Source organism: Desulfomicrobium aestuarii (assembly GCF_055385525.1).
Map to the genome: position 1 here is coordinate 2721674 of NZ_AP042427.1, position 56535 is coordinate 2778208.

General features: G+C 59.9%; 55 protein-coding genes (2 of these 55 only partly in view). 35 read left to right on the forward strand and 20 right to left on the reverse strand.

Features of this window, described 5'->3' with window-relative positions:
- From ACZ5AC_RS12325 to ACZ5AC_RS12380, 12 genes are all read left to right on the forward strand, one after another.
- A protein-coding gene (locus tag ACZ5AC_RS12325; protein ID WP_464247897.1) for a KdsC family phosphatase crosses the window boundary here: on the forward strand, positions 1-395 show its 3' portion. It extends 130 nt beyond the left edge of the window; 395 of the gene's 525 nt are visible here — the last part of the coding sequence; its start codon lies beyond the left edge, outside the window; its stop codon occupies positions 393-395.
- The gene (gene lptC / locus ACZ5AC_RS12330) at positions 392-928 is read left to right on the forward strand and encodes an LPS export ABC transporter periplasmic protein LptC (protein ID WP_464247898.1); all 537 of its coding nucleotides are present in this window, start codon (positions 392-394) and stop codon (positions 926-928) included. The genes ACZ5AC_RS12325 and lptC overlap by 4 nt, the downstream gene beginning before the upstream one ends.
- A gap of 15 nt (positions 929-943) precedes the next feature.
- Complete coding sequence (locus ACZ5AC_RS12335) at positions 944-1459, forward strand: LptA/OstA family protein (RefSeq protein WP_464247899.1); 516 nt, start codon at positions 944-946, stop codon at positions 1457-1459.
- Positions 1456-2178, forward strand: a complete 723-nt coding sequence (gene lptB, locus ACZ5AC_RS12340; protein ID WP_464247900.1) for an LPS export ABC transporter ATP-binding protein — start codon at positions 1456-1458, stop codon at positions 2176-2178. Before ACZ5AC_RS12335 ends, lptB begins: the two co-directional genes overlap by 4 nt.
- 112 nt (positions 2179-2290) lie before the next feature.
- The gene (gene rpoN / locus ACZ5AC_RS12345) at positions 2291-3721 is read left to right on the forward strand and encodes an RNA polymerase factor sigma-54 (RefSeq protein WP_464247901.1); all 1431 of its coding nucleotides are present in this window, start codon (positions 2291-2293) and stop codon (positions 3719-3721) included.
- Positions 3722-3787: 66 nt separating this feature from the next.
- A complete protein-coding gene (hpf, locus tag ACZ5AC_RS12350) occupies positions 3788-4330 on the forward strand; it encodes a ribosome hibernation-promoting factor, HPF/YfiA family (RefSeq protein WP_464247902.1) in 543 nt (180 codons plus the stop codon).
- A gap of 4 nt (positions 4331-4334) precedes the next feature.
- Positions 4335-4784, forward strand: coding sequence for a PTS sugar transporter subunit IIA (locus ACZ5AC_RS12355; protein ID WP_464247903.1), 450 nt, complete (start codon positions 4335-4337; stop codon positions 4782-4784).
- A gap of 23 nt (positions 4785-4807) precedes the next feature.
- On the forward strand, positions 4808-5695 hold the full coding sequence (rapZ, locus tag ACZ5AC_RS12360) for an RNase adapter RapZ (protein ID WP_464247904.1): 888 nt from the start codon (positions 4808-4810) through the stop codon (positions 5693-5695).
- Positions 5696-5712: 17 nt separating this feature from the next.
- Positions 5713-6123, forward strand: a complete 411-nt coding sequence (locus ACZ5AC_RS12365) for a PTS sugar transporter subunit IIA (protein WP_464247905.1) — start codon at positions 5713-5715, stop codon at positions 6121-6123.
- A gap of 2 nt (positions 6124-6125) precedes the next feature.
- Positions 6126-6590 (forward strand): PTS sugar transporter subunit IIB, encoded by a 465-nt coding sequence (locus tag ACZ5AC_RS12370; RefSeq protein WP_464247906.1) that lies wholly within the window; start codon positions 6126-6128, stop codon positions 6588-6590.
- 132 nt (positions 6591-6722) lie between these two features.
- Positions 6723-7286, forward strand: a complete 564-nt coding sequence (locus tag ACZ5AC_RS12375) for a hypothetical protein (RefSeq protein ID WP_464247907.1) — start codon at positions 6723-6725, stop codon at positions 7284-7286.
- Between the two features lie 104 nt (positions 7287-7390).
- Positions 7391-8311 carry a manganese-dependent inorganic pyrophosphatase gene (locus ACZ5AC_RS12380; RefSeq protein WP_464247908.1) on the forward strand — a complete coding sequence of 307 codons (921 nt, stop codon included), beginning with the start codon at positions 7391-7393 and terminating at the stop codon, positions 8309-8311.
- A 142-nt stretch (positions 8312-8453) separates the two neighbouring features.
- On the opposite strand, the gene ACZ5AC_RS12385 is transcribed toward ACZ5AC_RS12380, so the two are convergent.
- The 5 genes from ACZ5AC_RS12385 to ACZ5AC_RS12405 form a co-directional block, all read right to left on the reverse strand.
- On the reverse strand, positions 8454-8921 hold the full coding sequence (locus tag ACZ5AC_RS12385) for a hypothetical protein (protein ID WP_464247909.1): 468 nt from the start codon (positions 8919-8921) through the stop codon (positions 8454-8456).
- 8 nt (positions 8922-8929) lie between these two features.
- Positions 8930-9457: a 3'-5' exonuclease gene (locus tag ACZ5AC_RS12390; protein ID WP_464247910.1), complete on the reverse strand. Its 528-nt coding sequence runs from the start codon at positions 9455-9457 to the stop codon at positions 8930-8932.
- Between the two features lies 1 nt (position 9458).
- Positions 9459-10460: a hydrogenase expression/formation protein HypE gene (gene hypE, locus ACZ5AC_RS12395; RefSeq protein ID WP_464247911.1), complete on the reverse strand. Its 1002-nt coding sequence runs from the start codon at positions 10458-10460 to the stop codon at positions 9459-9461.
- 94 nt (positions 10461-10554) lie between these two features.
- Positions 10555-11637, reverse strand: a complete 1083-nt coding sequence (gene hypD, locus ACZ5AC_RS12400) for a hydrogenase formation protein HypD (protein WP_464247912.1) — start codon at positions 11635-11637, stop codon at positions 10555-10557.
- The gene (locus tag ACZ5AC_RS12405) at positions 11624-11851 is read right to left on the reverse strand and encodes a HypC/HybG/HupF family hydrogenase formation chaperone (RefSeq protein WP_464247913.1); all 228 of its coding nucleotides are present in this window, start codon (positions 11849-11851) and stop codon (positions 11624-11626) included. The genes hypD and ACZ5AC_RS12405 overlap by 14 nt, the downstream gene beginning before the upstream one ends.
- Before the next feature lie 107 nt (positions 11852-11958).
- Here ACZ5AC_RS12405 and ACZ5AC_RS12410 point away from each other — a divergent pair, with 107 nt between their 5' ends.
- The 17 genes from ACZ5AC_RS12410 to ACZ5AC_RS12490 all read left to right on the forward strand — a co-directional run bounded on the left by ACZ5AC_RS12410 (position 11959) and on the right by ACZ5AC_RS12490 (position 31284).
- Positions 11959-12582 (forward strand): HD domain-containing protein, encoded by a 624-nt coding sequence (locus tag ACZ5AC_RS12410; RefSeq protein ID WP_464247914.1) that lies wholly within the window; start codon positions 11959-11961, stop codon positions 12580-12582.
- Positions 12545-13453: a D-alanine--D-alanine ligase family protein gene (locus ACZ5AC_RS12415; RefSeq protein WP_464247915.1), complete on the forward strand. Its 909-nt coding sequence runs from the start codon at positions 12545-12547 to the stop codon at positions 13451-13453. The genes ACZ5AC_RS12410 and ACZ5AC_RS12415 overlap by 38 nt, the downstream gene beginning before the upstream one ends.
- Positions 13453-14712, forward strand: a complete 1260-nt coding sequence (locus ACZ5AC_RS12420) for a 3-deoxy-D-manno-octulosonic acid transferase (protein WP_464247916.1) — start codon at positions 13453-13455, stop codon at positions 14710-14712. The genes ACZ5AC_RS12415 and ACZ5AC_RS12420 overlap by 1 nt, the downstream gene beginning before the upstream one ends.
- Positions 14705-15442, forward strand: coding sequence for a 3-deoxy-manno-octulosonate cytidylyltransferase (gene kdsB / locus ACZ5AC_RS12425; RefSeq protein ID WP_464247917.1), 738 nt, complete (start codon positions 14705-14707; stop codon positions 15440-15442). The genes ACZ5AC_RS12420 and kdsB overlap by 8 nt, the downstream gene beginning before the upstream one ends.
- Positions 15439-16575, forward strand: a complete 1137-nt coding sequence (gene carA / locus ACZ5AC_RS12430; protein ID WP_464247918.1) for a glutamine-hydrolyzing carbamoyl-phosphate synthase small subunit — start codon at positions 15439-15441, stop codon at positions 16573-16575. Before kdsB ends, carA begins: the two co-directional genes overlap by 4 nt.
- A 33-nt stretch (positions 16576-16608) precedes the next feature.
- Complete coding sequence (locus tag ACZ5AC_RS12435) at positions 16609-17412, forward strand: tetratricopeptide repeat protein (protein WP_464247919.1); 804 nt, start codon at positions 16609-16611, stop codon at positions 17410-17412.
- 147 nt (positions 17413-17559) lie between these two features.
- A complete protein-coding gene (locus ACZ5AC_RS12440; protein ID WP_464247920.1) occupies positions 17560-18525 on the forward strand; it encodes a UDP-glucuronic acid decarboxylase family protein in 966 nt (321 codons plus the stop codon).
- A gap of 3 nt (positions 18526-18528) precedes the next feature.
- A complete protein-coding gene (gene galE, locus ACZ5AC_RS12445; protein WP_464247921.1) occupies positions 18529-19560 on the forward strand; it encodes a UDP-glucose 4-epimerase GalE in 1032 nt (343 codons plus the stop codon).
- A 511-nt stretch (positions 19561-20071) separates the two neighbouring features.
- Positions 20072-20746: a helix-turn-helix domain-containing protein gene (locus ACZ5AC_RS12450; RefSeq protein ID WP_464247922.1), complete on the forward strand. Its 675-nt coding sequence runs from the start codon at positions 20072-20074 to the stop codon at positions 20744-20746.
- A gap of 342 nt (positions 20747-21088) precedes the next feature.
- Positions 21089-24817 (forward strand): FkbM family methyltransferase, encoded by a 3729-nt coding sequence (locus tag ACZ5AC_RS12455; protein ID WP_464247923.1) that lies wholly within the window; start codon positions 21089-21091, stop codon positions 24815-24817.
- 89 nt (positions 24818-24906) lie between these two features.
- Entirely contained in the window at positions 24907-25482 is a 576-nt protein-coding gene (locus ACZ5AC_RS12460) for a methyltransferase domain-containing protein (protein ID WP_464247924.1), read from the forward strand.
- A 120-nt stretch (positions 25483-25602) separates the two neighbouring features.
- Positions 25603-26115, forward strand: a complete 513-nt coding sequence (locus ACZ5AC_RS12465) for a helix-turn-helix domain-containing protein (RefSeq protein ID WP_464247925.1) — start codon at positions 25603-25605, stop codon at positions 26113-26115.
- 19 nt (positions 26116-26134) lie between these two features.
- Entirely contained in the window at positions 26135-26644 is a 510-nt protein-coding gene (locus ACZ5AC_RS12470; RefSeq protein ID WP_464250615.1) for an IS630 family transposase, read from the forward strand.
- A gap of 124 nt (positions 26645-26768) precedes the next feature.
- Complete coding sequence (locus tag ACZ5AC_RS12475) at positions 26769-28025, forward strand: glycosyltransferase family 2 protein (RefSeq protein WP_464247926.1); 1257 nt, start codon at positions 26769-26771, stop codon at positions 28023-28025.
- A gap of 30 nt (positions 28026-28055) precedes the next feature.
- The gene (locus ACZ5AC_RS12480; RefSeq protein WP_464247927.1) at positions 28056-29141 is read left to right on the forward strand and encodes a glycosyltransferase; all 1086 of its coding nucleotides are present in this window, start codon (positions 28056-28058) and stop codon (positions 29139-29141) included.
- A 479-nt stretch (positions 29142-29620) separates the two neighbouring features.
- Complete coding sequence (locus tag ACZ5AC_RS12485) at positions 29621-29776, forward strand: (2Fe-2S)-binding protein (protein WP_464247928.1); 156 nt, start codon at positions 29621-29623, stop codon at positions 29774-29776.
- A gap of 152 nt (positions 29777-29928) precedes the next feature.
- Positions 29929-31284 carry a transposase gene (locus ACZ5AC_RS12490; RefSeq protein ID WP_464247929.1) on the forward strand — a complete coding sequence of 452 codons (1356 nt, stop codon included), beginning with the start codon at positions 29929-29931 and terminating at the stop codon, positions 31282-31284.
- A gap of 11 nt (positions 31285-31295) precedes the next feature.
- On the opposite strand, the gene ACZ5AC_RS12495 is transcribed toward ACZ5AC_RS12490, so the two are convergent.
- The 10 genes from ACZ5AC_RS12495 to ACZ5AC_RS12540 form a co-directional block, all read right to left on the reverse strand.
- Entirely contained in the window at positions 31296-32204 is a 909-nt protein-coding gene (locus ACZ5AC_RS12495; RefSeq protein ID WP_464247930.1) for a glycosyltransferase family 2 protein, read from the reverse strand.
- Between the two features lie 11 nt (positions 32205-32215).
- Entirely contained in the window at positions 32216-32941 is a 726-nt protein-coding gene (locus tag ACZ5AC_RS12500; protein ID WP_464247931.1) for a glycosyltransferase family protein, read from the reverse strand.
- The gene (locus ACZ5AC_RS12505) at positions 32938-34122 is read right to left on the reverse strand and encodes a glycosyltransferase family protein (protein WP_464247932.1); all 1185 of its coding nucleotides are present in this window, start codon (positions 34120-34122) and stop codon (positions 32938-32940) included. Before ACZ5AC_RS12505 ends, ACZ5AC_RS12500 begins: the two co-directional genes overlap by 4 nt.
- Positions 34119-35120: a glycosyltransferase family protein gene (locus tag ACZ5AC_RS12510; RefSeq protein ID WP_464247933.1), complete on the reverse strand. Its 1002-nt coding sequence runs from the start codon at positions 35118-35120 to the stop codon at positions 34119-34121. The genes ACZ5AC_RS12505 and ACZ5AC_RS12510 overlap by 4 nt, the downstream gene beginning before the upstream one ends.
- 185 nt (positions 35121-35305) lie before the next feature.
- Positions 35306-36952, reverse strand: a complete 1647-nt coding sequence (locus ACZ5AC_RS12515; protein WP_464247934.1) for an AMP-binding protein — start codon at positions 36950-36952, stop codon at positions 35306-35308.
- A 72-nt stretch (positions 36953-37024) separates the two neighbouring features.
- Complete coding sequence (locus ACZ5AC_RS12520) at positions 37025-37585, reverse strand: helix-turn-helix domain-containing protein (RefSeq protein ID WP_464247935.1); 561 nt, start codon at positions 37583-37585, stop codon at positions 37025-37027.
- A gap of 104 nt (positions 37586-37689) precedes the next feature.
- Positions 37690-37998, reverse strand: coding sequence for an isoamylase early set domain-containing protein (locus ACZ5AC_RS12525; protein ID WP_464247936.1), 309 nt, complete (start codon positions 37996-37998; stop codon positions 37690-37692).
- Positions 37998-39476: a glycogen synthase GlgA gene (glgA, locus tag ACZ5AC_RS12530; protein WP_464247937.1), complete on the reverse strand. Its 1479-nt coding sequence runs from the start codon at positions 39474-39476 to the stop codon at positions 37998-38000. The genes ACZ5AC_RS12525 and glgA overlap by 1 nt, the downstream gene beginning before the upstream one ends.
- Complete coding sequence (locus ACZ5AC_RS12535) at positions 39473-39967, reverse strand: NUDIX domain-containing protein (RefSeq protein ID WP_464247938.1); 495 nt, start codon at positions 39965-39967, stop codon at positions 39473-39475. The genes glgA and ACZ5AC_RS12535 overlap by 4 nt, the downstream gene beginning before the upstream one ends.
- A gap of 412 nt (positions 39968-40379) precedes the next feature.
- The gene (locus tag ACZ5AC_RS12540) at positions 40380-40997 is read right to left on the reverse strand and encodes an L-threonylcarbamoyladenylate synthase (RefSeq protein ID WP_464247939.1); all 618 of its coding nucleotides are present in this window, start codon (positions 40995-40997) and stop codon (positions 40380-40382) included.
- A 193-nt stretch (positions 40998-41190) separates the two neighbouring features.
- Between ACZ5AC_RS12540 and ACZ5AC_RS12545 the strand changes: the two genes are divergently transcribed.
- Positions 41191-41652: a hypothetical protein gene (locus ACZ5AC_RS12545; RefSeq protein WP_464247940.1), complete on the forward strand. Its 462-nt coding sequence runs from the start codon at positions 41191-41193 to the stop codon at positions 41650-41652.
- Positions 41653-41713: 61 nt separating this feature from the next.
- On the opposite strand, the gene ACZ5AC_RS12550 is transcribed toward ACZ5AC_RS12545, so the two are convergent.
- Positions 41714-42190, reverse strand: coding sequence for a CinA family protein (locus ACZ5AC_RS12550; RefSeq protein ID WP_464247941.1), 477 nt, complete (start codon positions 42188-42190; stop codon positions 41714-41716).
- 238 nt (positions 42191-42428) lie between these two features.
- Here ACZ5AC_RS12550 and ACZ5AC_RS12555 point away from each other — a divergent pair, with 238 nt between their 5' ends.
- Complete coding sequence (locus tag ACZ5AC_RS12555) at positions 42429-47927, forward strand: GH36-type glycosyl hydrolase domain-containing protein (RefSeq protein ID WP_464247942.1); 5499 nt, start codon at positions 42429-42431, stop codon at positions 47925-47927.
- Positions 47920-48159: a DUF1653 domain-containing protein gene (locus tag ACZ5AC_RS12560; RefSeq protein ID WP_464247943.1), complete on the forward strand. Its 240-nt coding sequence runs from the start codon at positions 47920-47922 to the stop codon at positions 48157-48159. The genes ACZ5AC_RS12555 and ACZ5AC_RS12560 overlap by 8 nt, the downstream gene beginning before the upstream one ends.
- Before the next feature lie 109 nt (positions 48160-48268).
- Here the strand turns inward: ACZ5AC_RS12560 and ACZ5AC_RS12565 are convergent, their stop codons facing one another.
- The 4 genes from ACZ5AC_RS12565 to ACZ5AC_RS12580 form a co-directional block, all read right to left on the reverse strand.
- The gene (locus tag ACZ5AC_RS12565; protein WP_464247944.1) at positions 48269-50470 is read right to left on the reverse strand and encodes a DNA translocase FtsK; all 2202 of its coding nucleotides are present in this window, start codon (positions 50468-50470) and stop codon (positions 48269-48271) included.
- Between the two features lie 87 nt (positions 50471-50557).
- Positions 50558-51115, reverse strand: coding sequence for an elongation factor P (gene efp, locus ACZ5AC_RS12570; protein WP_464247945.1), 558 nt, complete (start codon positions 51113-51115; stop codon positions 50558-50560).
- A gap of 38 nt (positions 51116-51153) precedes the next feature.
- Positions 51154-51609 carry a type II 3-dehydroquinate dehydratase gene (locus ACZ5AC_RS12575; protein ID WP_464247946.1) on the reverse strand — a complete coding sequence of 152 codons (456 nt, stop codon included), beginning with the start codon at positions 51607-51609 and terminating at the stop codon, positions 51154-51156.
- Between the two features lie 2 nt (positions 51610-51611).
- Positions 51612-52424 carry a hypothetical protein gene (locus tag ACZ5AC_RS12580; RefSeq protein WP_464247947.1) on the reverse strand — a complete coding sequence of 271 codons (813 nt, stop codon included), beginning with the start codon at positions 52422-52424 and terminating at the stop codon, positions 51612-51614.
- A gap of 104 nt (positions 52425-52528) precedes the next feature.
- Between ACZ5AC_RS12580 and yihA the strand changes: the two genes are divergently transcribed.
- The 3 genes from yihA to ACZ5AC_RS12595 all read left to right on the forward strand — a co-directional run.
- A complete protein-coding gene (gene yihA / locus ACZ5AC_RS12585) occupies positions 52529-53119 on the forward strand; it encodes a ribosome biogenesis GTP-binding protein YihA/YsxC (RefSeq protein ID WP_464247948.1) in 591 nt (196 codons plus the stop codon).
- Between the two features lie 376 nt (positions 53120-53495).
- Positions 53496-56291, forward strand: a complete 2796-nt coding sequence (locus ACZ5AC_RS12590; protein WP_464247949.1) for a monovalent cation/H+ antiporter subunit A — start codon at positions 53496-53498, stop codon at positions 56289-56291.
- On the forward strand, positions 56291-56535 hold the 5' portion of the coding sequence (locus ACZ5AC_RS12595) for a Na+/H+ antiporter subunit C (protein WP_464247950.1). It continues 85 nt past the right edge of the window; 245 of the gene's 330 nt are visible here — the first part of the coding sequence; its start codon is at positions 56291-56293; its stop codon lies off the right edge, out of view. The genes ACZ5AC_RS12590 and ACZ5AC_RS12595 overlap by 1 nt, the downstream gene beginning before the upstream one ends.

The following is a 56535-nucleotide window of genomic DNA, read 5'->3' on the forward strand; positions in this document are numbered from 1 at the left end:
TGGGCATCAAGCTCGGACCCAAGGCCGGCATCGAGTTCGCGGTCATCACGGGCCTTGAGTCCCCGGCCGTGAAGCGGCGCGTGACGGAACTGGGCATCGGCCACTACTATTACGGGCACCACCGGAAGGTGCCGGCCATGCGCGAGATTTCCGAAAAGACCGGCATCCCCTTCGACCACATGGCCTACGTCGGCGACGACTGGGTCGATGCCGCACCCATGTCCATGGTCGGCTTCCCCATCGCCGTGCCCAACGCCCGCCCCGAGATCCTGAAGCTCGCGGCCTGGACCACCCGGGCCATGGGCGGCCACGGCGCCGTACGCGAGGCCCTGGACTTCATCCTGCGCGCCCAGGGCAAGCTCGACGCCATGTGGCGGGAGTGGCTGACGGCATGAAACGGGCACTGGCGGTCGTCATCGCCCTGCTGATCCTGGCCGGCATCGCCGTCCTGGGCTGGCGCATGCTGTGGCCCGAGCGTCTGACCCCGGACATCGCCCGCAACGTGGACGTTGACCTGAGCCTCAAGGGCGTGAACCTGAGCCAGGGCAAGGACGGCAAAAAGCTCTGGAACTTGAGCGCTGCCGGGGCGAACTACGCCGAGGCCGGAGACGAACTGACCCTGACGGACCCCGTCATCACCTACTGGGGCGAGGAAGGCGGCGAGCACGTCGAAGTCACGGCGCCCAAGGGCCAGGTCTGGCAGAAGGAGGACCGCGCCAGGATGTGGGACGGCGTCAACGCCACCCGGGGGGAATACCGCATGCGCGCCGACACCCTCGACTACACGGGCGGGAACCGCACCCTAGTTCTGTCCGGCAACATCGACATTTCAAGCGATTCCATGCAGGGCCGCTCCGACGCCCTGACATATTTCCTGGACACGGGCGACATCCTGGCCCGCGGCAACGTCCAGGTCACCCTGAACTGACGAGCGGGGACATCTATGCGTTCACTCATTCTGATTCTCCTCCTGGCATGGGCCGCCCCCCTGTGGGCAGCGGAAAAGACCGTGCCGGTCAAGATCACGTCCGACACCATGACCTATACCCAGAAAGGCGACCAGGTGGTCTTTTCCGGGTCGGTGCACGTCATCCGCCAAGACGTCGAGATGTGGTCCGACACCCTGACCGTGCTCCTCGACAAGAAGCAGGGCGGAGGCAACTCCACCCAGACCGCCATGGACCAGCAGAGCTCCATCAAGAAAATCATCTCCCAGGGCAATGTCCGCCTCAAGGCCGACAAGGGCCGCTCCGGCACCTGCGACAAGGCCACCTACGACACGGCCACGGAAATCCTGACCCTCGAAGGCGATCCGGTGCTGATGGAAGGCGCCAACAAGATCCAGGGCGAGGTCATCAAGCTCTACATGCGCGAGAACCGCAGCGAGGTTCTGGGCGGCAAGCAGCGGGTCGAGGCCATCTTCAACACCCCGGCCGACACCAAGGAGCTCAAGCCGTGACGACCCTGTCCGGCCGCCAGCTGGCCAAACGCTACGGGGCCCGCGACGTGGTCCGCGACATCGACCTCGACGTGCGCCAGGGCGAGGTCGTCGGCGTGCTCGGCCCCAACGGCGCCGGCAAGACCACGACCTTCTACATGCTCGCCGGCATCGTCACGCCCACCCGCGGGGAAGTCACCCTGGACGGCGTGGACATCACCCGCTGGCCCCTGCACAAGCGCGCCCGCCTGGGCATGAGCTACCTGCCCCAGGAAAGCTCCATCTTCCGCAAGCTGACCGTGCGCCAGAATCTGCAGCTCATCCTGGAATACTCCGGCCTCTCGGCCGAGGAGCAGAAGCGCACGGCCGACAGGCTCCTGGACGAGCTCGGCATCACCCGCCTGCAGGACCAGCTGGCGGCCTACCTGTCCGGCGGCGAGCGCCGCAGGCTCGAGATCGCCCGCGCCCTGATCCGCGACCCGAAGTTCATCCTGCTGGACGAACCCTTCGCCGGCATCGACCCCCTGGCCGTGGACGACATCCAGACCATCATCGAGGGCCTCAAGGCCAAGGGCATCGGCGTGCTCATCTCCGACCACAACGTGCGCGAGACCCTGCAGATCTGCGACCGCGCCTACCTAGTGTACGACGGCCGCATCATCCTGAGCGGCAGCCCCGACGAGATCGTCGCCGACCCCGGGGCGCGCAAGGTCTATCTCGGCGAGGGTTTCAGCCTTTAGCGGGGTGCCGATTTCCCAAGGATTGCCACGACCTGCCTTCTGTGGCAAAGTCTTTGCTGGATGAATCCGCCGACGACAACACTGCATCTTACGCTGGGACGACAGAGACACTATGGGCCTTGAACTCCGACAGAACCTCAAGCTGACGCAGCAGCTGGTCATGACCCCGCAGCTGCAGCAGGCCATCAAGCTGCTTCAGCTCTCCCGATTCGAGCTCCTCGAAGCCGTCCAGCAGGAACTGCTGGAAAATCCGATGCTTGAGGAAGCGCCGCGGGAGATCTCCGAGGAGGTCGAATCCCAGGCCCCGCCCGTGGAGCAACGGGCCGACGTGTCCTTCGACGACGCCGAGCTCATGCGCAACGCCGACTGGGAGAACTACCTCGGCGACTTTTCGAGCACGACCAAGCAGGTGCAGTTCAAGGAGACCGAGGCCCTCGAGGAGATGATGTCTTACGAGGCCAGGCTCTCGGGCAAGCCCTCCCTGGAAGGCCACCTCCTGTGGCAGCTCTGCCTCTCCAACATCACCGAAGAGGAGGAGGCCATCGGCGAGGCCATCATCGGCAACCTGGACTCCCTGGGCTACCTGACGACCAGCGCCGAGGAGATCGCCTCCGAGACCCTTTCGCCCCTGGCCCTGGTCCAGTCCGTCCTGCACCGCCTGCAGCGCTTCGACCCCGTGGGCGTGGCCGCCCGTTCCCCCAAGGAGTGCCTGCTCATCCAGTTGGAGGTCCTGGGCCAGGACGACCCCATCCTCGTTTCACTGGTGGACGAGCATCTGGAGGATATCGAGAAGCGCCGCTACAAGCCGCTCCTGCGCAAGTTCAAGATCCAGATGGAGGACCTGAAGGCCTACCTTGACATCATCCAGACCCTGGACCCCATGCCCGGCGCGAGCTACGGCAGCGACAACACCGTCTTCGTCAGCCCCGACGTCTTCGTGTACGAGTACGAAAGCGATTTCGTCATCGTCATGAACGACGACGGCCTGCCCAAGCTGCAGCTGAGCCCCTACTACATGGACGACACGAGCCTGGCCGTGAAGGGCCCGGACCGGGAGTACCTCCACGACAAGATGCGTTCGGCCATGTGGCTCATGAAGAGCTTGCACCAAAGGCAGAGAACCCTGTATAAGGTGGTCGAGAGCATCGTGCGGTTTCAGCGGGGCTTCTTCGAGCACGGCGTGACCAAGCTCAAGCCCCTCATACTCAAGGACGTGGCCGACGACATCGAGATGCACGAGTCCACGGTCAGCCGCATCACCACGAGCAAGTACGTGGCCACCCCGCACGGCATCTTCGAACTGAAATTTTTCTTCAATTCCGCGCTGGAGATGGACGACGGCACCCAGGTGGGCTCCGAGTCCGTCAAGGCCATCATCAAGAAGATGGTCAGCGAGGAAGACCCCAAGCACCCCTACAGCGACGAGAAGATCGCCGCGGTGCTGAAGGAAACGCTGGATGTCAACATCGCCCGCCGCACGGTGGCCAAATACCGCGCCGTCCTGGGCATCGAGTCGTCATCCAAGCGCAAGCAGGTGTTTTGATATTCCACCCCTCGCCGCCCTTCCGGGAAGACGCGGGGTTGACCCTCAACTGACGAGGAGGATTCCATGAGGATAGTCTTCAACTTCAAGAACTTCGACCCTTCCGACCACCTGCGCAAGTACGCCAAGGACCGTTTCGGCAAGCTCGGCAAGTTCATGGCCGGCACCCCTGACGCCGAACTGCAGGTCAACCTCGAAGTCGAGAAATTCCGCCATATCGCCGACGTCGTCCTGACCGGCAAGAACGTGCACATCTCCGCCCGCGAGGACAGCGAGGACATGTACTCCACCGTCGACATGGTGTGGGACAAGCTCGAGGCCCAGATGCGCAAGGTCCGCGACAAGGACAAGAGCAAGCGCAAGGCCGGCGGCGACACCGTGCGCATGGACGTCATCAGCTTCGACGAGGACACCACGGGCAAGCGCAGGCAGAGCATCCAGCAGACCGACCACTTCGAGCCCAAGCCCATGGTCGTCGAAGAGGCCGCCATGCAGCTCGGCAAGACGGAGAACGAGTTCCTCGTCTTCCTGAACGCCGAGAACGAACGCGTCAACGTCATCTACCGCCGCAAGACCGGCGACTTCGGCCTCATCGACCCTGGGGTATAAGGGCATGAAGCTTGCCGAATACCTGGATAAAGACCTGATCATCTCCGACCTTTCGGCCAGGACCAAGAAGGAGGTCCTGGCCGAACTCGTTTCCCCGCTCCCGGGCAAATTCCCGGGCGTTGACCCCGTGCGGGTGGCCCAGGTGCTCCTGGACAGGGAAATGCTGGGCACCACGGGCATCGGAGACGGCATCGCCATCCCTCACGGAAAGCTGGACAGCCTCGACCAGGTCATGGTCATCGTGGGACGCAGCCGCGAAGGCGTCGATTTCGCCAGCCTGGACCACAAGCCGGCCACCATCTTCTTCACGGTCCTGGCCCCCTCCAGCGTGGTGGGCCTGCATCTGAAGATCCTGGCCACCATCTCGCGCCTGCTCAAGGACAACGCCTTCCGCCAGGCCTTCGCCGACGCGGAAGGCGGCGACGGGCTGTGGCGGCTGCTGCAGTCCGTCTGAAGCCTGTGCAAGGAACCCCCGCCATGGAAATGCGCAACGCACCGAAAAACGTCGTCATCGTCTCGGGCATGTCGGGCTCGGGCAAGAGCACGGCCCTGCGCGTCTTCGAGGACATGGGCTTCTTCTGCGTGGATGGCCTGCCGGCCCGCATGGCCCCGGCCCTGATCGAGCTGTTCTTCTCGTCCTCGTCCACGGACTACCCGGGCCTGGCCATGGGCATGGACCTGCGCCAGCCCGACTTCGCCGGGCAGTGGCGGGAAGTGTTGCAGGACATGGAGAAGCTGTCGGTGCGCCCGACCATCATCTTCACGGACTCCTCGGACCAGGTCCTGCTGCGCAGGTACGCCACCACGCGCCGACCCCACCCCCTGGCCACGGGCAACCTGGGCCTGGAAGCGGCCCTGGACCGGGAACGGGAGATCCTGGAGCCCATCCGTAACCAGGCCGACCTGGTCGTCGACACGTCCCACTACTCGGTCCACGACCTGCGCCGCGTCATCCAGGACAAGTGGGCGAGCATCGCCAGCCTGAGCCAGGGCATGCGCGTGCACCTCATCTCCTTCGGCTTCAAGTACGGGGCCCCGGCCGAGGCCGACACGGTCATGGACCTGCGTTTCCTGCCAAACCCCTATTTCGTCGAGGACCTGCGCCCCCTGTCCGGACAGGATGAAGCCATCGCCCGCTACGTCCTGGACGGCGAACCCGGCCGGGAGTACCTGAAGAGGCTCCTGGAGTTTCTCGACTTCACCGTGCCCCTCTACGCCAGGGAAGGGCGCTACCGCCTGACCATGGCCTTCGGCTGCACCGGCGGCAGACACCGCTCCGTGGCCGTGACAGAGGCCGTGCTTGCCCACCTGAGGGCGCGCGGGTACACCGTCTCTGTGGAGCATCGGCATTTCAGTCTCGGATAACGCGTTCTGGAGGAAGAATGGTTGGAGTGATTCTGGTGACCCATGGCCAGTTCGGCCAGCATCTGCTGGAGGCTGCCCAGACCATCTTGGGGCCGCAGGAACAGTGCGCCCACATAGCGGTGGAAGGCGCGGTGGACATGGCCACCCTGCTGACGGACCTGAAAAGCGCCGTCAAACGGATGGAGACGGGCGAAGGCGTGATCATCCTGACCGACATGTTCGGCGGCACGCCGTCCAACATCGGCCTGTCCCTGCTCCAGCCGGGCAAGGTCGACGTCCTGACCGGGGTCAACCTGCCCATGCTGCTACGCATCCTCGGCATGCGCGACCAGGAGCTGACCCAGCTGGCCCAGAATGCCAAAAACGCCGGCATCCAGGGCATCGTGCTCGCGGGCGAGGTTCTGACCCGAAAGATCGGCGAGGCCTAGGCGTGATCTGGTTCCGCATCGACAACCGGCTGGTCCACGGCCAGGTCATCGAGGCCTGGCTGCCGCACATAAGGGCCAAGACCCTGGTGGTGGCCAACGACGACCTGGCCTCCGACGCCCTCAGGCAGGAGATCATGAGCCTGGCCGTCCCGAGCGACGTGTCCTTCGTCTGCTGCACCGTGGCCGAAACGCCCGACGTCCTGCGCCGCGTCTTCAAGGGGAATGTCTCACAGCACGTCCTGGTGCTGTTCTCCACCTGCGCCGATGCCAGATCCGCGCACATGGCCGGACTGCCCTTCTCCCAGGTCAACATCGGCAATCTGCATTACGGGCCGGGCAAGGAGCAGGTCTGCGAGCATATCGCCCTGGGGCCCGACGACCGCAGCTGTCTCAAGTATTTCGCGGACCACGAAGTGGAGATCGATTTCCGTTGCGTGCCCACGGCCACGCCGAAGGTCAACCTATGAACCACCCGGAACCGTCATGATCACCTCTCACGACTTCACCATTCTGGCCGGAGGCGGTTTTTTTTTGCCCTGCTCTGGCTGACCCGCTTCGCCCTTGACCTGGGCTTCGTCCACCGCCCCCTCTTCGCCGCCATGCTCTGGGCGCTCCTGACCTTCAGGCTGCAGCCGCCCCTGAACGCCGGAATCTTCTTCGAACTCCTGTGGCTCGACCTCTTCCCGGCCGGCACCTTCATCCCGCCCCACGGCCTGCTGGCCCTGACCGCCACCCTGGGCGTGCTGGCCTGTGTGCCCGAAGCGGACATGCGCGTCACGGCCATCATACTCGTCCTCTCCCTCCCCCTGGCCTATCTGGGCTCCTGGGTGGAACAGCGCTACCGCAAGCGCCAGAACCTGAGCTACAACAGGCTCATCATCTGGAACAGGCGCGGCGTGAACCACCCCTACACGCCGGACCGCCTGGTCTTCCAGGCCATGGGCGAGATGTTCGCCCTGGGCTTCGCCCTCTACCTGTCCTGCGCCGCGGCCCTGCTGGCAATCGTCAGACTGGTCGCGCCATGGGTATCCGGGGGACCGCAGCCCACGTGGCCCATGCTCTGGATCGGGGCCTGCGCCGGAGCCGTTCTGGCGCTGCGCCTGCCGCGGGCCTACGCCCTGGCCGGCGCCAGCCTCGTGCTCGGCGTTCTGCTCACGCTCTGAGCCTTGACAATATCTTCACAATGTTCTCTCTTGGCAGCCGCGAATAATTGTGATATTTGGCACAAACTTATTGTTCGTCAATAAACCCTTGTAGGAGGAATACCATGTCCGTTTATGTTTTCGGTCACAAGAATCCTGATTCCGACACCGTCTGCAGCGCTATCGCGCTGGCCGACCTGAAGAGCAAGCTCGGCGTGGCCTGCACCCCGGCCGCCCAGGGCGAACTGCCCCCCGAGACCAAGTTCATCCTCGAGAAGTTCGGCGTGGCCGCCCCGGCCGTGAAGACCGCCTTTGCCGGCGAAAAGGTTTTCCTGGTCGACACCTCCGACCTGGCCCAGCTGCCCGAAGACATCAAGCAGGCTGAAGTCCTGGGTATCGTCGACCACCACAAGCTGGGCGACCTGACCACCTCCAGCCCGCTCGAGTGCTGGATCTGGCCCGTGGGCTGCACCGCCACGGTCATCAACGCCATGTACAAGTACTTCGGCGTCGAGATCCCCAAGAACATCGCCGGCATCATGCTGTGCGCCATCCTGAGCGACACCGTCATCTTCAAGTCCCCGACCTGCACCCCGGCCGACAAGGAAGCCGCTGCCGAACTGGGCAAGATCGCCGGCATCGCCGACCTGGCCGCCCTGGGCATGGAAATGTTCAAGGTCAAGTCCGCCGTCGAAGGCACCCCGGCCCGTGAGCTGGTGCTGCGCGACTACAAGGACTTCAACATGAACGGCACCAAGGTCGGCATCGGCCAGCTGGAAGTCGTCGACCTGTCCATCCTCGACGCCGTCAAGGCCGACCTGGCCGCCGACATCGTCAAGCTGAAGGCCGAGAAAGGCAACCACTCCGTGTTCCTGCTGCTGACCGACATCATGAAGGAAGGCTCCGAGATCCTGATCGCCTCCGACGACGCCTCCGTGGTCGAGAAGGCCTTCGGCGCCAAGCCCGTGGACGGAAAGGCCTGGCTGCCCAAGGTCATGTCCCGCAAAAAGGACGTCGTGCCCAAGTTCGAGAAGGTCTTCGCCTAAGTCGCGACCGCTTCGAAATGAAGAAGCCCGCCCAGGTTCGCCTGGGCGGGCTTTTTTCATCGCGTGCGGCGTGCTTTCAGGAAGCCGTCCGCCGACGGGCCAGTCGGCCCTCACGGTGCAGAGATATCTCCCTCGCGCGTCCCTACTGCGCCTTCTCCCCCGCCACTTCCGCCCGCAGGGCGTCGACCTTGCCGCGCAGGTAGGCGGCCACCAGGTCGCCCATGTCGTCGCTGCCCGAATGCTTGAGAGCGTAGGCTCGCAGGTCTTCCTCGACCTCTTTCTCCATGCGCTCGGACTCCATGAACATGAGAAAGACCAGGCCCAGGGCCGCGTTGTTTTCCACGGTGCCGTCGCAGAGGTGCTGAAGCTGGTCGTCGGGCACGGTCTCGAAGAGGCGGTCGGCGAACTCGCCGATCCATTTGGAATAGAGCTCCGGCATGAGGTCCGGGATGAGGACGGCCAGACGGTCGGCGGCCTCCTGGGAGACGTTGGGCATGGTCACCAGGAAGTATTCCGCCAGGGCTTCGCGGCGGCGCTCCTCGGTGTTCGAGAACTTGTCGAGAATGACCAGGAAGATATGGGCCCGCAACTGGGCCTGGGTCAGGGGCATGTGTCCTCCTACACGCCGAACGGGTCGAGGCAGCGGGGGTTCTCCGCCACGGCGGCAATGACGATGCGGGCGCAGGCCTCGGCGTCGGAGCCGGCGTGGTGGTGGTTCAAGGTCAGGCCCAGGTGGCGGCAGACGTCGGGCAGCTTGGTCGGCCGCAGGTTCCACTGGTTGCGGGCCAGGTTCACGGTGCAGACGAAGGGCAGACGCGGGGCGGGCAGGCCGGCCATGGTGCAGCAGGCCCCGAGGACGCCCTTGTCGAAGCTCGCGTTGTGGGCGGCCAGGAAATCCGCGTCCTCCAGGAAGCCGGCATTCTCGATCCAGAAGTCCCGGAAACCCGGGCTGTCCTTGACGTCGGACCAACGGATGCCGTGCACGCCCACGCAGAAAGGCGAAAAACGCGAGCGCGGCGGCCGGATGAGCCCGTACAGGGAGTCGACGACGGCTCCGCCGCGGACCTTGGTCAGGCCCACGGCGCAGGCGCTGTCGCGGCGCGAGTCCGCGGTCTCGAAGTCGATGGCGACGAAGGTGCGGTTCATGTCAGCAGATGCGCGGCAGCTGTTCGCCCTCGAGCATGTCCATGAGGCGCGTGCCGCCCAGCGGCGTCTCCAGCACGACCTTGCCGGGGTGTTCGGCGCGCACCGTGCCTATCTGCACCGCATCGCGGCCCAGGGGGTCGGCGCGCATGACGGACAGGGCCGCCTCGGCGTGCTCCTGGGGCAGGATGCACAGGAACTTGCCCTCGTTGGCCAGGTACAGCGGGTCGAGGCCAAGGAACGAGCAGCCGCCGCTGACCTCGGGACGCACGGGAATGCTCGACTCCAGAATTCGGCACTCCACGCCCGACTGCCCGGCGATCTCGTTCAGGGTCGTGGCCACGCCGCCGCGGGTGGGGTCGCGCAGGACATGCACCTCGGGGACGGTTTCCAGCAGGCGCACGATGAGGTGGTTGAGGGAGGCGCAGTCCGAGAGCACGGGCGCCTCGAAGGTCAGGCCCTCGCGCTTGGACAGGATGGCCAGGCCATGGTCGCCGACGAAACCGCTGATGAGGATGGCGTCGCCCGGCCTGGCGCGCCGGCCGCTCGGGGCCTCGGACACGAAAATCTCGCCGATGCCGGTGGTGTTGATGAAGATCTTGTCCACGGCCCCCCTGGGCACGACCTTGGTGTCGCCCGTGACGACCAGCACCCCGGCCTCGCGGGCGGCCCGGCCCATGGATTCGACGATACGCTCCAGGTCGGCCATGGGCAGCCCCTCCTCCAGGATGAACCCGCAGGTCAGGTATTTTGGCCGTGCGCCGAGCATGGCCACGTCGTTGACCGTGCCGTGCACGGCCAAGGAGCCGATATCGCCGCCGGGAAAGAAGATGGGGTCGACCGTAAAGGTGTCGGTGCTGACGGACAAAGGCCCGCTCATCTCCAGAAACGCCGCGTCGTCCAATCGGTCCAGGACCGCGTTGCCCAGATATTTGAGGAACAGTTCGCCGATGAGCCGATGCGAAGCCTTGCCGCCGCTGCCGTAATCAAGAAGAACCCTGTCCACGCATCCCCCTTTGGTGCAATCTGAAAAAAACAAAGGGACAGGACATGGATCGCCAGCGGCCATCCTGCCCCATGCCCGGACCGCGCAGGGCGGTCTAAACTTTATACTTGTAATACGCTGCGCACGACCCTTCAGTGGAAACCATGCACGGCCCCACGGGCGCGGCCGGGGTGCAGGCCTTGCCGAAGAGCGGGCACCCGTCGGGTGAGAGCTTGCCCTTGAGCACGTCGCCGCAGCGGCAGCCCTTGATGGCCGGGACCTCCTTGAGCGCCATGCCGAAAACCCGCATGGCGTCGAAGGCCGCGTACTCCTCGCGCACGGTCAGGCCGCTGCCCGGGATGAGGCCGATGCCGCGCCACAGGGCGTCGGCCGGCTCGAAGACCTCGTGCATGACCGACACGGCCTTGGGGTTGCCGGCGTCGGACACGACGCGGGTGTAGGCGTTGACCACTTCGGCCCGGCGTTCGTTGCGCATGGTCACGAAGAGGTGCAGGGCCTGCAGGATGTCCACGGGCTCGAAGCCGGCCACGACCGCGGGCAGGCTGTGCTTCTCGGCCAGGAAGCGGTAGGGCTCCACGCCGATGATGGCCGAGACGTGGCCCGGCAGCAGGAAGGCCTGGACCTTCAGCTCCGGATCGCCAACCAGGGCGTCCAGGGCCGGCGGCACCAGCTTGTGGAAGCAGAGCACGGAAAAGTTGGTGATGCCCTGCTCGCGCGCCACCTTGACCGTGGCCGCGATGGCCGGGGCCGTGGTCTCGAAGCCCACGCCCAGGAACACGACCTTGTCGCCGGGGTTGTCCTGGGCCAGCTTCAGGGCGTCGAAGGGCGAATAGACGACCTTGACCCGGGCGCCTTCGGCCTGGGCGCTCTTGAGGCTCTTCTTGTCCGGGCCGGGCACGCGCATGAGGTCGCCGAAGGTGGCGATGATCGCATTCCTGCCGGCCAGTTCCAGGAACGCGGCCACCTCGCTGTCGTGGGTCACGCAGACCGGGCAGCCGGGGCCCGAGAGGTGCACGACCTTGTCCGAAAGCAGGGAGCGCACGCCGCTGCGGAAGATGGATACCGTATGCGTCCCACAGACCTCCATGAAGCGCAGTTCGCCGTCGAGTTCCTTGTGGATGCGGTCCAGCAGGGCCTTGCACAGCTCCGGGTCCTTGAAGTTGTCAAATAAGCTCAACGTTCAGCCCTTCCTCGAAAAGTTTCAGGGTGGCGACGGCTTCCTCCCGGTCCAGCCGGGTCAGGGCGAAGCCGGCGTGGACGATGACGAAGTCGCCCACTTCCGGAAATTCGGAAATCAGATCCAGCCGGACCGTCTGCCGCGTCCCGCCGACCTGCACCTCGGCGCTTTGGCCGTCGATCTTCAGTACTTCCATCGGAATAGCCAGGCACATGGGGCACATCTCCCGCTTTGCTTTTTGTCACCGCTGTTGCTAAATCCCTGCCTGTTTCGTGTCAATGAACTCTTCCCGCACCCGCTCGACACCTCAAGGCCCGCAGCATGAACGATATCCAGCCATCCCCCATCGCCGTCCACGCCGGGGGGCGTATCCCCTCTGACGGGCAGTGCCGCGCCTGGTGGGATGAGTACGGCATGTACGAGCACATCAAGGAGCACAGCGAACTGGTCGCGGGTGTGGCCACGACCCTGGCGCAGATGGCCGCCGACAAGGGCCTGGGCAACCCCGACGGGCTCCCGCGGGACGATTTCGTGCAGTCCGTGCGCGCCGCAGGCCTCCTGCACGACCTGGGCAAGACCTGGTCCATCGTCCACGGCGGCAACCACAGCCAACTCGGCGCGGCCTGGGCCATGGAGCTGACGCGCAACCCGCGCATCGCCCAGGGCGTGGTCCATCACGTACATTGGCCGGGGGAACTCGACGCGGAGAATTTTTTCCTGCCTCTGGCCGTCATCTACGCCGACAAACGGGTCAAGCACGACAGGATCGTCAGCCTGAGCGAACGTTTCGAGGACCTTTTCGCCCGCTACGGGCACACGGAACGCAGCCGCGCCCTGGTCCGGCGCTCCCACGACCAGGGCAAGGCCATCGAACATCTTTTCAGCACCATTCTCGGAGAAGAAATCCATGAATATCTTTTTGATAGCCGGCGGCTGGTCCGGTGAACGCGAGGTGGCCTTAAGCGGCGCCCGCCAGATCGAAAAGGGCCTGACCGCCCTCGGCCACAGCGTCACCCTCTTCGACCCGGCCCGCGACCTGCGCGGTCTCTACGCCGCAGTCGAAGGGCACGACTTCGCCTTCATCAACCTGCACGGCTCCCCCGGTGAGGACGGACTCATCCAGTGCCTGCTGGAACGCATCGGCATGCCCTTCCAGGGCTCGGACGCCCGCTCGTCGCTCCTGGCCCTGAACAAGGCCGTGGCCAAGCAGATCTTCGAGGCCGCCGGGCTGGACACCCCGCAGTGGGAGTTCGTCCCGGCCTGCCACGTCAACGAGTGGCGCCCCCTGCTACCCTTCCCCATCGTGGTCAAGCCCAACACCGGCGGCTCCAGCCTGGGCGTGGGCATCATCGGCTGCGAGGAGGAGCTCGACGCCTACCTCGCCGCGCCGGAGATCGCCGGTCAGGACCTGCTGGCCGAGGTGCTGATCCGTGGCCAGGAGCTGACCTGCGGGGTGCTCGAAGGCCAGACGCTCCCCCCCATCCTCATCCGACCCAAGCGCGGCGAGTTCTTCGACTACGACAGCAAGTACCTGCCCGGCGCCACCGAGGAGATCTGCCCGGCGCCCGTTTCGGACGAACTGACGGCGCGCCTGCAGTCCATGGCCCGCGCCGCCCACGACGCCCTGGGCCTGTCCGACTACAGCCGGGCGGACTTCATGCTCGCGGCCGACGGCACGCCGTACCTGCTGGAGGTCAACACCCTGCCCGGCATGACGGCCACGAGCCTCCTGCCCCAGGAGGCCCGGGCCGTGGGCCTGTCCTTCGAACAGCTCCTGGCGCGGCTCATCGAACTGGGCCTGCGCAAGAAACGCTGATGCCCCTGGCCCGGAACCGGATGCCCGCCGCCGCGCGGCGCGCCTTGAGCGCCCTGTACGCCCTGCTGTGGTGCGCGGCCGGGCCCCTTCTGTTTCTTTCGCCCAGGATGCGCCAGGGCTGGCGGCAGCGCCTCGGCTTCGGCCGCCCCGCGCCCTGCGACGTCTGGGTCCAGGGCGCCTCGGCCGGGGAATGCGCCCTGGTGGCGAGCCTGCTGGAACACCTGCCCGGAGTCCGGGTCCTGGCCACGTCCTGCACCAGCCAGGGCCTCGACGTGCTGCGCAAGGCGAACGCGGCCGGCCTGCAGTCCCGCATGCTGCCCCTGGACCTGCCGTGGCTCATGGGCCGGATGCTGGACCAGGCCCGGCCCAAGGCCGTCGTGCTCCTCGAAACCGAGATCTGGCCCGGCCTGCTCATGGCCTGCGCGACCCGCAAGGTGCCCGTGATCGTCGTCAACGCGCGCATGACGCCCAAGTCCCTGGCCGGCTACCTGTTCCTGCGGCCGTGGCTGCGCTCTTTCGCTCCGTCGACCGTTGGGGCCATCGCCCCGGCTGACGCCCGGCGCTTCGGGCTGATCTTCGGCTCCGAACGGACGACCGTGACCGGGAACATCAAGTTCGACCGGGCCATGAACGCGCAGTTTCTCTCGCGCGCCGACAACCCCCTGGCGGCCTTCGTGCCCGAAGATCACCCATTCCTGGTCCTCGGGTCCGTGCGCGAACAGGAGGAAACGGTCGTCCTCGACCTCACCCGGCGCCTGCACGACGCCGACCCGCAGTGCGTCATCGGCCTGTTCCCGCGCCACATGCACCGCATCGCCGCCTGGGAAGCGCTGCTGGCGAAGGCCCGCATTCCCTGGACCCGCCGCAGCGCCCTGACGGGCCCGGCCGCGCCCGGAGTCGTGCTCTGGGACGCCTTCGGGGAGCTAGGCCAGGCCTATGCCCTGGCACGACGCGCTTTTGTCGGCGGCAGCCTGGCCCGGCTCGGGGGCCAGAATTTCCTGGAACCCCTGGCCCAGGGAGTGCTGCCCTGCGTCGGCCCCCACACCCGCAATTTCGACTGGGTGGGCGGCGAAATCTTCGAAGACCTGGTTTTCCGCAGCCCGGACACGGCCGAACTAACCCGCTTCCTGCTCGAACCCGCCCCCCCCAGGGACACGGTCCGGGCCAAAGCCCTGGACTACGTGCGCGCGCGCCAGGGCGCCTCGGCCGCGTCCGCCGCCCTTGTCGCGCCATTTCTTTCACGGAGTGACCATGACTGACGTCTACGCCATCATCCCGGCCAGATACGAAAGCTCGCGCTTTCCGGGCAAGCCCCTGGCCCTCATCCACGGCAAACCCATGTTCTGGCACGTCATGCACCGCGCGTCCCTCTGCCCGCTGGTGGGGACCGTGGCCCTGGCCACGGACGACGAACGCATCCTGAGGGCCGCCCTGGACCTCGGCATGAAGGCCCTCATGACCGGCCGCGACCACGCCAGCGGCACGGACCGCGTGCTGGAGGCGGCCCGAATGCTCGGCGCGTCGCCGGACAGCGTCGTTGTCAACGTTCAGGGCGACGAACCGGCCCTGAACCCCGAGATGCTGACCGAGCTGATCCGGCCCTTCGAGGACCCGCTCGTGCAGGTCACCACCCTCGGGCACGTCATCGACGCCGAGGCGGCCCAGTCTCCGGACCGGGTCAAGATCGTGCGCGCGGCCGACGGCCGGGCCCTCTATTTTTCGCGGGCGCCCGTGCCCTTCGGGCGCGACAACCCGCCGGAATATCTGGGCCACATCGGCCTGTACGGGCTGCGCATGCGCATCCTTGAAAAATTCAGCGCTTTGGGCGAGAGTCCGCTGGAGCGGCTGGAAAAGCTGGAACAGCTCCGCCTGCTCGAAGCCGGCATCCCCATCCATGTGGCCCTCACGCGGCACGCAAGCCACGGCGTGGACCGCCCCGAAGATCTGCAAACAGTCAGCGCACTCATGCGAGGAGAAGAGTATATATGAAAGCGATTCTGGCCCTTGAGGACGGCACCTGGTTCGCCGGGCAGTCCTTCACCGGCCCCGGCGAGGCCGGCGGCGAAGTCATCTTCAACACCGGCATGTCCGGCTACCAGGAAATCCTGACGGACCCGTCCTACTACGGGCAGATGGTCTGCATGACCTACCCGCTCATCGGCAACTACGGCGTGAACCTCGAGGACGTGGAGTCCTCGCGCATCCACTGCCCGGCCTTCATCGTCAAGGAGTGCTGCAAGAAGCCGTCGAACTGGCGCGCCACCGAGAGCCTGCCGGACTACCTCGTGCGCCACGGCGTCATGGGCCTGGAAGGCATCGACACCCGCGCCCTGACCCGGCACCTGCGCATCAACGGCGCCATGCGCGGCATCATCTCGACCGAGGACCTGACGCCCGAGGAACTTGTCGCCAAGGCCAAGGCCCTGCCCTCCATGGAAGGCGCCAACTTGGTCGACTTCGTGGCCCCCAAGGAGCCCTACTACTGGACCGGCACCGAGCCGACCCCGGCGAAGATGGACGGCGATCTGCCCCTGTGGCCCGAAGGTTCCGAAGGCACCTTGCGCGTGGTCGTGTACGACTACGGCATCAAGTGGAACATCCTGCGCCTGCTGGCCGCCGAAGGTCTGACCATCCTGGCCGTGCCCCCGAAGTTCCCGGTGGCGCTCGTCAAAAAATTGTCCCCCAGCGGCGTCTTCCTCTCCAACGGCCCCGGCGACCCGGCGACCCTCAAGGACGAGATCGCCATCATCAAGGAGCTGTGCGACCTCTTCCCCGTGGGCGGCATCTGCCTCGGCCATCAGCTCCTGGGCATCGCCCTTGGCGGCACGAGCTTCAAGCTGAAGTTCGGGCACCACGGCATCAACCATCCGGTACAGGACGACATAACCCAAAAGATCGAAATTTCTTCACAAAACCACGGTTTTTGCGTAGACATATCTAGTCTCGATTTTCTGGAGCAGACGCATCTCAACCTGAACGATCGGACCCTGGAAGGTTTCCGGCACCGGACCAAGCCCATTTTCAGCGTGCAGCACCACCCCGAGGCGGGCCCCGGCCCCCACGACAGCCAGTACTTCTTCGCACGCTTCCGGCGCATGCTGGAGACCGGCAAGGTTCAATAACCCAAGACCGCACACCACGCGCAAGGAGCACCCATGTCGGCAGAGATTCTCAAGGCGAAGAAACAGCTTGGAGAAACCAGCATGCTGCTGAAACAGGGAAAGCTCCTTGCGGCCGTGGCCAACCTGCACGAGGCCGTGGGCTTCATCCTCAAGGCCCAGCTCCTCAAGCACGAACTGCAGGCCTTTACCGAGGCCCTGGACAAAGCGGCCTACGCTCTGGCCAACGACCGCGAACTCAAGAAAATCTACCCCCTGCAGATCAGCTACAAGCCCGGCGAGGAAAAGGAACTTCTTGCCAGCCTCTACGCCCTGCTGGCCTTCCTGCAGGAAAATCTTGCCGAAGAGGCCAACACCCACCTGGCCGCCCTGGCCGAATACCGCCGCAAGCAGCTCGAACTGGCCAGAAAGCACCTGCAGGAAGACGACCCTGCCAAGGCGAAGCAGGTCTGCGACCGCCTCATCGACGCGGCCCGCACGGACACGGAACTCAAGGTCACCGTGGCCGACATGTTCCTGGAATTCGGCAGATACGACGAGGCCCTCGAATACCTCAAATCCGCTTACGCCGACAATCCGGACTCGGCCCACATCTTCAACAAGCTCGGCATGGTCCTGCGCAAGTCCGGCCGCCTCGAGGAGGCCGAGAAATTCTACATCCAGGCCCTGGAACGCCAGACCAAGGACGAGGCCATCTACTTCAACCTCGGCCGCGTCTACCTCGACCAGAAACGCTGGAAAAACGCCATCGCCGCCGCCGACCGCGCCCTGGCCATCAACGGGGAGTTTGCCGAGGCCAGGAAGATGAAACTGTACGCGACGAAGCAGATGGGGGGATGACCCCACCGCGCCCTTCAGCATCTAACCGTTCCCGAGAAAAGACCTTTTTCGAATCCCGCGACCATTGGCACGCCTGGTGCTTTATATTTTCAGACAGCCACAGGCTGCGGAAATTTTGACACCTCTTGCCAGGATGGCGGGAAAGACATGCACTTACGAAAACGCGTCCTCGTAACGGGCGGATCCGGTTTTTTAGGATCCCACCTCTGCGAACGTCTGCTCCAGGAAGGCTGCGAAGTCATCTGTGTGGACAATTTCTTCACCAGTTCCAAGCAGAACATCGAGCACCTCCTCCCCAACCCCCGCTTCGAAGTCATCCGCCACGACATCACCTTCCCGCTGTTCGTCGAGGTGGACGAAATCTACAACCTGGCCTGTCCGGCCTCGCCCATCCACTACCAGTTCGACCCAGTGCAGACGATCAAGACGTGCGTGCACGGGGCCATCAACATGCTGGGGCTGGCAAAAAGATTGCGGATTCCGATCTTCCAGGCGTCGACGTCGGAAGTGTACGGCGACCCGGAAGTGCATCCACAGCCGGAGTCGTACTGGGGGAATGTAAATCCGATCGGGCACCGTTCGTGCTATGACGAAGGGAAACGATGCGCAGAGTCGCTTTTCTTTGCCTACCACAGGCAGCACGACCTGCCAGTGAAAGTAGGCCGCCTGTTCAACACATATGGGCCAAGAATGCACCCGAATGATGGGCGAGTAGTCTCGAACTTCATCATGCAGGCCCTGCAGGGCAAGCCCATTACGATTTACGGGGATGGGTCGCAGACGCGGTCGTTTTGCTATGTGGACGATCTGGTGGAACTGATGATCCGGTTCATGCGGAATGATCGCGAGTTCTGTGGGCCGTTGAACATGGGCAATCCGGGGGAGTTCACGATCCTGGAACTGGCCCAGCATGTGATAGAATTGACAGGCAGTTCATCGGAGATCTCTTTTGAAACCCTGCCAAACGACGATCCCCGCCAACGCAAGCCAGATATTACCGTCGCCCAGACGCGGTATGGATGGGAACCGAAGGTCCGCCTACGCGATGGGCTGACGCTGACGAGCGCGTATTTCAAAAAACTCCTCGCGTCAGGCGAATTGAGGGAGAAATAAACCATGCGCATACTGGTCACAGGCGGAGCAGGCTACATCGGGAGCCACACCTGCAAGGCACTGGCGCACCAGGGACACACCGTTGTCACCTACGACAACCTGTCCACAGGGCACAGAGAACTGGTTCGCTGGGGCGACTTCGTGTACGGCGACATCCTGGACACGCAACGCCTACGCGCTTGCATCAGGCAGCACCGCATCGAAGGCGTCATCCACTTCGCAGCTAGCGCATACGTAGGGGAGTCGGTCGTCGATCCGGGTAAATACTTTCGAAACAATGTATGCGGTACGCTTAGTATCCTTGACGCGATGCGGGACGAATACGTGCCGTACATAGTGGTCTCCGGGACCTGCGCGGTATACGGATCACCTGAAAAAATGCCCATCACCGAAGACACTCCCACCACCCCAATCAACCCCTACGGAGCAAGCAAACTGTTCATGGAAAGGATGCTTGCCGATTACGAAAATGCTCATGGCATCAAATGGATGTCGCTACGCTACTTCAACGCCGCAGGATGTGACCCGGACGGGGAAACAGGAGAATGGCACGAACCGGAAACCCACCTGATTCCACTGGCGCTGATGGCTGCAATGGGGAAGATGCCTGCTCTGGAAATTTTTGGTGATGATTACCCGACTCCGGATGGGACATGTATTCGAGACTATATACATGTTACAGATTTATCTGAAGCACATATAAAAGCATTAAGATACCTTGTAGACGGAGGAAAGAGGCATGCCCTCAATCTTGGGGCAGGGATAGGCGCTTCAGTGAAAGAAATTATATTCGCTATTGAAAATATCACAAAAAAAAATGTTCCGCACATAATATCTCAACGGAGATATGGAGATCCACCAACTTTGATAGCGGATATCTCCAAAGCGCAACAAATATTGAAATGGACACCGAAATGTTCAAATATATCTTTGATTGTGAAATCATCTCTTGCGTGGGCAAGTAAAAAAAATTGCCGATTCCACACACTAAGCGCGCATCGCATTGGCAAAGGTAAAGTCTACAAGAAATTCTAGTTCACCGAAGGAAGGCACGTAAATGCAACCAAGACCAACGGAATTTTCATTAGCCTACGATATTACCAAGACAATCCCTACACTTAAAACAAGACTCCTGCGCTGCTGACTTGAGTCAAAAGCATCGTGTAGCAAAATCCTATAATGTCGTTTTCTAACCGTTGAAATCGAAAACGTGCTTGATCATCTTTATCAGTGTCTAAGTCATCAAGACAGGCAAATAAAGGATTGAGCATAAATACTCGACAAAACAAAAAACATTCCATAGTCGAATGCCCATTAGAAAGATCTTCGGCCGCAGCAAAAACGATTTAAAAATTAAACGCAATCATTTTAAATATTAAATTAAAGACGATACTATCATTATTAGTAACTGCATTGCGCTCGATCATAATAATTTAATAGACAAGCGCATTGGAGAATTCTTTTAAATAAAACATTGTAATTGAAATCAAGCATAAAATAATCATAATTCATTTGCTTTAAATAAATAATTAAAATAGAGAAAAAAATGATCAAAACGTACAATATTGACGAAGTCGCAGAAATACTAAAAATTAATCCAACACATGTCATGTCATTAATTATATCAAAGAAATTAAAATCTGCCAAAATTCAAAACAAATATATAGTAAGTGCACACGACATAGATTTGTTTTACAAAGAATGCGGAGGTGGATCGATAATAACAAATCATACAAAAATCAAAGAAGACAATATTCAAATTAGCTCATCAGCGATAATTTCAAAAAAAGCTAATCTTTCTATAATTAACGGAGGATCTATATATATCGAAAGCAATACCGTAATTAATGACTACGCACAACTCCATACATATGGAGGAAGTATTGTGATCGGCAAAAATGTAAGTATTCAAATTTTTTGCATTCTATACGGACATGGAGGATTAAAAATTGGAAACGACACAAGAATTGCAGCACAAACAATAATTATTCCTGCTAATCATATATTTAAACATAAGAACAAATTGATAAGAACACAAGGAGAGACTAAACTAGGAATTTTTATAGGTGATAATGTATGGATTGCAGCAGGATGCAAAATACTAGATGGAGTATCAATTGGAAATGGCGCAGTTATAGGTGCAGGAAGCGTTGTTACTAAATCAATACCAGAATACGCCATTGCCTACGGCAGCCCCGCGAAAATTATTAAATACAGATAAATTTTCTACATATACGAGCAACATCAACAAGTAACCGAAATCTACGCAAAAACATTAAAATTTTAAAATAGTGATGTATAATAAAAATTCGACTCACAAAAAACACCAATCTATCCAAATCGATAACCCCCACATTAAAAACAATAGCTCAGAATGCAAACATCTGACAAAACAGCATACTGCATATATAGCAAAAAATTATGTTTTTCGGACTATATTTTCTATAACACTATAGACTACGAAATATCATAAATAAAAAAAATTAAAGAACAAACAGATTACCTCATGACAATTTATAAATAATTTATGAAATAACCCCAGTACAGTACGGGAAAAAATAAGATGCGAAAAATTTTTATTGACTGCGGAGCATATGATGGAAGTTCAGTACGAAAATTCACATCATCGTTTAATGAGTTCGAAATATTTAGCTTTGAACCAAATCCGCTCCTTGCTTACCATCATAAAAACCTAAACTCAACACTTATACAATCTGCAGTATGGATTAATAATGAATTTTTAGATTTTTATATAGACGAAAAAGACTTTGATGGAAGCTCTGTATATTCACACAAGCTCAATATTGTAGGCAAAAAAAAAATACGAGTCCCTGCAGTCGATTTTAGTCAGTGGATTCGACATGAATTCAAACAAGAAGACTTTATAATATTAAAAATGGACATTGAAGGCGCAGAATATGAAGTTTTATATAAAATGATAAAAGACAAAACGATAAAATATATAAACGAACTATTCATTGAATTTCATTGGGACAGGATTGGATTAGACAAAAAAATTCATGACAAATTAATTCAAACAATTACAGAAAACGACATACCCATTCACAGTTGGGACGCAATTTTAAACAAAGGAAACGAAATATCATATTTAGTAAAAAAATACAAAAATAACAACAATAACATTAATATTGCAATTGTTGCTTACGGTCCAAACCAAATAAACGGCCCAAATATTTGGTTACAACGAATCCTACCCAAACTTGCTCAGCGTGGATTCTCTACACATGTTATCTTCATAATGAGTTCAGAAACTACATGTCAAGTATACAACAACTTGCAATCTTATGGAATCAAATGTACTAAAATTTTTAAAGAAAAATCAACAGAGCACTCTATAAGACAACTAATTCAAATAATTAAATCAATTCAGCCAGATATATTTATACCCAACCTATCTGTACCAGCTTATTTTGCCTCAAAGTGGATTCAGGAGGCTGGCATTACCTGCATTGGTATTATCAGGTCTGATGACAATTTCCATCATGAATTAATCGAAACATTTGCCCGCGAAGGTTCAGAGTTCAAGTTATCCGCATTTACATGCAAATCTCAATACCTTGGAGAACTTGTACTTAAAAATAATTTCAACGAAAGCAATGTCCTAATTTGTTCTTCAGGCACCCCTGTCCCAGGATTTGTGGCCACGCCTCCCACAGAAAATCTAAAAATTATTTATACAGGGCGCTTAATTCAACGCCAGAAACGAATTTTTGACGTATTAGCATCATGTAAAATGATATCTAGCTTGGTTCATGGCGTTGAAATCTCATTCTATGGTGAAGACAGAGAAGGCGGCAATGTTATTTCAACGATAAATAAACTTAGCAAAAAATCTCAAATATCATATGGCGGGACCCTGAAATTTGATGAAATCCTCCCAACGCTAGTGCAACATCATGTTTTTATACTACTTTCAGATTATGAGGGAATGTCGACCTCGTTAATGGAAGCAATGGCCTGTGGCTTGGTACCAATCTGTACCCGGACGAAAAGCGGTTCGACCGAAATCATCCGTCACAATGAAAACGGCTTGCTGGTTGAAAATAGAGAAGAAGGCTTTCTGAATGCTGTCCGTCGTTTGAAAACGGAAAAGGGTTTGTGGGAGCGACTTTCAAAAGGTGCGCGCGAAACAATCGAGAAAAAATACTCCATTGATATTTGCGCAGATAAATGGGCCAATTTTTTGCGTGAATTGACATGCAAATCAGGCCAGAAAGGTCAAATCCAACTTCCTGAACTTCATGAAATCAACCTGCCGCCCGTGAAACAGACCGAAAACGGCATGTGCAGAGAGGACAAGCGAATGCTACATGTTTATCAACCCGCAGTTCCGCAGTCCGAGCAGCACAATAATTTTTTAATTCCTAATCTCACTCTTAATTTTGCCGATTTATTTATAGTCAGAAAAGCTATCAAAAAATCTCTCGATGAGCATATTTCGCTATTTCGGGGCACGCTGCTTGACGTTGGCTGCGGTCAAATGCCCTACAAAAACCATATCCTTAAATCAAATCCCAACGTCAACAGATACATCGGCTTGGACTTTGCCCAAGGCAAGTATGCTGACATCATGCAACCCGACATTGCTTGGGACGGACACACAATCCCTCTCGATAGCGCGAGCATTGACTGCAGTATTGCCACAGAAGTGCTTGAACATTGCCATCACCCACTGACCGTCCTCAAGGAAATCCGGCGCGTTCTCAAGCCAGATGGTGTATTTCTTTTCACCGTCCCCTTCATATGGCCGCTACATGACACGCCACATGATCATTACCGTTATACCCCTTTTTCATTGAAACTACTCCTGCAAGAAGCTGGTTTTGAAGATATTCAAATCAATTCCATGGGTGGATGGAATGCTTCGTTAGCACAGATGATAGGACTGTGGCTAAAACGAGCCCCCATGACAGACGACATCCGGCAACAGATGAGCACAAAACTTTTTCCTCTTTTTAAGCAACTCGCTGAATTTGATAACCATGCTCCGCAGCAACAACATGCTGACAATACCATTTCTCCAGGTTGGTCCGGAATAGCATACACCCCCCACAAAACTGTCACGAATTCAACAGATATTATATCTGAATCAAATCATCAAAACATTTGCATCGTCAGGCATGAGCACTTTGCATACTCCCAAACATTCATCGAAGATCATATATCACACATTTCTTGCAACACTTCCGTGATTCATGGTGAATCATATCCGATGTTTGACCAGAATAAAAAATTTATTTTTAGCCAAAAGTACATAAAACTAGCAACCAATCATCAATATGATATTCTGAATAATTTATACACAGAGGCATTTCACCTTTATTTAAATGATCATAAATTTGACGTTGTTCTTGCCGAATTCGGCACAGTAGCAGCTAAAATTTACAAAGCTTGTGAAAAATCGGGAATTCCGTATGTCGTACATTTTCATGGATATGACGGAACTGCCACAACAACGCTACACGCTTATAAACATGAGTATAGTGAGATTTTTAAAAGTGCTGCCGCACTTATTGTCGTATCCAAAGCTATGCGTGACAAACTCATATCAATTGGAGCGCCAACAAATAAAATATTTCTAAACCCTTACGGCGTAGATGTTCAGAGAGATGATTTGGCATCACCAGAAAGTTCACAACCGATCTTTCTGGCCGTAGGAAGATTTGTAGAGAAAAAAGCCCCGCACCTCACCATTCAAGCCTTTGAGAAAACAGCAAAATCAATCCCTGGCTCCCGACTTGTCATGGTTGGTGACGGGCCACTTCTCAAGCCCTGCCAAGAACTGGCCAAAAAACTAAACATCGACAATCAAGTTCATTTTGCTGGCGTCCACACCCGGCGATCAGTCGCCAAATTATTACGTCTCAGCAGAGCGTTTGTGCAGCACTCCGTGACTGCGGGCAACGGTGATAGCGAAGGTCTGCCCTTGGCAATTCTAGAGGCCGGGGCGGCTGGATTACCCGTCATCAGCACCCGACACGCTGGCATACCCGATGCTGTCATTGAAGGCGAGAACGGCCTTCTTGTCGACGAAGGTGACGTGCAAAAAATGGCTGAAGCCATATTCCGATTGGCAATCAACCCCAAGTTGGCTGGGTGGATGGGAAAGAACTATCATCAAAGAGTTGTCGAGCACTTTTCCAGGGAAAGATCCATTCGAGGCTTACGAACCATTCTGCGCAACGCAGCAGACAACAGGCACAAATCCACCTCAACACGAAGTGAACTCAGAAACGGTGTATCTGAACCAGCAACTACTAAAATTTTATAGAAACACCAAACACTCTTCGCTACTGTCCGATATGCCAACAAACGTCTCAATCATTTGCTGACTTCGGGAGACGGTCACGGAAAAATGCCATGTGCCCACATTGCGGTTCACTCGAACGACACCGTTTTCTTTGGAAATACTTACAAGATCAGACAGAATTATTTCGTCATCCAGACACAAAAACCCTTCATTTTGCGCCAGAACCATGTCTTGAAAGTAAATTCAGGTCTTTATTTACAAATAAATACATAACCACTGATCTTTTTGATAAAAAAGCAGACATTCAAATAGACATCACAGATATAAAATTTGTAAACGAAAGCTTTTTATTTATATACTGCTGCCATGTACTCGAACACGTACCTAATGATCGCGAGGCAATGCAAGAAATGTATCGCGCTCTTAAACAAAATGGACTAGCTGTTATTATGGTTCCGATTAAAGGGAAAATAACAGACGAAGATTTTTCAATTACCAATCCATCTGAGCGCCAAAAAAGATACGGACAGGAAGATCATGTCAGATATTACGGGATGGACATTACTGACAGGCTACAAGAAGTTGGGTTTAAGGTGGAGCACATTGAACCTCAGGACGTTTATGCGCACAAGGATATAGAGCATATGAGTCTCGGCGGAGAAATGCTTTTTTTATGTCGCAAGTAAGTCATCGTTGAAAACTACATTAGTAAAAAATCACCACAAATTGTCTAATTGCCAAAATTTTTATTATACGTGACGACATAATTAATTGCGCACTTGATAAAATCATGGCATCGTGGATCCATGAAAGTACTCACAATCACCGATGCCGAAGACATGATTATGGCCATCCAGGACGAAATTCGCCGTACCGAGGAAGCCCGCTACGATCATCGCCTCCACGCTATGCTTCTCGTCGCGCAGGGACTGAGTTGCAGGGAGGCTGGAAAGATGTTGGGCGATGCACCCCGGACAGTCGCGTACTGGGTCAACAGGTTTGAAAATGAGGGTTTTGCAGGTTTGGTCGATGGAGAGCGGCCCGGGCGCCCCCGTAGACTGACCAAAGAGCAACTCGCTGCAATTGAGACGGCCCTGCGAAAAGATCCAGCCGAATTCGGATTGCAAGGCCTTTGGGATGGAAAAACCCTTTCGTGTTTCATTCAGGACCAATGGGACGTCTCCCTGGGAGTTCGACAGTGTCAGCGCCTTTTCCGGCAACTCGGTTTTCGATTCCGCAAGCCTCGACCGAAAATTGCGCACGCTGATCCCGCCCAGCAGGCGGAATATAAAAAAACTGCTGAGATTTCTGAAGAATAAACGGATCGATATCTGGGCCTTGGACGAGGTCAGGTTCGAACAGCATGGATCCAGGTGCCGCATGTGGATTCCGAAAGATGTGAAAGACCCTGTTGTACTCCATCATCCGACAAGAAAGAGCGTGGGATATTTCGGAGCAGTGAGAATCAGAGATGGCAAGTTCGTCTATCGCCGAGAAGCAGACAAGTTCAACGGAGAGACATTTTTCGGCTTTCTCAAATACTTGCGCCAAATCAGCTCTCACTCGGGCAGGCGGGTTGTGCTGATCGTCGACAACGTCAGATACCACCATGCGCAGCTTCATGCTGAATGGAGATTGGCTTGCCATAAGAGATTTGCGTTGGAGTTCATGCCGCCCTACAGCCCTGAACTCAATCCCATTGAGCGGGTTTGGAATATCACGAGAAGAAAAGCTACTCATAACCGATACTTCCCCAAACTGGAGGATGTGATCAGTGCCGTTGAGGGTGTGTTCGACCGATGGCGTCATGGCAGCGAAGTTCTCCGGAAGTTATGCGCAATAAATTAGGTCGTCGAGTATAAAAATTTACAAATTTATGACATTAGAAGTATTTTATAATTACATTCAAAGCGTGTGGCTCTGGCCTAAACATACAGCATAAAAATATACGCTAATTTATACAGGAAAAACAATGACTTCTTCACACAACAAATTTAATTCATATTTTAATATTGCTAAGCATTATAAATCTAAAGGAAACAAAAATAAATATGAGCAGTATAATGAACTAGCAATTCGAGCAGACGCACAATTGCCTGAATCTACTCCACTCACTCCAAACGCGTCTGACAACAATTTAAATAAAGATATTCCAGAAATCGACGAAATTATCAAATTGTACAACAACAGACAGTACAATGTTCTTCTTAAACTTGCTTCAATCAACCCAACCCACGAACTTCTCTCCTACATTGCACCAAGCATCCATTTTGCCACTGGTAACCCTGAAAAAGCCGCCCATTCCGCTAATCATATCGACGAAAATGAAGAACGACTACTCAGGATCAAAACTGCACGGATGTGGCACAAACTTCACCAACCATTGGACGCCGAACCACGGGTTCACCTTCTTGTCCTGACTTACAATCGGGAAAAGTTTGTCGCCCAAGCCCTTACGCAACTCGCAAATACAAAATACAAAAACTTCGCCGTATACATTGCAGACAATGGCTCCTCAGACACAACGTGGAATGCCGCAAAACAGGCAGTCACGCACTTTCCCGACCATGTGCACGTCAGCATGGAACGACTCCCTACAAACATCGGGAGACCTGCCGGACATAACTGGCTGCTTACAAAATATGACCACTCTCTAGCGGACTATATCGCAATTGGAGATGACGACTTGACTGAAGTGCCTCCCGACTGGATGACCAAGATGGTCCAGACAGCCAAAGCATTCCCAAATTCTGCCGTCGTAGGAGGCAAAGCTCTTTATAGCCACAAGCCAGACACTATACATGGATGCGCGCATAACATCGTGGAGTTTTCCCCTCGCCTATCTGTAAGCAATGCGCTAGACTTAATCGACTTTGGCCAATTTGACTACGTCGATAAAGTTGATCATGTAACTGGATGCCTACATATATATGACCGCAAAATTTTATTTGATGAAGTTGGCTTATTTGATATCAGCCTGTCACCATGCCAATATGTAGATGTCGAACACCACTTGCGCGTCAGGCTTAAAGGTTATGAAATTATCTACAACGGATTTGTCCCATTTCGACATATGAAAGCCATGGGCAAAGAATCCCAAAAAAATAGAGCCATGGCCGGAAATGCTCTGGGAAATATAATCAAGGTACTCCACAAACACGACAAATCAATAGTTCTCGATACGCTGACACATCTATCTGAACAACGACTCGCATGGCTTCATTCATGACGAGACACAGCCCTGTACATCACGCAATGTATGGATAAAAAAATCAGCATAATAATCCCAACGTGGAACAATGCAAACCTTTTAAAAAAATGCATTATATCCATACTGAACAATACTAAATTAAATCAGTTTGAAATAATTATCATTGACAATGGCTCAACAGACAACACCCAAAACATAATTTCTGAATTTCTCTCAACCCATAAAATTCATTATGTATTCAACCAAAAAAATCTAGGATTTGCCAAAGCCAGCAACCTTGGAGCCCTACATGCCAATAATAACTACCTGGTTTTCTTGAATAACGATACAGAAGTTTTGCCAGGATGGGATATCGAACTACTAAACTGCTTAATTTCTGATGACCGCATTGGAGTTGCAGGAGGAAAGCTTTTATACCCAGACAGAACAATTCAGCATGCCGGCATAGCTTTTGATCAGCGCACTGTATTCCATATTTACAGACACTTTCACCATCTTCATCCAGCTGTAAACAAAAAAAGGGAATTTCAAGCCGTTACCGGTGCCTGTTTTTTGATTAGCAAAGAATTGTTTTTATCCGCAGGAATGTTTGATGAATCTTTCATTAACGGATTTGAAGACCTTGATTTCTGCTTTCGAATAAGAAAAAATGGTTATAAAGTTTTTTATACGCCTGCTTCTACAATCATACATCATGAAAGCAAAACTCCAGGAAGACATTTTCATCACCATGAAAATGCCGAATTGTTCAGCAAAAGATGGAAAAATGATATAGTTTACGACATAGACTACATTTATGCAAAAGACGGGTTGCGCCCCCTCAAGCCCGGGAAAAACACCCCGCAAGGGATTTGGTTCAAAGACACAAATCCAAACCCACTATGGAGCATGGCACAATCCCTCTACAAGTCAGGCAAGACACGTGAAGCTATTGTAGCACTTACCGAAGCACTACGCTTCAATCCATACGATTTACGCAAATTATTGATTATTGAAGAACTTGGCGATCTACATTTTAATCATAATAATTTCCGAGCAGCTAAAGTTTGCTTCTTAGCAATTACATCAATCATAAATATTCCAAGAGTAAGCAATAAAATAAAAAAAACAAATAAACTTCTTTCTAAACAATGATATAAACTATCAATTATTCATAGCGAACATTTCAGTCAATTTTTACGTAATTTACTGACCATTTCTTACATATATTGAGCAAAACTTCATCATAAGATTCCAGTGCCCATCGCTGAATGGCCGTGAATCTTCTTAGCACTTCCTTTGAAGCCGCCTCCCGCCGCAATCCGTCGAGGGTATTGCGGCAATTGGCCAGGAGAGCGGCATCCCCCAGCCTGCTGGCCACCCTGGCCAAATCCGTGACAACCTTTTCCGTCGAAAAGAAAGACTGCTGGAGCTGAAGCACATCCAGCGCGGCGCTCCACAACCTCTGTTTAAAAAAAAGTTCGACCAGGCGCTCGTAACCTTCTTCCCATAACAGCGTGTTGAAAAATTCCTTCCGACGTCAGAGCCAAAAATTGACATCGCCGTCATCCTGGCCGTAATCCATTCAGAGAAAATCATGCATTCATCAAAAAAATTCTTTAAGGAGTTTGATTATGTCAGAACTCGTATGCTATTGTTTTAGCTATACATCAGATGATATCGAGCAGGATGTTATTCAAAACGGAAAATCTACAATTTTTGAACGTATTATGAATGAAAAAAAGGCTGGCGGATGCCAGTGTGCTGAAAAAAATCCGAAAGGTCGCTGATGTCTTTCAGACGTTCGTCAGTTGGCGGACAAAATTTTAAACAAGACAAGCATCTTGCCAAATTTTAACAAATGATTTTCTTATATACGAAACTATTTATATATTGAAAAAATCTCAAAAATATAGAAGGTTGCCATGAACAAGGAGCTGTTATGGGACTTGGCAACCAGGGTGATGATCAGAGTCAGGTGTTTGTCATGTGTGCGGATTTACCGCGCTCGCCTGGACACGTTTTTTATGACCGCTTGCAGTCTGTCTTGATCAAGGGCGGCTTTGACCGCTTTGTCGAGAAGCTCTGTGAACCGTATTATGCGTCCGGTCCTGGCAGGAAATCCATTCCTCCAGGTAGATATTTCAGGATGCACTTGATTGGCTATTTCGAGGGAATCGAGAGCGAGCGCGGGCTTGAGTGGCGGTGTTCCGACTCCTTGTCGCTGCGAAAGTTTCTGCGACTCTCCCTGACCCAGAGGGTTCCAGATCACTCCAGCCTGAGCAGAATCCGGCAACGGTTGCCCTTGGAAATCCATCAGGAAGTATTCGGCTGGGTGTTGCAGGCGCTGACCAAGTCCGGCCTGATAGTTGGGGAGCGTCTCGGAATCGACGCTTCGACCATGGAAGCCAACGCGGCCATGCGCTCGATCGTGCGCCGGGATACAGGCGAAACATACCAGCAGATGCTTGAGCGCATTGCCAAGGACAGTGGGATTAAAACGCCGACCCGTGAAGAACTGGCTCGCATGGATCGCAAGCGCAAGGGAAAGAAGCTTTCGAACAAGGACTGGAAGTCGGAGAGCGACGAGGACGCGCGTATCACCAAGATGAAGGACGGTCGTACTCACCTCGCCTACAAGCCCGAGCACGCCGTGGATCTGGACACCGGAGCGATTGTTTCCGCCGACATCCACAAGGCCGACCAAGGGGATACGACGACGATCGACAAGACGCTGGAATCCGCCAGGAAGAATCTTTCCGACATCGGTTGTACGCCGATAACCACGGCCCCGACGGAAGTCATTGCGGACAAAGGCTACCATTCTCGGGAAGTAGTGAAAGAGCTGGATGGTGGAGTCTGGAAGACAAGGATCGCTGAGCCGAAGGCGAACGGGCTGTACAACTGGAAGGGTGACCACGAGGCGCGGCGGGCCGTTTACAACAACCGCGCTCGGCTGAAGTCATCCACAGGGCGCGAGTTGGCAAAGCGAAGAACGGAGTTGGTCGAGCGAAGTTTCCAGCATGTGCTCGATCGTGGAGGAATGCGGCGAACGCACCTTCGTGGGCAGGAAAACGTCCACAAACGATATCTCCTGTGCGTAGCCGGGTTCAATCTCGGCCTGCTGATGCGCCAGTTGATAGGTTTCGGGACCCCGAAGGGGTATTTTTACCTCAATTCAGCGCAAATTTTTGTTTTCGCTTGGGGATGGATGGTCGTTTCGATGATTTTAGTCGAGATGAAGAGCGAGACCGGCGAAGAATTCGTCGGAACTCAGATTACCGTCGAGCGGTGTTGATCATGAATAAATCAACGGGCTGATAACGGCTCCTCCTGTATTTCCCCCCACAGGCGTTCCATACCGAATCCTTTCGTTTCGTCTTCGGGACGCACCCGCACGATGTTGGCTGTGAGCGTCGGGGTAAGTCTGAGTTCGTAGCCGTCCGCGTGGGCGAAGCGGTGCATGTCGGGGCGGAATGCGCCCTGGCAGCGGCGAGCCAAGACGTGCGAGTTGTGGCTCTCGGCGTCAAAGCGCCCCGGCGTCTGGCTGGTGAGATGGTAAATCCGGCTTTCGGGCACGCAACGGAGCTTCAGGCCCAACGCACGGATTTGCCAGCATAAGTCCAAATCCTCATACCCGTTTCGATACTCTTCCCAAAACCGTCCGGCTTTCGCGAAAATTTCCGCGGGTATCATGAGGGCCGCGCCGGTGATGGCTTGCAGCTCTCGACGCACGGAGACCACCGGATGCGTGGAGGGCAAGCAATGATAGAGATGCGTAACGTGATTGGTTGGCGTGAAGGTCACGCCCAGATGCTGGATACGGTCCCGGTCCGGATATAAAAGCAGCGGGCCCGCCGCTCCGCAACTGGGGCAGGCTTCGAATCCGTCCATAAGAGGCGCAAGCCAACCCGGCGTCAGCAGGGTGTCGTTGTTGAGAAAAAACAGGAAGTCGGCATCCGCCTGGCTCGCGCCCAAGTTGCAGCCGGGCCCGAAATTGATGTTCTCATCCAGCCGCACATGCTCGAACCGCTCGCCGAACAATTCCCTTCCCAACTTCCCGCACGCCTGCGCGGTCTCGTCCGTCGAGCCGTTGTCGACCACAATGACCTGCACGTCCTCACGCGGCGTGTGCTTGCGCAGGCTGCGCAAGCATCCCGCCGTGAGGGGCCATTGATTGAAAACCGGAATGATGACCGCAACCTTGTAGCGTGGCATGCCTCCCCCTTTTACCCCAACTCCCGATAATCCGCGGCCATCCGCTCCATCACCGCCCGGTAATCGTGACCCAACCGCCGAGTCAGGTATGATTTTTCCGCGGCCGCGGCCTTCTCCAGGAACCCGTCCACTTCACGGGCCGTGGAATGGTACCTGTGCCGGATCACCACTTGGTGGTCCACGACGCAGAAAAACCCGAACTCTTCAGATCGGCTCGAAAACCATACGTCCACGCCATAGCCGTAGGGGTTGCCTTCATGGTCGAGCCCCCCGGCCTTGCGCCAGAACTCGAGGCTGACCAGGGGCGCGATCCCGTCCACATAACGCGTCTGGCGGAACTGGCCGCCGCGCAGTTCGACCATCTGCGGGTGGTACGGATTGCTCGTCACGGCTGGCGAATAGACTCCTACCGAACCGAGCAACCGCTCCGCCCTGGTCAGCCGCTCCCGCACCCTCCCGATGACCGGAGGCTTGGTCACGAACTCCAGGTCATTGTTCAGAAACCAGACATGAGTCGCCCTGCGGGCCGCCAATGCCGTCACGACGACCTCGAACGCCCCGGCCCAGTAGAGGTTGCGATCGGAGCAAATCCAGGCTTGAGGGTACGGCTGTGCGGCACAGTTGTCGAAAACCAGAATCCTGTCCCGCTCCCCGGGATCGCTGGCGAGCAGCTGGCGATGCAGGCGCATGGTCCGCTCCACCGCCCCGTAGTGCAATATGACGGTAAAGAGGTTCATGCTGGCGTCCCGAACATGGTCCGCATGTTTTTGCAGATGTCCGCCACGCGATGGCCGTAGGAGTGCTCCCCCTCGATCCGCCTCCTGGCTCTGGCGGCAATGCGCAGCCTGGCGGCCGGATTCCCGAGGTAATGCCGCACGAGATCGCCGATTTCCTCGGGCGAATCATAGCAGACGACCTCCGTCCCTTCCTCGAAGGCCGCCGACATCTGGTCGCGCCTGTCGGTCAGCAGAAAGCCGCCGCTGGCGGGCACGTCAAACACGCGCTGATTGAGGGCGCCTTTCATCTGCATGCTGGTCGTGTTGAAATTGATTCCGGTCAGCCGGTAGAAAACGGGAAGTTCCGCATAGTAGTTCAAGGGTCCGCCATGCGTCCACGACCCGTGGCCGAGCAGTTCCAGCCACCGGGCGTCCCCCGCGACCACGGGGGCAAAGGGGAGTAGTTCGCGCACGCAGTGGGTCCGGTAGTGTTGGGTGGAACGCCAGTACAGGAATGCATCCAGGGCCGTCGCCTCTTCGATGTCCAGAGCGAGCCTGCGCTCCCAGGCATCCGGCCATTCCTGCCGCAGATATTCCCAAACATCTTTCAGTTCGCTGGCGGCAAACCCCACCGCTAGCGAATCCCAGAAAACCCGCTCGTCCTCAGGCCGACCAGCCACATTCCAGCTCCTCTCTGCTGCGGTCTGCATGGAATTGCCCACGAATGCCACGTCGCGGTCGTGCCGCGCCTGGGGCAGGAACTCGATGCGAGACAGATCAGCCCCCAACGGCAGATGAAATACGCGGCCCCCAGCCATGGCCATGAGGCCGTCCACGGCGTCGGCATCCCAGACGGCGTAGGCCAGACACGGGTTCTCAAGATTGGCGTACGCTGGCAGAAAAAGCTCGGGCCGATCCACGAACCAGCTGAGCAGAGGCATGCCAACATGTCGGCACAGGCCGCTGACGAGGCCTTCCCGGTCCAGACCCGAATGATTGATGGTCAGCAGAAAATCCGGTCGCAGAGAGTTCACGGCCGCCAAGAGGCGCGTTTCCAGTTCGGCAGCCGACGAGACATCGCCTAGAAATAGGCTGGCGTGTTCGATGCCGATGGCGCGGCAGCCTGCGGCCAGTTCGGCCACGAGATGCTGCCGCGAAGACAGCAGCAGAATCCGGGGCAGCCTGCGCAGTCCATGGTTCATGATCGAACCGCCCTCAGCGCTCGCTCCGCGTCCAGCGCCGCCAGGATTTCCGCCGCTTGCGCGTCGGCATTGTACGCCGTAGCGCTCGCAGCCCCGTTCCGCATCGCGGAGACCACCTTCTCGCCGGTAAGGATCGCCGCCAAGGCCCTCTCCAGCCCCAAAGCCGCACCCAGCACATCCCCGTCCGCTGCCCACCAGCCATTGCCGCCCCAAGGCACCGCCCTGAGCGCATAGCCCTGCGGCGAAAAGCTTCCGGCTTCGACCGGCCGCATGTAGTCCCACCCCCCGAACCCCGTGAAGCCTGCGCACAGACAGCCGCAGGCCATGGCCTCGAGAGGCGGCAGTGCGAAGCCCTCGGGGAAACCCGTGGCCAGGAAGACGTGGCACGAACGCAACATCCCGGCCACCCCATCCCTGTCCAGACCCTGAATGGGCACCCATTCCACAACAGCGTCCGGGTTTCTCTCCTCGAAAATGCGCCGGACCTGATCCGCCAGGGCCCTGTTCTTGCGCGGCATGAAGCCGATACGCACCAGCCCTTCGGGCTTGGCCTCACCCGGATGGAACACCGCCGTCTCGATGGCCGGCCGGATGATGCCCGGCCGTCTGCCCAGCACCTGCTCCAGGTGCCACGCCACGGGGTCGGACACGGCCACGAAGTCCACGGGCAGATCGCGCCAGCGCACTCCCGCGTCCAGTCCATGAAAAAGATAGGCCCAGTTCTGGCAGTAGACCAAGGTCCGGCACCGTGCACGGAATCCGAAAACCAGGGCGTTGGGCCAGCCCTCAGGCACCAGGAAGACATCCTCCGGGGCCATACGGACCTGTCCTGCGCGCATCCACGGGATGTCAACAAAATCAAGCCCCTCGGGCGCAGCCTCCCAATACAGAACGCCGCCAAGGCGCCCCATGGCCAGCAACTGCCGGGCGATCTGCAGGAGCACCATGCACCCGCCGGACATGGTCTTGAGGGGCGGGTAGAAGATCCACACCCTCATGGGACATTCCTCGTAACGACGGGAGACCAGGGCACACGGCGAAGGAAAAATGACGTCATACCCACGGTTCAGCAAAAAAAAGGCCACGCAACCGCATGGCCTCAAAATCAATCCCCCCAAACCCGGGTCAAGGGGCGAGCCCCTTGCGGGGCGCGGGGCAGGGCCCCGCTCTTCCCCCCTCTCCCCTACGCCTTCCCGGTATCCTTGGCCCGGATCTCGGCGCGTTTGATCTTGCCGCTGATGGTCTTGGGCAGTTCCTTCACGTATTCGACGATGCGCGGGTACTTGTAGGGCGCGGTCACTTTCTTGACATGGTTCTGGAGTTCCTTGGTCAGGGCGTCGGACGGCTCGTAGCCGGCGGCCAGGGTGACGGTGGCCTTGACGGCCTGACCGCGGTCGGGGTCGGGCACGCCGGTGACGGCGGCTTCGACCACGGCCGGGTGGGTGATGAGGGCGCTTTCGACCTCGAAGGGCCCGATGCGGTAGCCCGAGCTCTTGATAAGGTCGTCGATGCGGCCCAGGAACCAGAAGTAGCCGTCCTCGTCCATCCAGGCCTTGTCGCCGGTACGGTAGTAGCCGCCGTACATGACGCTCTGGGTTTTGGCCTCGTCCTGCAGGTAGCAGGAGAAGAGGCCCACGGGCCGCTTGGGGTCGATGCCGATGCAGATTTCGCCTTCCACGCCGGGCGGGCAGGGCTCGTCGTTCTCGTCGAGCAGGCGGATGTCCCAGCCCGGGCAGGGCTTGCCGATGGAGCCGGCCTTGGGCTTCATGAAGGGGAAGGTGGCGATCTGCAGGGTGGTCTCGGTCTGGCCGTAGCCTTCATAGATGGGCATGCCGAGCTTCTCGACCCAGGTGGTGAAGACGCTGTCGTTCAGGAGCTCGCCGGCCGTGGTGCAGTGGCGCAGGGCCGAGAGGTCGTAGGCCGTGAGGTCCTCGCGGACGAGGAAGCGGTAGACCGTCGGCGGGGCGCAGAAATTGGTGACCTTGTGGTCGGCGATGATCTTCAGGAGCCTGGCCGGCTCGAACTTGCCGCGGAAATCCCAGACAAAGACCACGCCGCCGGCCAGCCACTGGCCGTAGAACTTGCCCCACACGGACTTGGCCCAGCCCGTGTCGGCCAGGGTCAGGTGCAGGTTGCCGGGCTCGATGTCGTGCCAGTAGGAGCCGGTCATGACGTGGCCGAAGGGGTAGTTGAAATTGTGCAGGACCATCTTGGGGTGTCCGGTGGTGCCGGAGGAGAAGAAGATGGTGGCCGGGTCCTCGCCGCAGGCCGCGTCGGCCGGGCGGGGGAAGCTCGGGGAGGCCTTGGCGACGATTTCGGAGAAGCTCTGCCAGTTCCCTTCGGCCTGCTCCAGGCCGGCCATGACCAGCGTGGTCAGGGACGGGCAGTCCGGCTGGGCGGCCTCCACGGTGGCGCGCACGGAAGTGTCGACGATGGCGCCCTTGATGGAGGCGAAGTTGACGCGGTAGGTGATGTCCTTGGCCGTCAGCAGGGCCGGGGACGGCACGCCCAGGGCGCCGAGCTTGTGCAGGGCGAGCATGACGGTCCAGAACTCCACGCGGCGGTGCAGGATGATCATGACCTTGTCGCCGCGGCCGATGCCCAGGTTTTTCAGGGCGCCCGCCAGCCGGGAGGACTGCTCGGAAAAATAGCCGAAGGTGTACTCGCGGCGCACGTCGGCGTCGTCGACGTGGACCATGGCCAGGCGGTCCGGGTCCTGGACGGCCGCGGCGTCGACCATGTCGAAGGCGAAATTGTATTTGGCGGGGATGGCCAGAGCGAAGGAGGCCTGGAACTCTTCATAGGACGTGGGGCGCAGTTTGGTGTGCATATGTGCTCCGGTGGTGGTGGATTCAGAAGTTCGGGACGATGCGGCTCAGGGGGACAGGCACGGGCCTGGCCCCTAGATAATCACGTCCAGAAACTCGGCCGGTCGGCCGTCCAGACCACGCAGGGCGTGCGGGGTACGCGAGGTGAAGTAGAGGCTGTCGCCGGGCTCCATGACATGGACGGCGTCGGCCAGGGTGATTTCGAGCTTGCCCGCCAGCACGTAGATAAACTCCTGCCCGGGGTGCTCGTTGAACTTGAGTTCGGACTTTTCCTTGGGCGGGACGGTGACGATGAAGGGCTCCATCTTGCGGCCGACGAAGCGGTAGGCGAGGCTCTTGTAGTCGTAGTCCTTGCGGCGCTCCACGCTCATGCCCTTGCCCTTGCGGACCAGGGAGGCGGTGTGCAGGTGCGCTTCCTTGCCGGACATGAGCACGGTCAGGTCGACCTGGAAGGCCTGGGCGACGTTGAAAAGGTAGCTGACCGGGATTTCGTGTTCGCCCGACTCGTAGTTGCGGACGTCGTCGGCCGAGGCGCCGACCTGGGCGGCCACTTCCTCCACGGTCATGTCCATGGCGTCACGGAGCCCCCTCAACCGGGGCGCGATATCCTTGTAGGCGGGTTGTTGCGCGTCCATAGCCTGCTCCTTGTGTACGAGTGTGAAAACAGGGCAGAACTACGGTTTTCAGGGCCAAAAAGCAATCGCCAAGCGATAATCGAGTACCGAGAATTCGCTCGCGATCACACTTCGACCACGGAATTCTCGCAGTTGCCGAACTCGCTGTAGCAATACGTATCGGCGTTCCAATCATTCTCCCAGCGGTCGTCGTCGAGCAGGTAGCGGAACTGGTAGGAAGCGCCTATGGGCAGGTCCACCTCGACCTTGAAGGAGCCGTCCTTGAGCCGCTTCATGGGCGTGGCGTGCATGGACCAGTCATTGAATTCGCCCACCAGGAAGGCGGTCTTGGCCTCGCCCGCCGCCTGCGACGGGATGCGGAATGTCGTCCTGCAGACGTTCTTGGTCTTCAGATATTTCTTCTCGATGCTCATCATATCCTCCACTGTGATGCGAGGTCCCCGTGCAGGGACACGTAGACATCCATGTATTTTCGTGCCGAATTTTCCCAGGAAAAACGCGTCGTCATGGCGTTGACCTGAATCCGCTGCCAGGCGGCCCGGTCTTCCCAGACGCGCACGGCCTCCCGCGCCGCCGCAAGCAGGGCCGCGGGCGAAGGGCTGTCGAAAATGAAACCGTTGGCGCCATCGGCCGGATAGGGAACGATGGTGTCGCGCAGGCCGCCCACGGCCGTGGCTACGGGCGGGGTGCCGTAGCTCAGGCTGTACATCTGGGTCAGGCCGCAAGGCTCGTAGCGCGACGGCATGAGGAAGATGTCCGAGCCGGCCTGGATGACGTGGGACAGTTCCTCGGTATAGCCGATGATGGCCGACACCCGCGTCGGGTAGTCCTCCATGATGCTCATGAGACGCGCTTCGTACTCGGCCTTGCCCTCGCCCAGAACCACGAGCCCCACATTGAGCTTCATGAGCTCCGGGACGATGTCGAGGACGATGTCGATGCCCTTTTGCCCGCGGAGTCGGCCGATGAAGCCGAGCACGGGGCGATGTTCGAGCCCCGGCGAAAGGCCGAGCATGTCGAGCAGATAGGCCTTGCAGGCCTGCTTGCCGTCCGGGTTCAGGGCCGAGTAGGTGCACTCCAGGACCGGGTCGTTCTCGGGGCTCCAGATGGAATAGTCCGCGCCGTTCAGGATGCCGACGAGATCCGCGCTGCGGCGGGACAGGATGCCCTCCAGGCCGCACCCGAACTCCGGGGTCATGATCTCGCGGGCGTAGCTAGGGCTGACCGTGGTGATCTTGTCCGCATAGGCGATGCCGGCCTTGAGCAGGTTGAAGCTGTTGTAGAATTCCACCCCTTCCATGTTCCAGGCTTCCAGGGGCAGGCCGGACTGCTCGAACAGCCGGTAGGAGAACCGGCCCTGAAAGGCCTGGTTGTGGATGGACATGACGGTGCGCACCCCGGCCCAGAAGGGGTCGCTGCGGCGCCAGAAGGCCAGGTAGGCCGCGGCCAGGGCTGCGTGCCAGTCCTGGGCGTGGACGATGCGCGCACGCATGTCCAGGTGCCGGATGGCGCTCAGGGCGGCGCGGCAGAAAAAGATGAAGCGCTCGCAGTTGTCGAAGTAGTCGCCCTTTTCGGTGCAGTAGTAGTTGCGGCGGTCGAAATATTCGCCGCGTTCGACGAAGTAGACGGGCAGGCCATGATAGTCGGCCTGATAGATGTCCGCCGTGGTGTCCGGCCACGGGTAGCCCACCGGGCAGTTCTCGTGGACCAGATGCACGGGGTACTGACCCGTGGACAACCGGCCGTAGAAAGGCGTGATGACGGCGACGCGCACGCCCATTCGCAAGAGGGTCAAGGGCAGAATGCCCATGACGTCGGCCAGACCTCCTGATTTGGAGAAGGGATAGATTTCCGACGTCAGAAAGACGATGTCGTGTGGCGGCGTGATCATGGGTTGGGTGCGAGCCTCCTGGCAAAGTCGTCGACGATCCTGCGGTGGTCGAAGGCCATGTCGGGCAGCTCGTCCAAGGGGAAGAACCGCACGTTCCCTGCGTCATCCCCGGCCTGCGGAGTCTGATTCCCGTCGGCCACGGCGATGAAGGCCACGCTCAACGTATGAAAGCGCGGGTCGCGATCGGGTTCGGAATAGACGCCCAGCAACCCGGTGAGACGCACCTCGAGGCCGGTTTCCTCAAAAGCCTCCCGGACCGCCGCCTGCTCCGCGCTCTCGCCGTAGTCGATGAAGCCGCCGGGCAAGGCCCAGCCGTGAGGCGGGTTGCGGCGTTCGATGAGCAGAACCCCCTGGCCGTCGCGGTAGAGCACGATGTCCACCGTGGGAAACGGGTTACGCGGTGTCGAAGGGGCGCCGCACTGCGCGCAGGGCACGGTGAAGAGCGGCGCTGCGGCCCGCTTGGACGATTTTCGGTTCTGATCCTGTTTCATGCTGCCTCACAGGTAGCACCATTTTTTCAGGACTTGAAGCGGGAAAGTTGCGTACGCGAAATCGTAACACGATGTCGCTCAAAGGGCCGTCGTGCCTGAAGAGTGCGCGTCCGAGTGCGGTGAGGTTCGGCCGGCCTACCGGGAGGGCAATGCAGGGGGCTCAAACAAAACCGGCCCCCGGACCTTGCGGTGCGGGAGCCGGTTTTGGCAAAAAGAGGAAGTTATGATGGTATTAGCAAGGGGCGGGCCAAAGCAGCCACAAAGCCAAAAAAACAAAAATACACCCCTAATGCACTGAAATACATAACCACAACCCCTGCGCGCCCAGCCATCTCCCCGATAAACCAAATTCAAATTTTTTAACCAACATTTCCTCAACCCCCGTGGGCCGCCAACGACAATTCAAGAATTTTTACTCTGCAAGCACATCGAATCCGGCTTCACCGATGCTCGAGGCCGACACGGCGCCCTCGCGCAGGATGCGTACCGCATGACCGCCGACAACTTCGGCCAGCGTCGAGGGCAGGCCTCCGGCGGGCCAGGGTGTCTCCTCCATCACCAGCGCCCCGGATGCGCGCAGGAGTTCGGGATCGAGATCCCCCGGGCGACAGGCCGGGGGACGTCCGCTGATATTGGCGCTGGAGGAGATGAGCGGAGCCCCGGCTTCGAGGCACAGGCGCGCGGCCACGGGATGCGGACTCATGCGCACGGCGGACCGGCCATGCCGGTCGCGGGCCAGGGGGCTCACGGAAACGTCCACCGGGACGACGATGGACAGTGATCCGGGCCAGAACGCGTGGGCCAGTTCGAGCGCGGCCCCGCTCAAGCGCAGGTAGCGCGCGGCCATGTCCCAGCCCGAGACGATTATGGGCAGCGGCTTGCCGTCAGGCCGGCCCTTGGCGGCCGTGACGCGCTCGACGGATGCGTGCAGGGTGGCCAGGCAGCCCAGCGCGTAGAATGTTTCGGTCGGGTAGACCACCAGGCCCCCGCCAAGCAGCATGCGGACTTCGGTTTCCCATATCAGGTCCACGGGCACTCCGCCGCCGCGCGCATTGACCGCAGTCCCGCGCGACTGGTAGGGGACAGGAGACGCAGCGGATGGCCGCCCCCGGCAAACCTTGCCCACACGGACAAACGAAAATCTTCCGATTCAATATGTTGCGACATAATCCGATCTTGGCAGGGACTTTGCTTCACTGGGTTGAAAAAGGAAGGAGATGGCCATGAAAATCACCTCGGATCAATTGGCTGCCCTGCAGCTCCAACAAAAAAACGCGGCCCGGAACGCATCCGGAGAAGGGTTCGCGCAGGCCCTGGCCCAGGAACTCCAGTCGGACTCCATCACGGCCGGTACGGCCGCGACGCCGACCGGTCCGGTGGTACGGCTCGACCAGGCCCTACAGGCCGCCATGCTGACCCAACCCACAGAGCAGACGATCATGGACAAGATGAGTTCCCTGCTTTCCAAATGGGAAAATTATTCCCAGATCATCGGCGCGGCGGACGGCGACCTGCGCGAGGGCTACAACCTCCTCGCAGACATTCGTCAGGACATCCGGGATGTCAAATCGGACCTGGCCCGCAAACCCGGGCTGGGCCAGAACCTCGAAAGCATGGTCGAAGAACTCGACATCCTGGCTACCACGGAAGAATTCAAATTCAACCGCGGCGACTACCTGAACTGACACCCGGTTCCGAGGCCACTTCTCCCGTTTTTTTGCGGCGCTTCGTCAGAGGCGCCGTTTTTCATGCGCGAGCCAGGCCGGAAATGGCGGCATGAACGCTCTGAGCCTTGATCTCCCTACGCTGCCCCTGAAACAGGAAGACGCGGCTCCAGACCCGGTCGAAACACTTCCAGGCCATCCAGACCGTGCCGACAGGCTTCTCGGGGCTTCCCCCGCCGGGCCCGGCGATGCCCGAGATGGCCACGCCCACCGGCACGCGCATGAGATCGCACACGCCCAGGACCATGGCCTCGACGCACTCCCGGCTGACGGCCCCGTTGCGGACAAGGACCTCTTCCGGCACGGCCAGCAGGCGCATCTTGATGCGGTTGTCGTAGGCCACCACGCCGCCCTCGAACCAATCGGAACTCCCGGCCACGTCCGTCAGGGTGCTGGCCGCCAGACCGCCCGTGCAGGATTCGGCCGTGGCCATGCGGCAGCCGCGGCTCCGCAGAAAATCACCCAGGGACATGACCAACCCTTGCGTATCGGAATCCATACATCTCCTTTCCGCCCGCGGCGTCACACATTCACCGTCCAAAGGAAAACCCTGCGAGAGTTCCCCGCAGGCGAAAACCCATCCGGCCGGCGCATCCCTCACGTGTATCTGCGCTTTCCAGGGCAACGCAAGTCTTGAATTCGCCACCGACAGATGACAAGAATACCCATCGCAGCGCACCTTCGCCGAAGACGTTCGCAGCAGCAGTTCCCCCACCTTCAGACAAAGCGGACACCACGTGAACATATCTCCCGCCCTGCCTTGGTCCTCCCGACTCGGATTCTGCGCAATACTGATCCTTTTCGCTCCCGCCGCCGCCCTCGTGTTCGGGATGCAGCCACCGGAGCCCTTCCCGGCCACGCCGGCGGCCGTGGCCACTCTGGCCGGTGCCATCGGGTTGCTGACGGCGGCCGGGCTCACGCTGATCACCACCCACCGTCTGCCGAGCCTCCCGGCGGCACTGGGCGACTTCCTGATCCCGGGCGCGCTGGTGCTGGCGATGAATCCCCACGTCATCATCTGGCAGGCCCCGGCGGCCTGGCCCGACCTGCTCAGGCTGGGCCCCCTGTGCGCCGCGTTCTTCGCCCTGGCCCAGATCCTTCTCGTGGCCATCTCCCTGGCCCGCAAGGGACGCCATCCTTCCCTTCTGGCCCAGATTAGCCTCCTGGCCGTGCCCTTCGTCTTCAACTGGCTCCTGCTCCTGCAGTCGCCGCACCTGCTCCAGCAGCTGGCAGGCGCCCTGCCCGGCTTGGACGTCCTGTCTCCCCGCGCCCTGGAACTCGGCGGTCGGATCATGGTCCTGGCGGCGTTCAACATCTTCTCGGCCGTCATGCTCAACGCCCTGTGCATCGGCGGCCTGCTGCGCGAACCGAAGACCTTCGTCCTGCTGGCCGGCAGCGCCGCACTGGCCGGCCTGAGCCCCCTGGCCGCCGACCTCGGCTCGTCCCAGGCCACCGCATCCCTGCCTCTGGGCCTTTCCGTCCTGGCCGCCATCGCCGCAGTGGCCGTGGCCCAGGCGGGGCTGTGGAGCCAGACCTTCCTCATGACCGGCCTGCTCATGGACGCCCTCAAGGGACGGCGGCCCGCGGGATACTGGGGAGCGCACCACTTCCGGGAGGGCTTGGGCAAGGGCGCGGTCTACAGCGCCCTGTTCCTGGGGCTCTTGTTCCTGGTCCAGGCCATGGCCGAGTCGTCCCTGCTGGAGGCGGCCAGGCTGACCATCCCCCTGGCGACGCATCTGGCCGTGGGCGCAGTGTTCATGCCCCTGGCCAAAACCATCCTCGAAACATTCGACGGCAGTCCTGCCTTCTTCTCCCGTCTCCTGGGCAACGCCTGCCGCCCCCATCTTTACCTGCGCGGGGCGCTGCTGGGACTAGGCCTGCATCTCGTCCCGGTTCAGACTCTCATGCACGAAACCCCGGGAACCCGCTTCCTGATGGGGGCTGGCATGGGGGCCGTGGCCTTTGCGGGCGCAGGCATGCTCACGGACCTGCAGGAAAAACTCCGGGGCAGGAGGCAACGCCTGCAGAGCTGGCGCGTCTACCTGAACGGGACGCTGCTGGGCGGCTTCGTGGGCGGGGCCATCGCCTGGTATGTGGACCCCAGCCAGTCCGCCGTGGTGCTGAACAAATTCCGCATGTACGTCACCCTGCACGTCCAGAACCCACAGGACTACGTCATCTACCCGCTGTTCAGCAAATGGGGCGCCATGAACCTCGGCCCCCAGACCGGCAGCGCACGGCTGCTCTTCAACGAGTCCGTGTCGGGCGTCATCAACTGGTCCCTGGCCGCCCCGCTCTTCAGCGTCAACTTCTTCTTCCTGACGGCCCTCTTCGCCCGCAGCTGGGCGCCGGTGCGCCTCATGGCCAGCCGCCAGGGCGTCATCGCCATCGCCGAGCAGACCGTGCGAGTCCTGCGCTGGGGACTGTGGATGGCGCCGGTCATCTACTCCCTGCTGCGCATCTCCCCGGACCCCACCTGGTACAACCAGGACGGCGCCTTCCGCACCATGGCCGCCATCTGGCAGAGCATCGTCCTCACGCCCGAGGCCTTCCGAGGCTGGAGCATCGAGACCTTCCTGCACCTCCTGGCCTACGACTGGGTACGCATCCTCATCTGGTTCGACCACATGGGCCTGCGCGTGGCCACCCTGGTCAACCTGTCCTTTGTCGGCGGCGACGCTCTGGACGAACTCATGGCGCGCTTTCAGGGGCACGCCGGCCGCACGCGCTGCATCCCCGAGGCCCTGCGCCGCTTCGCAACGTGGGCCCCGCTGCTCATCCCCTTCTTCCTGCCCATGGGCGCGGACTGGGCCCATGTCTGGGACGGCGCCGAAGCCATCCAGAAAACGGGACAGGGCCAGGCCTCGCCCCTGGCCGCGCTCATCGCCGTCTTCGCCGTCACCGCTTTCGCGGTCAGCATCGTCAGGGTACGCCACCGCAAGCAGCCGACCGGCGACATGTGCGTCGCCTGCGGCCTGCAACGGCCAGGCTTCCGCCCGGCGGACGAGATCGCCCTGTGCAACGGCGTGTACACAGCAGTTTTCACCCAGGACGGCCGGGGGTACAGCCGCGTCTTCAGCTCCGTCAGGCACGGCGCGGAGTACGACCTGACCAACCGCCCCACGTCCCGCGCCCACAACGCCGGCAAATTCCTCTACCTGAAGGAGGAGGGCCGGGAACCGTGGACCCTCGGCTTCCGCCCCATCACGCGCGACGACGCCCAAACCACCGTCGAGCGCACCTCACCCCTCTCGGTCAGCCTGAGCTGCCGGTGCCAGGACATCGAGACCGAAGCCGACGTGCACGTCCCGGCGGACCTGAACGCCGAGATCTGGCGCGTCCGCCTGACGAACACGGGGACGAAGGCCCGGCGGATCGACCTGGTTACCTACCGGGAAATCTGCCTCAACGACCCCAACCCCCAGCTGCGCCACCCCTTCTACAACAGACAGCACATCGCGACCTGGTTCGTGCCGGGGCTTCAGGCCGTCTTCGCCCGCAACCGGATGATCAAGACCGCAGGTTCTTCTGCCGGCGGCCCGCGGCCTTCACCCGAGGTCTATTTCCATGCGGCGCAGGTCCCGGATTCCCGAGTTTCGCTGCTCGGCTATCAGGACAGCCGCATGGCCTTTGTCGGCGACCGGACCCTGCGCGACCCCGACGGGCTGCACCGTCCACCGCTGCAGGCCGACAATGCGGACCTGCACTACACCTTCGACCCCATCGCGAGCCTCTTTCTGCGTTTCGAACTCGAGCCCGGCGAAACGGTCGAGGCGGTATTCGTCGACGGGTACGCCGCGTCGGCGGAGGAAGGGGAACAGATGCTGCGCCGCATCCTGAACGCGGCAGGCGAAGCCCGGCCCCATCCGCGAAAGCCCGCCTGCACCCCCCGCGAAATCCGGGAACCCTCCGTCGAGGAGATGCTCCACCCGGCGCCGGAAAGCGCCTTCAGCTTCTCGGAGGACGGGGAGGAACTCCACCTGGGATGGAAGACCCCGCGTCGCTGGGCCCATCTCATGGTCAACGAATTGGGGTACGGCACGCTGGTCACCAACGACGGGTCCTTCACCTCGTTCATGGGCAACTCGCAGCAGAACGCCCTGACCCCCTTCGCCCCGGACTCCATGACCACCCAGGACCCGGGACAGGTCCTCTTCCTGCGCAACACGGAAACGGGCGACATCACATCGCCGACGTACATCCCTTTTCGGGAGAAAAACGCGGAGCTGAACGTGACCTTCGGCCTGGGGTACTGCGTTTTCCGCAAGGCCATGGGCCCCGTCACGACGGAACTGACTTCCTTCGTGCTCCACGATCAGCCCATGGAGGCCCGACTCCTGCGCATCTTCAACGCCGGGGAGAGCGCGGTGACCTACGACGTGACCTTCTTCGCGCAGATCATCCTGGCCGACGTGGCCATCGATTCCCTCGGCCAGATCGTCACGGAGGAGGACCGCGAAGGCGGCGTCATCTTCTTCAGCCGCCCGGAGAACAGATTCCAGCGCGGTTGGGCCTTCGTGTCGTCGAGCCTGCCGTGCACGGCCATGGAGACCAGCCTGAACCGGTTCATGGGTGCGGGACGCACCATTTTCGCGCCATGGATGGTCGAAACGGGCGAACCCGACTTGGAACAGGATGACGACGGGTACCGCGTGGCCGCGATTTCCGGCCGCATCACCGTGCCGGCCGGCGGGGAAGCCCACATGCACGTACTCGTGGGACAAGCCCCGGAACAGGGGGACTGCCGCCGCCTCATGGCCTCCATGCGCCGCACCGAGGACGTACTGGCCGCCCTGCGGCGCACCAGGGCCATGTGGCACGACATGCTCGGCGCCATCCGTGTCGAGACGAACAGCCCGGCCTTCGACCGCCTCGTCAACACATGGCTTCCCTACCAGACCCTGACGGCCAGGCTGTGGGGACGCCTGGGCCCCCAGCAGCGCAGCGGCGCCTACGGCTTCCGGGACCAACTGCAGGACGTCCTTCCCCTGACCATGCTGCGCCCCAGACTGGCTAGAGCCCAGATTCTGCTCCACGCACGCCAGCAGTTCCTGCGCGGCGACGTGCTGCAGTGGTGGCACCAGACGTGGGACGGCCGCACGGGTCTGGGCATCCGCAACAGGGCCTCGGACCCGCACCTGTGGCTGGCCTACATGACGTGCCGCTACGTGGAAGTGACGGGTGACCGCGCCATCCTGTCCGAACCGATCCCGTTCATCGAAGGCCCGTCGATCCCGCGAGGCCAGGAGGGAATCGCCTTTGTGCCGCGCCTTTCGCGGGATCAGGGCACCCTGCTCGACCACTGCGTGCGCGGCATCGACCTGACCCTCTCGAACCTGGGCGCCAACGGCCTCCCTCTCATGGGCGCCCACGACTGGAACGACGGCCTCTCGGCTGTGGGTGCGCACGGCAAGGGGACGAGCGTCTGGCTCGGCTTCTTCCTGCACGACGTGCTGCGGACCATCACCCCGCTGGTGGAGGAACGCTACGGCAAGGCCAAGTCCGAAGGCTACCGTTTCCAGGCCGCCAGGCTGCGCGAGGCCCTGGACAGGATGTGGCGGGGCGACCATTTCGTCCGGGCCGTTTCCGATACCGGGGAAGTCCTGGATTACGCCGACGCCCTGTGTTCCTCCTGGCCCCTGCTTTCCGGGGCCACGGACCCGATCAAGGGCGAAACGGCCCTGCGCTCCGGCCTGGAACGTTTGGAAAAGGAAAACATGGTACTGCTCCTGACCCCGTTCTTCGATGAGGACTCCAAACCCTACCCCGGCCGCATCGCCGACTACCCTCCGGGCGTGCGCGAAAACGGCGGCCAGTATTCCCACGGCGCATCCTGGCTGGTGGACGCCCTGGCAGCCCTGGCGCGGCGGGCGTCGGAGGCCGGGGACCTGCAGGCAGCCGCCAGTTGGCGCCGCGACGCCCTGCGTGTGTGGCTGAAGATATCCCCCCTGGCCCATGCCCGAGCCGAGGAACTGCAGACCTTCGGACTGCCGCCCCACCAGCAGCCGGCCGACATCTTCCACGGCCCGGGCTTCGAGGGCCGCGGCGGGTGGAGCTGGTACACGGGTGCGGCCGCGCGGATGCTGTGGGCCGCCTACGGGCTCCTGGGCATTGGTGCGCAAGACGGCAAGCCGCATCTGGACGCCACGATGCTCGAAGCCGACGGCGTCCTGGACGTGCGCAGGGTGTGGATGAACGGCAAGGAAGTCTTTACCGGAGGAAAGAAGCATGGCTGAGACCGGCACCGTTCCGAACACAGTGCGCCCGGGCCGCTACCGCCACTTCAAGGGCGGCGAGTACGAGGTCCTGGGCACGGCCCGGCACAGCGAGGGCCTCGAAGACATGGTCGTCTACCGCCCCCTCTACAACGACACGGGCCTGTGGGTCAGGCCCGTGTCCATGTTCCTGGAAAACGTCGAGCGCGAAGGGCGGCTCATGCCGCGCTTCGCGCTCATCAATGAAGACTGACCCTTACGTCATCCACTTTCGATCCGCTCACGATCCTGACTCGTCCCCAGCCCCCCTGAACGGGGTGCAGGGGACGAGTCCCCTGCCCGCCGGAGGCATTCTTCCCCCCTCAATCCTTCTTCCGCACCAACCTCGGCTTGCTCCCGTCCTGGGGCCCGATGACGCCGTCCATCTCCATCTGTTCGATGAAGCGGGCGGCGCGGTTGAAGCCGATGCGCAGGCGGCGCTGGATCATGGAGATGGAGGCGCGGCCCTGTTCGGTGACGAATTCGATGGCCTCGGCGTACTTAGGGTCGTCGAGGACGTCGCTGGCCCCGCCGCTGCCTTCGCCGCCGTTCTCCCAGCCCGTGTTCCAGTCGGCGAAATCCAACTCGAAGCGCTGGGGGCGCTGCTTTTCCCAGTACTTCACGACGCGGGCGATCTCGTCGTCGCCGACGAAGGCGCCGTGCACGCGCTGGATGTTGCCGCCGCTCTGCTTGAAGAGCATGTCGCCGTGTCCCAGGAGATATTCGGCGCCGACACCGTCGAGGATGGTGCGGGAGTCGTGCTTGGAGCTGACCTGGAAGGCGATGCGGGAGGGAAAGTTGGCCTTGATGATGCCCGTGACGACGTCGACGGATGGGCGCTGGGTGGCCAGGATGAGATGGATGCCCGAGGCGCGGGCCAGCTGGGCCAGGCGCACGATGCTGCCCTCGACCTCCTTGGCCGCGGTCATCATCATGTCGGCCAGTTCGTCGACGACGATGACGAGGTAGGGGAAGGGCTTGAGGTCCCGCATGTCTTCGGGAATGTCGTCGCCCATCTCGGCGAGCTTCTGGTTGTAGGTCGTGATGTGGCGCACGCCGGTGCGGGCCATGGCCTCGTAGCGCTGCTCCATCTCGTACACGGCCCACTCCAGGGCGTTCTTGGCCAGGTGCATGTCCGTGACCACGGGGTGCACGAGGTGCGGCAGGGAGCTGTACACGGCCAGTTCGATGCGCTTGGGGTCCACGAGCAGGAGTTTCACGTGCTCGGGGTCGTTGCGGTAGACGAGGCTCAGGAGCAGGCAATTCAGGCATACGGACTTGCCCGCGCCCGTGGCGCCGGCCACGAGCAGATGCGGCATCCTGGCCAGGTCGGCGATGCGGGGCACGCCCTGGATGTCCTTGCCCAGGGCCAGGGGCAGCTGGGCCTTGGCTTCGGAGAAGGCGGGGTCCGCGATGATCTCGCGCAGGTAGACGGTCAGGCGCTGCTCGTTGGGAATCTCGATACCCACGGTGTCCCGGCCGGGCAGGGGCGCGACGATGCGAACGGCGCGGGCCTTGAGGGCCAGGGACAGGTCGTCGCCCATGCCGGCGATGCGGCTGACCTTGATGCCCGGGGCGGGCTTGTATTCGAACATGGTGATGACGGGCCCGGGCTGCACGCCCTGAACCTCGCCCTGGATGCCGAAGTCCGCGAAACAGGCGGTCAGGGCCTGGGACTGCCGGTCGAGGACGGAAGCGGAGACGGTGATGCGCGAGGCCGGGACCTGGGCCAGGAGATCGATGGGGGGCAGGCTTGCGCCGGATGCGTCGGCCCGCGGCGCGGGCGTGGGCTTCGGGACCCTGGGCGCCACGTGCACCGGGGGGGACATGGGTGCCGACGATTCCTTCTGCGGCTTCTCCTCGACCAGGCGGACCTTCGGCGCTCTCGGCTTCGGGCGATCTTCCGCGGGCGCGGTCTGGGCGACGGTCCCGGATTTTGCGGGCCTGAACCATGCAGCGGCCCTGGACGCGAAGCCGCGGACGCCCGCGATCCAGGCCGCGGCCGTGTCCACGGCGACGCGGTACGGCATACCTATGAGCAGCCGCAGGGCGATCATGGTCAGACAGACAGCCACCAGGACAAAGCCGTAGTCGCCGAAGACCCGTTGCAGCAGGGCGTAGAGCGAGCGCCCGACGAAGCCTCCGCCGGCCATGCCCGTTCCGGGCAGGCCCATCCGCAGGACCGCGAAATGTATCCAGATCGGCAGCATCACGCCAAGCAGGATGCCCCCGGTCCAGCGCAGCCATGACGGCCTGAAGCGGGGGAAGAAGAGCATGCCGGCGGCCAGGGCGAAAAAGACCGGCCACAGCCAGGCGGCCGCGCCGCAGAGGTCCACCAGCCCGCCGGCCACGTACGCCCCCAGGGTGCCGACCAGATTGCGCGTCTTGTGCCCGGCCATGGCCTGGTGGTTGAAACTCGCGTCTTCGGGCGAGAACGAGTACAGGGCCAGCGTGGCCAGCGCCAGGGAGCAGGCGAAGATCAGGGCGCAGATTTCCCGCAGGAGCTTGTTGCCGTCAGTTGTCATGCGAAGTGTTCCATACAGGGGGGCGTCGAAAAACAAAAGGCCATAGAGCGCTCTCCATGGCCTTTGGTCCGTTCGTGCTCCGGGAGGTTATTCGCGGCCGAGGTATTCGCCCGTCTCCGTGTTGACCTTGATCTTGGTGCCGATCTCGACGAAGAGCGGCACGTTGACCACCAGACCCGTTTCGAGCGTGGCCGGCTTGGATGCGCCGGTGACCGTGTCGCCCTTGATACCGGGGTCGGTCATGGTCACTTCCAGGACCACGGAACCGGACAGCTCGATATCCAGGGGGCGTCCCTCGTACAGCATGACCTTGTAGGCCTGGGCCTCCTTGAGGAAACCGCCCTTGTCGCCGATGATGTTGTTCGGGATGGAAATCTGCTCGTAGGTGGTCATGTCCATGAAGGCGTAGCCGTCGCCTTCGTTGTAGAGATACTGCATTTCCCGGACTTCCAGGTCGGGCCTGGGGAACTTGATGCCGGAGCGGAAATTCTGCTCGACCACGGCTCCGGTGATCAGGTTGCGGTACTTGGTGCGCATGAACGCCCCGCCCTTGCCCGGCTTGTAGTGGCTGCACTCCAGAATTTCGCAGGGTGCGCCGTCAATCTCTATCTTTCTGCCTTTCTTGAAATCGCTTGTCGCTAACATGCTTGCCTTGATTCCTCCATTGATGTGTCCCTTGCCGGTCAGGCTTCAGGGCTGCCCAGACGCTGCCAGAGCGCCTGGACTGCGAGCGCATAGCTCATAATGCCGAAACCGGCAATAGCCCCGATGCAGTGCCTGGCGATGAGGCTCTGGTGGCGGATGGCCGAGGCGCGGGCGTGCACGTTGCTCAGATGCACCTCCACGCAGGGGATCCTGATCCAGGCCAGACAGTCGGCCAGGGCCAGGCTGGTGTGGGTGTACGCCCCGGCATTTAGGACCAGGCCGTGGACCTTGGCCTTCCAGGCCTCTTCGAGACGATCAATGAGGGCGCCCTCGCTGTTCGACTGGAACAGCGTCAGGGCGACATGACGCGCGTTCTCCCCGAGCAGGCGTTGCACCAGTTCGGGGAGAGCGTCCATGCCTTGCGATCCGTAGACCTCGGGCTGCCTCTGCCCGAGATATCCGAGATTGGGGCCGTTAACGACGAGGATGTCCATGCCTATTTCGTTTCCGAAGGCTCCTGCACCTTGTCGGAGCTCGGCGGCAGGACGACAACGGTCTCGGGCTCGCCCTCGGCCAGGGTCGAGCCGGGCTCCAGCGCCGCCACATCGACGTTCATGAGGAAGATGCGGTCGCCGGACTCTATTTCGCGATTGCTGACGAGGATTTCAAGGGTGCACAGGGTGCCGGTCGCCCCGCCCTGCTCCTTGGGCAGGGCCACGGTGCCCTGCTTGACCTGCTTGATCTCGGCCATGCCGATGACGCGCAGGAAGCTCTTTCCAAGTTCCTTGGCCTCCTCGGCGATGACGACATGGCCGGGCATGGTGTCGGGCACGGCCTGGTAGAGCATGGCGTAGGCGACGTCGCTTGAACCGGCGATGAAGCGGTCTTCCTCAAGGGTCAGAATCTGGCCGCCCAGCGCGAGGTCGCCGGAGAACTTGGCGGAAACCATGAACGACTGGATGATGTCGCCGGTTTCAGGGTCGCTCTCGGTTGTCAGCACGCCGCTCTCGGTGTACTCGCCGAAGCCGCCGCCCAGAGCCGGCACGCCGGCCACGGGGATGATGAGCAGGTCCTTGTTCAGGATCTTGTTGCAGACCTTGATCAGGCCGGCGGTCCTGGCCTCTTTCCAGATGCCTTCTTCGACATCGGTGAACCTGAGCAGATCGGCCTTGCTGAGCCGCAGTTCGACGCTGGCCTGTTCCTCGACCACAGTGGATTCGATGTCACTGGGGGTGGAAACGACCTGCACTTCCTTGGCACACGCAGAGAGCAGGAAGACGGCGCTCAAGAGCACGAGCAACGCACGCATAGTAAGCCTCCAATTAAATATTGATCACCAAGACAATTCTTTCTATCACTGCCTGATCAAAACGCATTTCGTCAAGAACCCTCTTCCCCGGAAATGGTAGTTTCATGCCCAGTACCGTAATTTTGGAAAAGACAGTCTACACCATCGATCAACTTGGCGAGATGCCGCTTCCGCAACTCGCACTTGCCGGTCGCTCCAATGTCGGCAAATCTTCCCTCCTGAACAAGCTGACCGGAAGGAAAAATCTGGCCAAGACCAGTTCCACACCGGGCAAGACGCGCAGCCTGAATTTCTTCAGGGTCGAACCCGAGAACTTCTACCTCGTCGACCTCCCCGGCTACGGGTACGCCCGCTGCTCCAAGACAGAGCGCGACAAATGGGCGGCCCTCATCACCAGATACCTGCAGAACAACTCGCGCCTCTTCGGCGTCGTCGCGTTGCTGGACTCCCGTCTTCCCCCGCAGGCTCTGGACATCGACCTGATCAACTACATCAAATCCCTCGGCATCGAGGTCTTCCCCGTGCTGACCAAGGCCGACAAATGCAAACAGCCTGTCCGAAAATCTACCCAGGCGGCATGGCAACGTCTCTTGGGAACGCAAAACCCGCCCATGCTGATTTCGAGCCATTCCGGCATGAACATCGACAAGCTCTGGCAATTTTTTCTGGACCGATTCGCTGCAGTGAACCCCTGAGAACAGGAATCCATGCGCAGGACAATACAAAATTATCTTGATATTGAACAGTTTTTTATCCCACAAACGTAAAAAAATATGTCCTTTGACCACCCTGGCGTGCGCACGCAAACTTGGACAGCGCAAGACCTGCATTTCATTTTCCTCGACAGGTTGACGCAATCCTTTTCGATAATTTTGAGTTTTTTAATCGGAACGGACCGCGTTGGTCTCGGAAGACACATCATATCTTAACGGCATCGTGGTGTGTGGAACGCATCGGAGAGGCACTGCAGCAATTATCTAACTCTACATGCGACCAAGCGGTCCAACAGGCGAAGGCCTATGAAACGCCTTCGCCATCAATGCGCATCACGAATCACGCGGCAGATTTGGCATGATCATAACACTCCTCGTCCTGATCCCGCTTCTGGGATCCATGCTGCCCCCTCTGGCCATGCGCTGGGGACGCAACGCCTGCGCCTGGGCGGCGGTGACAGTGACCGTCGGCACCCTTCTGCTGGCCATGACGCCCCTCATGCAGGCCTTCGGCGGAACGCCCGCTTTCGTGCACCTGCCCTGGCTGGAGGGGGCCGGCCTTGACCTGGCCATGCGCATGGACGGACTGGCCGCCCTGTTCGTGCTCCTGATCCTGGGCATCGGGCTTTTGGTCGTCATCTACGCACGCTACTACCTCTCCGCCAGGGATTCCATGGGCCGCCTCTACGCGCTGCTGCTCGTGTTCATGAGCGCCATGCTCGGGGTGGTCCTGTCCGACAACCTTATCCTGATGCTCGTCTTCTGGGAGATGACGTCCCTGTCCTCGTTTCTGCTCATCGGCTACTGGCAGCACCGGGCGGACGCCAGACAGGGGGCGCGCATGGCCCTTATCGTCACCGGCACGGGCGGGCTGGCCCTGCTGGCCGGGTTCCTGCTCCTGGGCGAGATGGCCGGGACGTACCGCGTCTCGCAGATCCTGCTCCAGGGCGACCTGATCCGCGGCCATCACCTCTATGTCCCGGCCCTGCTGCTCATCCTGGTCGGCGCGTTCACCAAGTCGGCGCAGTTCCCCTTCCACTTCTGGCTGCCCAGGGCCATGGCCGCGCCCACGCCCATCAGCGCCTACCTGCACTCGGCGACCATGGTCAAAGCGGGGGTCTTCCTGCTGGCCCGGCTCTACCCGGCCCTGTCCGGCACGGACCTCTGGTTCTTTGCAGTGGGCGGCGTCGGCCTGGCCACCCTGCTCATGGGCGCCTATGCGGCCATCTTCCAGCATGACCTGAAGGGCCTGCTGGCCTACTCGACCATCAGCCACCTGGGCCTCATCGTGCTCCTTTTCGGGCTGGACACGCCCCTGGCCGCCGTGGCCGGCGTTTTCCACATCATCAACCACGCCACCTTCAAGGCCTCGCTGTTCATGGCCGCGGGCATCATCGACCACGAGACCGGGACCAGAGACATGCGCAGCCTGAACGGCCTGTGGAAATACATGCCGCACACCGCCGCCCTGGCCATGATCGCCTCGGCGGCCATGGCCGGGGTGCCGCTTCTGAACGGCTTTCTGTCCAAGGAGATGTTCTTCGCCGAAACCCTGCACGTGGGACTGCTCGGCCCCGTGTGGTGGGTTCTGCCGGGGGCCGCCACCCTGGCCGGGATTTTCGCCGTGGCCTATTCGGCCCGTTTCATCCACGACGTGTTCTTCAACGGCCCGCCCCGGGACCTGCCCAAATACCCGCCCCACGAACCGCCGCGCTTCATGAAGGTGCCCGTGGAGATCCTGGCCGGGCTGTGCGTGCTGGTGGGCGTCCTGCCGGGCCTGACCGTGGGGCCGATCCTGCACCTGGCCGCCACCGACGTGGCCGGGGAAACCCTGCCCGCCTACAGCCTGGCCGTGTGGCACGGGTTCAACGCCCCGCTGTTCATGAGCATCCTGGCCCTGGGCGGCGGACTGGGTCTTTACGCCGCGAGGCGCAGGATATTCGCCCTGCACGAGGGCCTACCCTTCTCGGCCGACGCGGCCGCCGCGTACCATGCCCTGGAACGCGGCCTGGTCCGGGCCGCGCAGGCCTTCTCCGCCGCCCTGGACAACGGCTCGCTGCAGCGCTCGGCGGCCCTGCTCCTGGGCGCCGCAGCCCTGGCCACCCTCGCCCCCCTGACCGGCGGAGGCGTGCGCGGCGACCTGCCGTCCACCCCCGTGGACGCCCTGACCCTCCTGGGCGCCCTGCTGCTCATGGGCGCGAGCCTCCTGACCGTGCTCTGGCACGAACGCCGCCTGTCCGCCGTCATCTCCCTGAGCGTGGTCGGACTGCTCGTGGCACTGGTCTTCGTGCGCTTCTCCGCGCCGGACCTGGCCCTGACGCAACTCAGCGTCGAGGTGGTGACCATCATGCTCCTGCTGCTGGCCCTCTTTTTCCTGCCCCAGCGCCACGACAGGCTGACCAGGCCCGCCGCCCGCGCCGGCGACCTCCTTCTGGCCCTGGGCCTGGGCAGCGGCTGCGGCCTGCTGGCCTGGGGCCTCCTGACCCGCGCCCCGGACTCCATCTCCTCCTTCTTCATGGAGCAGAGCCTGCCCGGCGGAGGCGGGGCCAACGTGGTCAACGTCATCCTGGTCGACTTCCGGGGCTTCGACACCCTGGGCGAGATCACGGTCCTGGCCGTGGCCGCCATCGGTATCTTCGCCCTGCTCGACAATCTGCGCCTGCCCGTTCCCCGGCGCGACCAGGACGGCCGTCCGTGGTCCTCGGAGCGCCATCCCCTCATCCTGTCCCAGGTCACCCGCTTCCTGCTGCCCCTGGCCCTCATGGTCGCGGCCTACCTGTTCCTGCGCGGCCACAACGCGCCGGGAGGGGGCTTCATCGCCGGGCTGGTCACGGCCGTGGCGCTCATCCTGCAATACATGGCCAGCGGCATCGCCTGGACCCAACGACAATGGAGGCTGGCCTTCCATCCCCTCATCGCCTTCGGGGTGCTCATCGCGGCCGCCACAGGGGCGGGCAGCCTGCTCCTGAACCATCCCTTTCTGACCTCCACGTTCGGACACGTGTCCCTGCCCGTGGTCGGAGAATTCGAACTGGCCAGCGCCATGCTTTTCGACCTGGGCGTTTTTCTGACCGTCGTGGGCGTGGTCATGCTCATCCTGGCCAATCTGGGCAAGCTGACCCGGCGCGGAACACGCACAAGGGAGGACCGCTGATGGAAGCTCTGGCCGCCTGCGTCATCGCCGTTCTCGTGGCCTGCGGGGTCTACCTGGTGCTGCGCGCCCGCACCTTCACCGTGGTGCTGGGGCTGTCGCTGCTGTCCTATGCGATCAACCTCTTTCTCTTCTTCAGCGGCCGACTGACCACCGGGGCGCCCCCCCTGGCCGCAAGCCCCGGGCCCACGGCCGACCCCCTGCCCCAGGCCCTGGTCCTGACCGCCATCGTCATCGGCTTCGGCAT

What these genes read in the sequence shown, in the direction of transcription:
- ACZ5AC_RS12375 (WP_464247907.1), top strand. Translation starts at nt 6,723, where the DNA reads ATGCTCTGGGCGCTCCTGACCTTCAGGCTGCAGCCGCCCCTGAACGCC.
- ACZ5AC_RS12460 (WP_464247924.1), top strand. Translation starts at nt 24,907, where the DNA reads ATGTGCCCACATTGCGGTTCACTCGAACGACACCGTTTTCTTTGGAAA.
- ACZ5AC_RS12410 (WP_464247914.1), top strand. Translation starts at nt 11,959, where the DNA reads ATGAACGATATCCAGCCATCCCCCATCGCCGTCCACGCCGGGGGGCGT.
- ACZ5AC_RS12575 (WP_464247946.1), bottom strand. Translation starts at nt 51,609, where the DNA reads ATGGACATCCTCGTCGTTAACGGCCCCAATCTCGGATATCTCGGGCAG.
- carA (WP_464247918.1), top strand. Translation starts at nt 15,439, where the DNA reads ATGAAAGCGATTCTGGCCCTTGAGGACGGCACCTGGTTCGCCGGGCAG.
- ACZ5AC_RS12550 (WP_464247941.1), bottom strand. Translation starts at nt 42,190, where the DNA reads ATGGATTCCGATACGCAAGGGTTGGTCATGTCCCTGGGTGATTTTCTG.
- lptC (WP_464247898.1), top strand. Translation starts at nt 392, where the DNA reads ATGAAACGGGCACTGGCGGTCGTCATCGCCCTGCTGATCCTGGCCGGC.
- ACZ5AC_RS12495 (WP_464247930.1), bottom strand. Translation starts at nt 32,204, where the DNA reads ATGCCACGCTACAAGGTTGCGGTCATCATTCCGGTTTTCAATCAATGG.
- ACZ5AC_RS12455 (WP_464247923.1), top strand. Translation starts at nt 21,089, where the DNA reads ATGCGAAAAATTTTTATTGACTGCGGAGCATATGATGGAAGTTCAGTA.
- ACZ5AC_RS12560 (WP_464247943.1), top strand. Translation starts at nt 47,920, where the DNA reads ATGGCTGAGACCGGCACCGTTCCGAACACAGTGCGCCCGGGCCGCTAC.
- ACZ5AC_RS12515 (WP_464247934.1), bottom strand. Translation starts at nt 36,952, where the DNA reads ATGCACACCAAACTGCGCCCCACGTCCTATGAAGAGTTCCAGGCCTCC.
- ACZ5AC_RS12545 (WP_464247940.1), top strand. Translation starts at nt 41,191, where the DNA reads ATGAAAATCACCTCGGATCAATTGGCTGCCCTGCAGCTCCAACAAAAA.
- ACZ5AC_RS12480 (WP_464247927.1), top strand. Translation starts at nt 28,056, where the DNA reads ATGGATAAAAAAATCAGCATAATAATCCCAACGTGGAACAATGCAAAC.
- rpoN (WP_464247901.1), top strand. Translation starts at nt 2,291, where the DNA reads ATGGGCCTTGAACTCCGACAGAACCTCAAGCTGACGCAGCAGCTGGTC.
- ACZ5AC_RS12520 (WP_464247935.1), bottom strand. Translation starts at nt 37,585, where the DNA reads ATGGACGCGCAACAACCCGCCTACAAGGATATCGCGCCCCGGTTGAGG.
- ACZ5AC_RS12405 (WP_464247913.1), bottom strand. Translation starts at nt 11,851, where the DNA reads ATGTGCCTGGCTATTCCGATGGAAGTACTGAAGATCGACGGCCAAAGC.
- galE (WP_464247921.1), top strand. Translation starts at nt 18,529, where the DNA reads ATGCGCATACTGGTCACAGGCGGAGCAGGCTACATCGGGAGCCACACC.
- ACZ5AC_RS12535 (WP_464247938.1), bottom strand. Translation starts at nt 39,967, where the DNA reads ATGAAACAGGATCAGAACCGAAAATCGTCCAAGCGGGCCGCAGCGCCG.
- ACZ5AC_RS12390 (WP_464247910.1), bottom strand. Translation starts at nt 9,457, where the DNA reads ATGAACCGCACCTTCGTCGCCATCGACTTCGAGACCGCGGACTCGCGC.
- ACZ5AC_RS12580 (WP_464247947.1), bottom strand. Translation starts at nt 52,424, where the DNA reads ATGCGTGCGTTGCTCGTGCTCTTGAGCGCCGTCTTCCTGCTCTCTGCG.
- ACZ5AC_RS12500 (WP_464247931.1), bottom strand. Translation starts at nt 32,941, where the DNA reads ATGAACCTCTTTACCGTCATATTGCACTACGGGGCGGTGGAGCGGACC.
- ACZ5AC_RS12485 (WP_464247928.1), top strand. Translation starts at nt 29,621, where the DNA reads ATGTCAGAACTCGTATGCTATTGTTTTAGCTATACATCAGATGATATC.
- yihA (WP_464247948.1), top strand. Translation starts at nt 52,529, where the DNA reads ATGCCCAGTACCGTAATTTTGGAAAAGACAGTCTACACCATCGATCAA.
- ACZ5AC_RS12490 (WP_464247929.1), top strand. Translation starts at nt 29,929, where the DNA reads ATGGGACTTGGCAACCAGGGTGATGATCAGAGTCAGGTGTTTGTCATG.
- ACZ5AC_RS12475 (WP_464247926.1), top strand. Translation starts at nt 26,769, where the DNA reads ATGACTTCTTCACACAACAAATTTAATTCATATTTTAATATTGCTAAG.
- kdsB (WP_464247917.1), top strand. Translation starts at nt 14,705, where the DNA reads ATGACTGACGTCTACGCCATCATCCCGGCCAGATACGAAAGCTCGCGC.
- ACZ5AC_RS12525 (WP_464247936.1), bottom strand. Translation starts at nt 37,998, where the DNA reads ATGAGCATCGAGAAGAAATATCTGAAGACCAAGAACGTCTGCAGGACG.
- ACZ5AC_RS12505 (WP_464247932.1), bottom strand. Translation starts at nt 34,122, where the DNA reads ATGAACCATGGACTGCGCAGGCTGCCCCGGATTCTGCTGCTGTCTTCG.
- ACZ5AC_RS12440 (WP_464247920.1), top strand. Translation starts at nt 17,560, where the DNA reads ATGCACTTACGAAAACGCGTCCTCGTAACGGGCGGATCCGGTTTTTTA.
- ACZ5AC_RS12435 (WP_464247919.1), top strand. Translation starts at nt 16,609, where the DNA reads ATGTCGGCAGAGATTCTCAAGGCGAAGAAACAGCTTGGAGAAACCAGC.
- ACZ5AC_RS12590 (WP_464247949.1), top strand. Translation starts at nt 53,496, where the DNA reads ATGATCATAACACTCCTCGTCCTGATCCCGCTTCTGGGATCCATGCTG.
- ACZ5AC_RS12355 (WP_464247903.1), top strand. Translation starts at nt 4,335, where the DNA reads ATGAAGCTTGCCGAATACCTGGATAAAGACCTGATCATCTCCGACCTT.
- ACZ5AC_RS12450 (WP_464247922.1), top strand. Translation starts at nt 20,072, where the DNA reads ATGATCAAAACGTACAATATTGACGAAGTCGCAGAAATACTAAAAATT.
- ACZ5AC_RS12385 (WP_464247909.1), bottom strand. Translation starts at nt 8,921, where the DNA reads ATGCCCCTGACCCAGGCCCAGTTGCGGGCCCATATCTTCCTGGTCATT.
- ACZ5AC_RS12510 (WP_464247933.1), bottom strand. Translation starts at nt 35,120, where the DNA reads ATGAGGGTGTGGATCTTCTACCCGCCCCTCAAGACCATGTCCGGCGGG.
- hpf (WP_464247902.1), top strand. Translation starts at nt 3,788, where the DNA reads ATGAGGATAGTCTTCAACTTCAAGAACTTCGACCCTTCCGACCACCTG.
- ACZ5AC_RS12565 (WP_464247944.1), bottom strand. Translation starts at nt 50,470, where the DNA reads ATGACAACTGACGGCAACAAGCTCCTGCGGGAAATCTGCGCCCTGATC.
- ACZ5AC_RS12465 (WP_464247925.1), top strand. Translation starts at nt 25,603, where the DNA reads ATGAAAGTACTCACAATCACCGATGCCGAAGACATGATTATGGCCATC.
- glgA (WP_464247937.1), bottom strand. Translation starts at nt 39,476, where the DNA reads ATGATCACGCCGCCACACGACATCGTCTTTCTGACGTCGGAAATCTAT.
- ACZ5AC_RS12420 (WP_464247916.1), top strand. Translation starts at nt 13,453, where the DNA reads ATGCCCCTGGCCCGGAACCGGATGCCCGCCGCCGCGCGGCGCGCCTTG.
- ACZ5AC_RS12335 (WP_464247899.1), top strand. Translation starts at nt 944, where the DNA reads ATGCGTTCACTCATTCTGATTCTCCTCCTGGCATGGGCCGCCCCCCTG.
- ACZ5AC_RS12380 (WP_464247908.1), top strand. Translation starts at nt 7,391, where the DNA reads ATGTCCGTTTATGTTTTCGGTCACAAGAATCCTGATTCCGACACCGTC.
- rapZ (WP_464247904.1), top strand. Translation starts at nt 4,808, where the DNA reads ATGGAAATGCGCAACGCACCGAAAAACGTCGTCATCGTCTCGGGCATG.
- ACZ5AC_RS12365 (WP_464247905.1), top strand. Translation starts at nt 5,713, where the DNA reads ATGGTTGGAGTGATTCTGGTGACCCATGGCCAGTTCGGCCAGCATCTG.
- efp (WP_464247945.1), bottom strand. Translation starts at nt 51,115, where the DNA reads ATGTTAGCGACAAGCGATTTCAAGAAAGGCAGAAAGATAGAGATTGAC.
- ACZ5AC_RS12415 (WP_464247915.1), top strand. Translation starts at nt 12,545, where the DNA reads ATGAATATCTTTTTGATAGCCGGCGGCTGGTCCGGTGAACGCGAGGTG.